Origin of the sequence: Metabacillus litoralis (genome assembly GCF_007994985.1) — a bacterium.
Lineage (GTDB): Bacteria > Bacillota > Bacilli > Bacillales > Bacillaceae > Metabacillus > Metabacillus litoralis.
The window spans coordinates 1-57,671 of sequence record NZ_VOQF01000012.1 but is presented as its reverse complement, the minus strand read 5'-3'; the positions used below and the strand labels follow the sequence as shown (position 1 = coordinate 57,671).

Below are 57,671 nucleotides of genomic sequence, written 5' to 3'. Positions count from 1 at the left end.
GTTCTACTAATACAGTTCTACACACATTAGCTTTAGCACATGAAGCTGAAATTGAGTACCCAATTCAACGTATCAATGAAGTAGCAGCTCGTGTTCCTCATTTATCTAAGCTTGCACCAGCATCAGATCATCATATTGAGGATTTACATGAAGCAGGTGGGGTATCAGCAGCTTTGTATGAACTATCTAAAAAAGAGGGAGCTCTTCATCTTGATACATTAACAGTTACAGGCAAAACATTGGGTGAAAATATTGCCGGCTGTGAAATACAAGATTATGAAGTAATCCGACCTATCGATAATCCTCATACAGAAAAAGGTGGACTAGCTGTTTTATTCGGTAATCTTGCTCCTGATGGTGCGATTATTAAAACAGGTGGAGTTCAAAACGGAATTACGAGCCATGAAGGTCCAGCGATTGTGTTTGAATCACAAGAAGAAGCTATGAGCGGTATTGCAAATGGAAAAGTAAAAGAAGGACATGTAGTTATCATCCGTTATGAAGGACCAAAAGGTGGTCCAGGTATGCCGGAAATGCTTTCACCAACCTCGATGATTGTTGGTATGGGATTAGGACCAAAAGTAGCACTTGTTACAGACGGTCGTTTTTCCGGTGCATCTCGTGGCTTATCAATTGGACATGCTTCACCCGAAGCTGCTGAAGGTGGACCACTTGCACTCGTTGAAAATGGAGATCACGTTGTTATCGACATCGAAAATCGCACAATGGATGTAATGGTAGCTGAGGAAGAATGGGAAAAACGTAAAGTAAACTGGAAAGGCTTTGAGCCGAAAGTGAAAAAAGGCTATTTAGCTCGTTATTCTAAGCTTGTTACATCAGCAAGTACAGGTGGAGTTATGAAAATCTAAGTTTTATTAATAGTAATATAACCATCCGAAACATATTTGATGGTTTCAAAGGCTAACTCGAAAAGGTCATGAAACAACGACTTTTTGAGTTAGCTTTTTTGTTTAGATAAGCGTTTTGACATCTCACTTCAGTGCATACCCTGTTGAGATCAAAAGCATATATCATAAGAATTTTACATGAAAACAAAACTGTTATAGAAAATAAAAATGGTACTTTATATGCTAGCTTTGATTAAATAAAATTCCTCATATAACCATTGGTAATGATGGTCACTGGCTAAGAATAGTTGATTATTGAGTTATTTAACTTAACCTGCTGCCGTTTAGTTGCATTAGCGAAATTCAAGGTTGAAAGCAATCTAATTTAGGTTGCTTTTTTTACTGCAAAAAAATTTTTGATTTTTATAAATATTCTTATTTACAAGTATAAGATCTTTACCTTATAATCCTCATAAGAATACTTGGGATTGAGGTATGTGGAAATGAATAAATTAATTATCTTTTCGATAATTGGATTTTTGGCACAGCTTGTTGATGGTTCATTAGGTATGGGATTTGGTGCAACGTCCGCTTCATTGTTATTAATGTTTGGTATTGCTCCTGCAGTTGCTTCAGCATCAATTCATATGGCGGAAATTGTTACTTCGGCAGCTTCAGGTGCATCTCATTTGCGGTATGGAAATGTTGATAAAAATATATTGTTTAAATTAACTATACCTGGGGCAATAAGTGCATTTATAGGAGCAGCATTTCTTAGCAACATTCCAGGTGACATAATTAAACCATTTATCTCCATTTTCTTAATTATTTTAGGGTTTTATATCATCATACGTTTCCTCTTCTTTAATCATGTGTCATCATCAATAAAGCAATCGCCAACCCTTTCGAAAAGATTTTTAACTCCACTTGGTATTATAGGTGGATTTTTCGATGCAGTAGGAGGTGGAGGGTGGGGACCTATTACGACTCCAATGTTGATTGCACGAAAAGGAATTTCACCTAAAAAGGTTATAGGGACAGTTAGCACAAGTGAATTCGCAATTGCTGTTTCTGCTACACTAGGTTTTATATTGTTTCTTGGTTTGGAACAATTAAATTGGCAATGGGTAATAGCTTTTATGATAGGTGGGGTAGTTGCTGCACCAATAGCAGCTTGGCTTGTACGTATCGTTCCTACTTACTTATTAGGAGTTTTAGTTGGTGGGTTAATTATACTTACCAATTCAATGACGATTATTAAATCACTCTCATTGTCAGTTTCATTGTCATTGTTGACCTATGCTTTAATTATTGTTCTATGGATGGTTTCAATCTGGTATCAAATAAAAAATAGAGGACGTTTTATCGCTGTTGAAGAATAAACTAGACAACTCTTAAAACGACATCTTACTATTATTTATTTAAGAACAGTTTTAAAAGATTCACTAGGAAGATAAAGTAGTTTTAAAGGAGATTTTCAAGATTCAATGAAGAGTTGAAAGAGGCGTAACATCTTCATTAACGTGAGTGATTGCTAATGAAATTATTTTAACGTCAGTCATTAAAATGTCAATCCTATTTACCTCTGGATAAAACAGAAAGAGGCACTTAAATAAATTCTAAGTGCCTTCAATAAATAAATTCGGAAATTGCTTTTTACAAAACGTATTATGACTTCCCAAGTACCCATTTGCTTTTCATAAACATCGCATAAGCAATGACGAACGTAATAATGATGAATACAACTGAGCTGCCTACAACGAGGAGAATACTCGTCACATCATAAATTCCATAAATCAATTGCTTAATAAGAGCATAAATGTTTAAGAATGGAATCATGAAATGTGTTGAATTTAATTCTGTTACCGATACGCCAATTAAAACAAAGTAAGGAACCATGGCTAAAGTTGTAATTGGTGAAATATAATTTTGAGCTTCTTTTAGATTATTTGCCAAAAGGCTTATAATCATTTGAATGCTTGAAATGAGTAGAGCAAAGAAAATAATTCCGACTAATAAACTTACTGTGAAAAAGCCAATATTTTTATCTAATTGTAGAGCGTCAGCAAGCCGTTCTGTAAATAAATTCACACCAATAATAAATGTGATACAAGAGAAGATTCCACTTAACATACTTAAAGCTGATATTGTCATCCATTTACCTACGATAATATGAAAACGATTCACAGGTGTCATTAGTAAAGCTTCCATTGTTTTTCGTTCCTTTTCACCTGCAAATAAATCATTTGCTGCAGGTAAGCCACCCATTAATACAGCCAAGACGATAATTAATTGAGCGAAAATAGAAATCATGTAAAGTGACATATCGTCTCCTTCACTAATACTTTCTATGTTGATTTGAAACGGTTCAATTGTTAATGGATCAATATTGTTATCAGCTAAACGCTGAGCTATATACTCTTGCTTTTTAATTGTTAATACATTTGAAATCAAATCTTGTGTTGTTCCACCTTTTGTACTTGTTGGATCTGCAAAAACAGAAATGCTCGGAATTTCATTCTTTTCTAGCTTTGTAATAAAGTCAGCATCTGCGATAAAGGCAACAAGAGCGTCTCCATCTTTAACCACTTTAACGGGATCTTCAACAAGCTCAACCTCAAGCTCCTTCAATTCCTGTAACCAGCTAATCACCACTGGATCTGTGTTGCTATCAACAGCAACTGTTACTTGCTCCACTTTTTCATTCATCATTACGTTTTCTAGGAAAAATAATAAACCAACATTGAATAGAATTGGTAATAAAACACTTAGAAAAATCGTTTTACGATCACGAATAGAATCTTTTAGCTCTTTTATGAATACATGCCATGTCATGATAAATTCCCCCTAACAATACGAGACATAAAGATATAATTTAAATCATCACTTTCTTCTTGAAGATATAATTCTTCAGTTGTGCCATTATAGATCATTTCTCCCTTGTGGATCATAATGATCGACTCGCAAAGCTGCTTCACTTCCTCCATAATGTGACTGGAGAAAATAATTGTTTTTCCTTCTTTACGAAGCTGGTGGATAAGTTCTCTAAACATATTTGCTGACGTAATATCTAACCCTGTTGTTGGTTCATCTAGTAGAATGATTTCTGGATTGTGGATAAGGGCTCTAGCAATGGTGACCTTCTGACGCATTCCTTTTGAAAAGCCTCCGACTCTACGATCCAAGTAATCTTTCATTCCAAATCGAACAGCTAAATAGTCAATTCTCGTTTTCATTTCATGTTTGCTTATTCCATGAAGCTTTGCAAAATAACTAAGGTTTTCACGAGCAGTCAATCTGTCATAAAGACCTGTTTCACTTCCAAATAGCACACCGATTCTCCCTTTTATTTTCATAGGCTCTTGATGAATATTGATTCCATCTATGAAAATACTACCTGAGGAAGGCTCTAATATAGTTGATATCATTCTTAATAATGTTGTTTTACCTGCGCCATTTTCCCCTAAAAGACCAACAACTTCACCCTTTTTTATTTGAAACGAAACATCTTTCACTGCTTCAATTGTCTTCTTTTTATCTTGAAAGGATCTTGAAACATGTTGAATATCAATCATCCTAATTCCTCCTTGTGTTTGTTTCTATGTACTTATCATAAATAACTATTGAAATGAAAACACCGATGCTGTCGTGAAATATCCTTTTTTTGTCGCGAAAATGCCAAAACACATCATGAACATGATAAAATATTGGTAAAATATTCATGGAATGAGTGCGAAGGTATGATAAAGGTCGGTATTGTTGATGATCAAAAATATGATTTGGAAAAGCTACAAATTTCACTTGAAAACGAACAAGACATTCATATTGTTTTTTCAACAAACAATTCAGAGGAAGCATATAAATTAATCAAGGAAAAAAACATTGATCTCTTAATCACAGATATTGAGATGCCGAATTTATCGGGGTACGAATTAGCAGATTTTATTCACAGCTATGCGATGGATATTAAGGTTATTTTTGTTACAGGTCATAGTGGTTATGCGGTCCATGCATTTGAGCTGGATGTTCTTGACTACATAATGAAGCCGTACTCTAAAGAACGTTTATTAAGAGGCATTAACCGTCTCCAAAAAAGTACAGAGGGGCTTGATAAAACAAAGCTTGTTTTAAAAAATAAATCTGAAATCTTTTTCATAGATAAAAAGAAAATCATTTATATAGAAAGAACAGGAAGATCAACAACGATATATACAGATGAAGGAGAATATTCTACCTATCAAACGTTAAATGAGTTAGAAGAAGAATTGTCAGGCTCTCATTTTGTTCGATCACATAGGGGATTTATCATCAATATTCATTTTGTAAAGAATTTTTCTTTATATACAAAGAATTCCTATGTTGTACATTTTCAAGGCTCGAAAAACACAGCGATTATTACAAAAACACATCTTGATAAGCTTCAAGATCAGTTTTATAACTAGGAGAAAATAAATGTGAAGAATAATCTTTCAGCTGTTTTTAGTATATTGATTCATATCCTTGCTATTAGCAAACTTATATATGATCAAACCTTTTTATTTTTCGTTTTAATTTTTTATATCGGTCTCATTTTATACTTTCGAAAAGAACTTAAATTACTAGCATCATTAGAAGGTTACGAGAAATTTACTTATTTGATCCTTACACAATCAATCTTTTTAGTCCTGATCTTGACTACAGAACAGACTTTTACACAATTACTATCTCTTTTCGGGATAATAGTATGTGAAGTAGTTCGATTAAAACAAATACCAATAGAAATAACCGAGGAAAACGAGAGAAAGCATCTATCTGACAAAATCGAGGAAATGAATCAACATTTTTTAACAGTCAGGGCACAAAGACATGACTTTTTAAAGCATGTTCAAGTGCTAGATTATTTAATGAAAAAAGATACAAATATAGAAGCACAGGAGTATTTTAAGGAATTATTGGAGAATTATGAGGAAGTAAATGGGACGATACAAGGTGAAGAGGTTCATATTTCTTCACTTTTAATGAAGGAAAAAATGAGGGCAGATCGATTAGGAATTGATTTGATTTATAAGTTGGATTCACCAATGTCCTTGCTTCCAATGAATAAAACTTCTCAAGTCCAATTGATATCAAATTTATTAGAAAATGCAATTGAAGCAGCAAGTAGCTACAAATCACGATTTGATCAATCAACAGTAGTTTTAGAAACAGACATACACGGTGGAATATATTTATTGAAGATATCCAATCATGCCTATTTTGATGATAAAAGTCAGCTAGATACTCTTTTTGAACAATTTGGTTCAACAACTAAAGAAGGAGATCATCACGGACTTGGTACGTATATTATTAAAAATCTAGTGGATTTCCATCGTGGAAGGCTAAATTATCAATATAGTAATAATGAGCTTGTTATCAAAATTAAGCTGCCAATAATAAAAGCCACTGCTGAACTGCATACAGAAACAACAGGTTAATGAAGGGATTGTCTCTTCTTAGTATCCTGTTGTTTTTTCTATTTTCAAAAGCTTATCTACAACATATTTAATAAAAATAGTTAACAGAATATATATGGGAAAGGAATAAAAGTGGGACCAGTGAAGCGACATATAAATATCTAAATAAGCTGCGATTGGTTCTAGGATAAAAGAAAAAATAGCTGATAAACAAACTGAAGCTATTATATATAATTTCCATGAATAAAAGAATTGATAAATAATCATAAAGAAAATTGAAATCATCAAATCTATTGTAACGATTCTTGGTCCCCAGGGGAAAACCATTTTAGGGTATTCCCACACTAGAAGCTCTCCACCTAGTGTGTCTAATATTGAGACAATGCTAAAAGAGATAAACCCAAACAAAATAATGCTAATCACTCTTTTTTTATCAAGAATGAGCAGCCAAAGGATAACCAAGATGAGAAAGGAAATTAGAAGAAACCACCATTGAGGTGTAAACAAAACCTCTGTTCTCCAATATTGCAAACGCATTGTTAATACTTCTTGTTGTTTTCTTATGATTTCATTTATGTTAAGGTTCATTTTTTACCTCAAGAGTGTTTAGGATTATTTCTGTTAGTATGTGATTTTTAGAAGGATATTATTAGTAAAGGCCATATTCTGAAGGATTGTTGCTAATAGATGTCATTATCTGTTGTAACCAGTGTTTATCGCATAAAAGGTGCAATTTGGATGTAAGTGTTAAGCTAACGATGTACAATTTTGATCGTTTATGAATGCCCAAAAATTAATTAACATCTTCTTTTTCTAAGTGATCTTTAATTCTGAAAGAAGGTCCAACAATATTCGTGTAGAAAACAATCTAATATTGCTTTTCCTAATTTAGTTTCCAGGAACACCGCATCTCTTTACTTATGTCCGTCATCGGAGAAGAAAAGATGCCACTACACTAGACTTTATACTTTGTTGTTTCCTTCGGTATTCTAAAAACAACAAAGTTTACGAATTCAGCCTTAGTAAAAGATGTGTGAATTTAAAATCTCTTGGAATAGTAAATAATATAAAGGGTTGAATAACTCGATTCACAGGAGAATTACAAAGCGAGATAAGAGAAAGGTGAGGAGATGAACTAGACTATAATGAAGGGTAAGAATGCTTTGTAATAGCTTTCCTACCCTATAATGGATCCTTCACTCAATAAAGTAGAATAATTTTCCTAGACAAAAATTAAAATTCCTCATAAACGGCAGGATCTTGTTGATTAATTCTACCATCAGGCTTTGTTAACTCTGAGATTGAGTTCATATCTGCTTGAGAAAGAGAAAAATCAAAAATTGAAATATTTTCAAGTTGTCTATCAGGAGATGCTGATTTTGGAATTGAAATAGCTCCTAATTGATAATGCCAACGTAAAATCACTTGTGATACCGTTTTGTTATGGTTTTTCGCAATCTGCTTAACCACGTCATCTTGTAGCACATCATTCGCTCGTGCTAGTGGGCTCCAGGATTGTGTTTGAACCTGATTTTGCTCGTGCCATTTCCTTTGTGCTGCTTGATTAAAATAGGGATGTAATTCTATTTGATTGATGCTAGGCTTAACTCCTGTTTCTTGCACAAGACGATCTATATGCTCAGGTAAGAAATTACAAACACCTATAGAACGGATAAGCCCTTTCTTTTTAGCCTCAATAAATGCATGCCAAGCCTCTACGTATTGATCTTGCTTAGGATTAGGCCAATGAATTAAATATAAATCATAATAATCCAGATTAGCTCGATACAAAGATTCTTCAATAGTAGTAATAGCAGAATTATACGCTTGATAACGGCCAGGTAGTTTAGAAGTAATTCTTAATTCGTCTCTTGGTATAGAGCTGCGTCTAACAGCTTCTCCTACAGCACCTTCATTTTCGTAGTTATATGCTGTATCTAATAAACGATAGCCTACTTGATCTACAGCGTATTGTATAGATTGTACACCTAGATTTCCTTTCAGTGCATATGTTCCCAAACCAATTACCGGTAATGTAACACCATCATTAAGTGTGATTTCTGGAATTGAACTCATCGTTAACTCCTCCTCATTAAAAGTTTAGTTAGCTTTAGTGTAGAAATGTTATAGGTAACATTAAAATCTATATAATTATGTATAGTTTCATCTCTGCAACAAAGAAGAGTATGATAGTGCAAAACAGAATTTAAATTCGTTAGGATTTAAATATAGTGAGGAAAACCTGTATCAATAACTACTTTTTAATAAAGATACAGGTTTATATTTATATAAACAACCAACCACCAATTGCACCAGTTAACACAATAATCCATGGTGGAAGCTTCCAGAACACTAGCATACTAAATAAAATAGCAGCAAAGGCAAAGTCGATAGCATCTAAAATAGAGCTGGTCCATATAGGGTGATAAAATGCAGCAATTAAGATTCCAACAACAGCAGCATTCACACCCATAAGAGCTCCTTTAACTTTTGAGTTGCTTCTAAGTTGATGCCAAAAAGGTAATGTGCCTAAAATAAGTAAAAATGCTGGTAGAAAAATTGCCACAGTTGCAAGTAAGCCACCTTGCCAGCCGTTAATGACAGCTCCTATATAAGCAGCAAATGTGAACAAAGGACCAGGAACTGCTTGAGCCGCACCATAGCCTGTTAGAAATTGCTCTTCTGTTAAAAATCCTGTTGGAACAAATTCACGTTCAAGTAAAGGTAATACAACATGACCTCCACCAAATACAAGTGAGCCAGATCGATAAAAGCTATCGAAAAGAGCAATCCAACTAGCTTGAGTAGCAGCATTTAAAACTGGTAATAAAATAAGTAAGCCAAAAAATAGAGTTAAACAAATAACTGCAAATCGTCGTGAGATTGGAAAGGATAATGAAGAAGGTTTATCGTCTGCTTGTTGTTTAAACATAAGAAAACCTAAGAATCCTGCAAGCAGAATGACTGCTATTTGAGTATAAGCTGTTTGCCAAAGTAAAGTACCAACTAGAGCTAACAGTGCAATTGCTTTTCGTTTTAAATCGGGTGTTAATTTTTGAGCCATTCCTAAAATAGCGTGAGCTACTACTGCAACAGCAACAATTTTCAGTCCATGAAGCCAACCAGCATCTGCAACATCAAGCCCTTGTAAAATAATAGCAAATACTATAAGCACTATTACAGATGGAAGGGTAAAGCCAATAAAAGATGTGATACCACCTAAAACACCAGCTCTCATCACACCTATTCCTATCCCCACCTGACTACTAGCTGGACCAGGAAGGAACTGACATAAGGCAACCAAATCAGCGTAGCTTTTTTCATCCATCCATTTTCTTCTTCTAACATATTCTTCATGGAAATAACCTAAATGAGCAACAGGTCCACCAAATGAAGTGAAGCCTAGTCTTGTTGATACAATGAGTATTTCTAGTAAAGTCTTGAACACTGAGTTGTTTTGGTTCATCTTCGGTCTCCTTTATTCATTGATTTCTTTAAATAGTTCATACGCCTTTTTTCTAGCTTCCCCTAAAATGGAGATTCCTTTTTCTGTTATGGAATAGTACTTTCTAATTTTCCCCTCAACATTTTTGTCTTCTCTCATTAAAAGACCATCTGCTTCCATAGTGTGGAGAATAGGGTATAGAGTACCAGCGCTTAAGTTATAGCCATGTTCCTTAAGTTCATCAAGCATCCATACTCCGAAAATTGGTTGTTCCTTTGCATGATGAAGAATATGAATGTGAATAAATCCAAGAAAAAGCTTTCGTAACACTTTATCTTCCAAAATATAATACCTCCTAAATACCATTATCGAAAAGCAATAACGAATATCGATATCACAGGTACAAAATTATCACAGAATGAATAGTAGAAGCAAGGTGTTTGAGTGTTTTTACAAAATTGTAATAAAGTTTTTTGTTTGAAAAAATCTTTTAGATGTGAAAATGCTAACTAGTATTAGATCATGCAATCGTGGGTAATGGTGTATAACTTTATAAAATAAGGTAAAAATAAAAATATGAAATCAAATCAAAAATTACTTTATAAAGCACGTACACAAGGAATAATAAAATTTATGTTAGGGATTTATCTTCTTACATTTTCGGTAGGAACTATTACCTTTTATTTAAGAGAAGAGTTAACACAACAAAATTTCCGTTTTTTCACAAAAACAAGTCTGCTCTATCTTATTTTTTGTTTTCTTTTGTATTGGGCAATTAAAAGTCAAAAATTAATACTTAAAGAAGATCATTTGATTCTTACCATATTTGGATGGAATCGTTATAAAATATCAATTTATGAAATCGAGAAGTGCGAGTTTGGAAAATTAAATGGAGAAATTGTTATACATATCACGTTAAACAAAAAAATAAAATGTGCTTTTCCTTATTATCCGTTTCAAAAAGCATGGGAAGAAATAAGTTATACAATAAAAGAAAAAAACAAAAGCATTCAAATTCACTTATAAACAAAGTCTTAAACAGGCTTTGTTTATTTGTTAGGGAGGATTTACTCACATATTTTGAAAAGTATGAACCTGAAGTGCGAACTAAAATCCAATAGCTTTAAAAATAGCCTTCATAAATCAGGATCCCAATCCTTTTTCAAAAATCTCTTTACTATATCAACTTCCAATAATTGAATATTAAATTCTAACTACGAAAATTCCTTATTTAATGGTCATGTACAAGTCACCACGCCCGATTGTTCAAACTACTTAATGCTTTCTTTACATATCTATAGTGTTTTGCAGGATTCTATTCTAGATAGAGTAACATTTGCTTTTTTAATATTTACGTTATTAATATTTGTATTTATTAAACTTTTATTTTCAATTACTAGTTAACCAGCATTGACCTCTTGGCGATTGAAACAGAAATATCGTGCTAATTAATCTTATTTTCCCACTCCCTCATTGATGAAGCCCAAAGGTGTGAGTATGCGTAAGTAAAAAGGTCATCATCGTGTGTTTGAAGCCCTTAAGCGAGAATTTAGCAGTATAAAGGTCATCATAAAAGTCATTATCAAAAGATACTTCATTTATTTGTCCACCTTTATAGAAATTCTTCTCACTAGATAAGTAATTAAAACATCTGTATAGTAAAATTTAGGAATTAATAAAATGGAGTTGATACATTATGTATACATATAAGGAATACAAAGAAGGTAAGTTAACGGTTGTTGAATTGAGTAACCATAATAGCTGGATAAAGGTAGTACCAGAGCGTGGAGGTATTATTACTAGTCTTGGTTTTGCAGGAGAAGAACTCTTATTTTTAAATGAAGAAACACTTCATGATAAGGAAATAAATATTCGGGGAGGAATTCCTATTTTGTTCCCAATCTCAGGTCAGCTTACTAATGGGGAATATGAATGGGCAGGGCAAACATATCAAATGAACAATCATGGTTTTGCCCGAAACCTACCGTGGGAGGTTGTAACAACAGATGTTGCTGAAGCTGAGGCTTCAATTACATTAAAATTAGATAATAATGAAGATACATTAAACAGTTTTCCGTTTGAATTTTCTGTCCTATTTACATATAAATTACGCCCTAACGAATTGATTATTGAACAATTCTATGAAAATCATTCAACATCAGATATGCCGGTATATCCTGGCTTTCATCCGTATTTTAAGACAAAATCCAAACAACTGAAAATCACTGCAGATAGTGATGAATATCTTGATTACAATGACTTATTGGTGAAGAAATATGAAAATGTTATTAATGTTGACCAAAAGGAAGCATATGTTTTGAAGAGTACAACTGGTCATGTAGACTTTTTAATTGAAGAGTTAAATAAAGAAGTGAAGCTTCAGTATGATGATGAGTTTTCATATATTGTTTTATGGTCTGAGGAGGGGCAAGGTTTTGTTTGTGTTGAGCCTTGGATGGCGAAAACAGATGAATTGAATCGTAAAGAGGAATTAACAATGATAAAGCCTGGGAAATCACTACATACAAAGGTTAGCATTTCTATTTAATAGTTTTGTTGTTTTTGCTAGGGGGACACATATATGCTTAAGTTTCGTTCTTATCTTACTCCATACAGAGTGTCTGTTTCAATTGCATTAATTTTAATGTTAACAGAATTAGCTGTTGAGCTTGCACTTCCATTATTGATGGCAAAGATAATTGATGAGGGGATACTACAAGAAGATCTTTCTCTTGTTATGAAATGGGGAGGGATCATGGTTGGGTTGTCTTTCCTTGCCTTTGCTTCTGGTATGATCAACTCATTTTATGCCGCACATGTTAGCCAAAGCTTTGGCTTTGATATTAGGAAAGAAATATTTGTGAAAATTCAAAGCTTTTCATTTGAAAGCTTAGCGAAGTTTCCAGCTGCCTCTCTTGTGACGAGAATGACGAATGATATTACGCAGCTGCAGAACACACTTTTTATGGGACTTAGAATTATGTTAAGAGCACCTCTTTTAGTTCTAGGGTCCGTAGTTATGTCGTTCTTTGTTAACCCTGTATTAGCAAGTATATTTGCTGTTGTTATTCCACTTGTTATTGTTTTTCTTATTTGGATAATGAAGCGAGGAAGTAAGCTATTTCAAATTGTTCAAGCTAAGCTGGACATAGTGAATGATGTGCTTAGAGAGAACTTGATTGGTATGAAATTAATTAAAGCTTATGTAAGAAGAGATCATGAGATAAACCGTTTTTCAGAATCTACGAATTCGTTAAAAAATGCGACAATTACTGGTTTACGGATGATCGAAGCATCAATGCCAATCTTGTTATTTGTGATGAATATTGCGATTTTATTTATTTTATGGCATGGTCAATCTCAAGTGATGAATGGAAATGCTCAAGTAGGGGAAGTTGTTGCAATCGTTAATTATGGATTAAGAACAACAGCTGCTTTATCAATGTTTTCCTTTATTGTTATGTTCCTGTCGCGCTCTCGTGCATCTTCTCTAAGAATATCAGAGGTTCTAGATACGAAGGAGAAAGTTAAAATAGAAGGATCACAGAATGGCTTTCAATTTGGAGAAATAAGATTTGAGGATGTTTCTTTTTCCTATCCTGATGTTGATGAGCTTGTGTTAAAGAATGTCTCCTTTACTATTGCTGCAGGAGAAACGGTTGCTGTAATGGGCGGAACAGGTTCAGGTAAATCTTCTTTATTTCAGTTGATTCCAAGGCTTTATGAAGTGGGTTTTGGAAAGATATATATTGATCAGCAAGAGATAACCTCTATTGATTTAGCTGTTTTACGAAATCAAATTGGATATGTACCACAAGAAGCTGTTTTATTTTCCGGTACGGTAAAGGAAAATATTGAATGGGGAAAATCTGATGCGTCAATGGATGAAATTGAAAGAGCTGCAAAAGCTGCACAAATTGAGGAAACAATTGAGCAACTTCCAGATAAATATGAAACGAGAATAGGACAAAAAGGTGTGAATCTATCTGGAGGGCAAAAGCAACGTCTTTCTATAGCTAGAGCTTTAGTTCGAAAGCCTAAACTTTTACTTTTGGATGATAGTACGAGTGCGTTAGATGTTAAAACGGAAAAAAATCTTTTAAAGGCATTAGAAGGCTATTCTTCGACAACCTTAGTTATTACACAGAAAATATCTACTGCTGAGCAGGTTGATCGAATTTTACTATTGGATGACGGAGAACTTATTGCAGAAGGAAGTCATGAAGAATTGCGGAAGGTATCTCCTCTATATGAAGAAATCTATCAATCTCAAATGGAGGAGGGAGCAAATGTTCAAAGAGCTAACTAATCCTTTTAAATATAAACGAATAAGAAATAAAGAAAAAAGTACTCCTGCAAAAAAGAAGCAGAAGATAAGCTTTAAAGAGGCCTTTATCACATTAAGAAAATTGTGGGATTATTTATCGAATAAGCGGCTTTTATTTACATTGGTTTTAATTATGGTTGTAGTAAGCTCTGTTTTAGGCTTATTAGGTCCATATTTAATTGGAACAACCATAGATGAATATTTTGTCACCAAAAATGACCAAGGCTTGCTTTTTGTATTGGGAATATTAGTTCTTGTTTTTGTTTTTTATTCGTTATCCCTTTTTTTACAAAACTATTGGATGATTGGTATTTCACAATATACAGTTAACAAAATGCGGGAGGATTTATTTCAGCATTTGCATCAGCTACCTATTTCATTTTTTGATAAAAGACAGCATGGTGAATTAATGAGCCGTGTAACGAACGATATAGAAAATGTTAGTTCTACTTTGAATAGTTCAGTGATTCAAGTTGTATCAAGTGTCCTGACATTAGTTGGTACCATCACTGTAATGCTCCTTCTTAGCCCTCTTTTGACAGCCATCACATTAGTGATTGTTCCATTAATGGTATTAGGGTTAAAGTGGATTACAAGCAGAACAGGAATACTATTTAAACAACAGCAGCAGCATATTGGTGAATTAAATGGATATATTGAAGAAATCATTTCTGGGCAAAAATTAATAAAAGCATACTCTCAGGAAGAACGAGTGATTAATACCTTTACTGAAAAAAGTAATAAGCTTAAATTATCGGGGTTCTGGGCACAAACAATTACTGGATTTATTCCTAAAGTAATGAATATGTTAAACAATCTTAGTTTTGCTGTTATTGCTGGTGTAGGCGGAATTCTTGCACTAAATGGATTGGTAACAATTGGGATGATTGTCATTTTTGCAGAATATGCAAGACAGTTCACACGCCCATTGAATGATTTGGCCAATCAATTTAATACTTTATTATCTGCCATAGCTGGTGCTGAAAGAGTGTTTGATATTCTTGATGAACAGGAAGAGGAAAAATCATACTCAAAAAATGATCTATCCTCTATAGATGGTAAAGTTGTTTTTTCAGATGTTTCTTTTTCATATGAAGAAGGAGAAGAAAAACAGACAATTGAACATGTGAGCTTTACGGCTCAAGCGGGTGAGACGATTGCTTTAGTCGGACCTACTGGCGCAGGAAAAACAACATTAATTAATCTTATATCAAGGTTTTATGAAACAAATGAAGGCTTCATTTCTATTGATGGAATAGACATTAAAGAAGTTAGCCGTGATAGCTTACGAAAACAAATGGCTTTTGTTTTACAAGATACCTTCTTATTTCATGGAACAATTTTGGAAAATATCAGGTATGGCAGACTAGATGCCTCTGATAAGGAAGTGGAGGAAGCAGCTAGTTTTGCAAATGCTGATTCGTTTATACGAAAGCTGCCAAATCAATATCAAACAGAAATAAATCATGATGGAAATGGCATAAGCCATGGACAAAAGCAGTTGCTTGCAATCGCAAGAGCTATGCTCGCTAATCCGAGAATCCTTATTCTGGATGAAGCGACTAGTAGTATTGATACGATAACAGAGCTAAAAATCCAAGAAGCATTAGCGCGATTAATGGAAGGGCGAACAACCTTCGTCATTGCCCATCGCCTAAACACGATCCGAAACGCAGATCAAATACTAGTACTAAAAGATGGCAAAATTCTTGAAAAAGGAACACACGAAGAACTCGTGGATATGAAAGGATACTACGCTGGAATGGTAGGTTAGGTGCCAGGTTAGGTGCCTGTCACGCCCCGGTTTTTGTAGAAATATGTCAGAGAATAGGGTCAGATCCTTAAAGGGGGTCTGACCCCTTTTTTAAAAAGATAAGAAAGTATAAAATTCTGCACGTAGTTTTGGTGTCTAGCTCCAGGCGCCATCGGCTCGAGGGAAAAAATAACCCCCTTTTTTCCTAGGTCATAAGCCAATCCGTCAAGAAGGTTAAAGAACAACCTTCTAGCCGGATCGTCTTATGCTTGTCGCCTAAGGCTATGCGCCTTGCGCTTTTCTTAAAAGATAAGAAAGTATAAGTTTTTTACGTAGTTTTAGTGTATAGCTCCAGGCGCCATCGGCTCGAGGGAAAAAATAACCCCCTTTTTTCCTAGGTCATAAGCCAATTAGGAATTGAAGGTAAAGAGCACCTTCTATTCCTAATTGGCTTATGCTTGTCGGGGCTGACCAAGGCGCTTACGCTTTTTTTATTTACAAAGAGTAAACAATAGATTTACAAATTAATACAATTTCTTCATATTAGCTTAAAGTTTTGATAGTAAGATGATAGTAATGAATGACAAGTGAATAAAAAGTAGGTTGTGAAAATGAGAAACCATAAAAAGAAATAGGCGTATTACGAAAACGTAGCTCCTGTGTTTTTTTATGGTTTTTTGTTTTGGTTATTATAACTAATCACAGCTTAAGCTTTTACTAGAATTAATAAGGAAGTGAATAGTATGGATATCCACGAGGCTCAAAATGAATTTATAAAACGATTAAGTGAAGATCGCTTAATTGCTTCTATAAAAGATCCGAAAAGCTTAGATCATTTTTTAGAATCTAGCATTCAATCTGCTTTTCTATTAACAGGAAATATTAGTGTGATCAAACGTTATGTTGATTTATTAAAAAAACACAATCGGTTCGTCTTTTTACATATTGAAAAAATCCCTGGCATTAGTTATGACCGTGAAGGACTAAAGTTTATTGCCAAATACGTAAAACCAACTGGCATTGTTACGACTAAAAGCTCACTGATCCAGCTTGCTAAGAAGGAAGGATTACTAACAATTCAACGCTTATTTTTAGTTGATACAGATGCAGTGAAGAATGGGCTGCTGGCTGTAAATGATATCCAGCCACATGCACTTGAAATTATGCCAGCGCTTATTCCTGAAATGATTTCTAAGATTAAGAGGGAAACAAATCTTCCAATTATTACAGGAGGTTTAATAAGAAATCAGCAGCACATAGATTGTGCGCTTGATAGTGGTGCAATTGCTGTTTCAACCGGAAAACCATGGCTTTGGAAAGTGCAAGCGGTGAAAGTAGCACAAAATCCTAAGTAAGTTTCTAAGCGTTATACCAAAAAAGGGAGTGCAATGATGAAAAAAGTTGAATTGAAAAATGTCTCAAAATCCTATGATGGACAAACAAATGTCATAAAAGGTATTGATGTTTCAATTGAGCCAGGTGAATTTTTTGTGTTAGTAGGTCCTTCTGGTTGTGGAAAAAGTACAATGCTTCGAATGATCGCAGGTCTAGAGGAAATTAGCAGTGGTGACCTTTATATTGGAGACTTACTTTCAACGAAAAGATCTCCTAGTCAGCGTGATTTATCAATGGTTTTTCAAAACTATGCCTTATATCCGCATCTTAATGTCGAACAAAATATTACATTTGGTCTTCATACGAAAAAAGTAACAAAAGCTGAACAAAAGAAACGATGTTTAGAGACTGCTAGTATGCTTGGTTTATCTGAACTATTAAATCGAAAACCAAGGCAGCTATCTGGTGGACAAAGACAAAGGGTAGCACTTGCTCGAGCCATTGTGACACAGTCTCCCATTTGCTTAATGGATGAGCCACTATCAAATTTAGACGCTAAGCTACGTGCAAAAATGCGATCTGAGATTAGGCAAATTCAACGAAAATTAGGAATTACCATGATTTATGTTACTCATGATCAAACAGAAGCAATGACCATGGCTGATCGAATGATGATTTTACATAACGGAGATGTTCAACAAATTGGTCATCCTCTAGATATTTATAACAATCCAGCTAATACATTTGTTGCATCCTTTATTGGTGCACCTCCTATGAATCTATTAAATGGGCAAATAGGAGATCATGCACTCATTTTAGGAGATAATCGCTCCATTTCAATTAGTAAGAAGATGATGGATGAATTACCTATGAAACCTATGAATACCGCTAATCTAACGATCGGCATTAGACCAGAAAGTGTTCAGTTAGCAAAGGAAGGAAAAATGAGCTTTTTTGCAGATGCAATCAATGTGGAGGTATTAGGAACTGAAACATTGGTAACCTTTGAAGTTGGTTCGAAGCAATGGATTGCGAAATGGAACGGACAATGGAATATCGATATTGGAGAAAGAATGCCGCTTTATATAAAAGAAGATGATTTGCTACTTTTTGATGCCGATAGTGGTGATTGTATTTGGCACAAAGAAAAAGTTGAGGATAAGCGGACACTTAAGGAGGCTATGTTATGAGTAGTACTCCATCTCTATCCACTGAACAGATTAACGTTAACCAAACGGAATTTAAAGTGAAAAGAGAGCTACCAAACTTTGTAGTAGGTTTACTGTATTTATTACCATCAATCCTTTTATTTAGCATATTTCTATTTTATCCAATGTTACGCACCTTGTATTTAAGCTTTTTCTTAACAGATGGACAGGGTGTACCAATTACATTTGTTGGATTTGAAAATTTTACTTATCTTTTACAATCAACAAGCTTTCAAAAAAGTATAAAAGCAACCATTTTATTTGTCATATATACAGTGCCTGTTGGTGTAATATTGGCCTTATTTTTAGCTGTCATATCAAATGAAAAGGTAAAAGGAATTGGATTTTTTCGAACAATGTTTTCTTCAACAATGGGGATGAGTGTTGCAGCATCATCAGTGATTTGGATGTTCATGTATAACCCAGCAATCGGTATTTTTAATAAAATCCTAGTTGCAATAGGTGGATCTGAAACTCAATGGCTGTTGGATCCAAAGTATGCTCTACTATCAGTTGCTGTCTCTACGGTATGGATGAACACTGGTTTTGCTTTTCTTATTCTTTTAGGTGGATTGCAAAATATTGATGAGCATTTATATGAAAACGCAGATATAGCAGGAGTTAGTTATTGGTATAAGTTACGAAAAATTACGATTCCGATGTTGTCACCGACATTGTTTTTCATTATAACGGTTTCACTAATCAATTCGTTTCAAACGTTTGGACAAATTGACATCTTAACAAAAGGTGGGCCTGTGGAATCTACAAATGTGATTGTTTATTCCATCTATAAAGAAGCGTTTATTAATTACAATGTTGGATCAGCTAGCGCTCAAGCAACGATTCTATTTTTCTGTATTTTAATTGTCACGATTCTTCAATTCAAAATTGGGGAACGGAAGGTGCATTATCAATGAGTATAACAAAGAAAATCGTTATTTATAGTTTATTAATACTATCGTTTTTAATCATGATGTTTCCGATTTTTTATGCATTAATGATTAGCTTTATGCAGGGTGGAGAGGTATTAAGAGGAAATATTATCCCTGAATCATTAACACTAGAAAACTATCAATCTGCTTTTGAAAAGGTTCCACTTATCCAATATTTATGGAACAGCTTCTATGTTTCGTCAGTTGTTATGCTTGGTCAAATTATCGTATCAAGTTTAGCAGCTTTTGCATTTGTGTTTGTTAGCTTTAAGGGAAGAGAATTCATATTCTTTCTTTTTATCTCAACCATGATGATCCCGTGGGAAGCAACAATGGTACCTAACTTCTTAACCATTCAAAAGCTAGGATGGCTAAACTCTTATTCAAGCTTAACCATTCCATTTTTTGCTTTAGCATTTGGTACCTTTCTACTAAGACAGCAATTTAAAACAATTCCAAAAGAATTATATGAAGCATCTCAAGTTGCTGGAATTAGTCGTTTTCGCTTTTTCTGGAATGTTGTTTTACCAGTTTCAAAAACTAGCTTGATTACTCTAGGGATTTATAGCTTTTTAACGACTTGGAATATGTATCTGTGGCCATTGCTTGTGACAAACAACGAAAGTGTTCGAACTGTTCAAATTGGTTTGAAACAGCTGCAATCTCAAGAAATTTCAACTGAATGGGGGGTGGTAATGGCAGCAGTAGTTGTAGTGATACTTCCGACGCTCATTCTCTTGTTCTTAGGTCAAAAACGCTTACAAAAAGGATTAACACAAGGCGCTCTGAAATAATCTTTCACAATACATAAGCTGAAGACAGATTAATGAAAAACAAGGAGGAATTACAAATGAAGAATAAATTTCTAATTATCTTATCTGCGCTTTTATTATTAGTATTAGGTGCTTGTTCTAGCTCCCAATCAAATTCAAAAGGATCTGAAGAAGGAGAAAAAACAGAAGGCACAAAAACAGAAGAAACTGCTGGAAAACAAGAGGTAGTATTTTGGCATGCAATGAGTGGAGATCTTGAAACAGTTTTAAAGGATATTGTTGCAGATTTTAACGCATCACAAGAAGATATCGAAGTTACCCCTGTTTTCCAAGGTACTTATGAAGAAGCACTAACAAAATTCAACACAGTTGCTGGAACAAAGGATGCACCGACGATTATGCAAACATTTGAAGTTGGTACAAAATATATGATCGACAGTGGACATGTGCAACCAGTTCAAAAATTCATTGATGAAGATAATTATGATACATCACAATGGGAATCGAACATTTCAAATTACTACACAGTTGATGGTGAACAATATTCAATGCCTTTCAACTCTTCAACACCAGTATTAATTTATAATAAAGACGCATTTAAAGAAGCTGGTTTAGATCCTGAAAAAGCACCAATGACTTATAGTGAATTAAAAGATGCTTCAAAAAAATTAACAAAAGCTGATGGTGGAGAAACAAGTCAATATGGATTTTCTATTTTGAACTATGGTTGGTTTTTTGAAGAGATGTTAGCTGGACAAGGTGGTCATTATGTTGATAATGAAAATGGACGTAATGGAAATGCGACAAAAGCTACGTTTAATGATGAGCTTGGTTTAAATGTATTTAATTTAATTAGTGACATGTATAATGAAGGAACTTTTTATAATGTAGGTCAAAACTGGGATGATATGCGTGCTGCATTCCAATCAGGGAAAATGGCTATGTATTTAGATTCATCAGCAGGTGTTAAAACAATTGTAGATAATGCAGAATTTGAAGTAGGTGTTTCATATTTACCAATTCCTGATGAAGCAGACAGACAAGGTGTTATCATCGGTGGTGCATCAGTATGGATGTCAAGTGGAATTGAAGAAGAAAAACAAAGAGCGGCATGGGAATTTATGAAGTATTTAACAACTCCTGAGGTTCAAGCAGATTGGCATGTGAAAACAGGATATTTTGCGATTAATCCTGCTGCATATGACCAAGATATTGTAAAAGAAGAATGGAAAAAGTATCCTCAATTAAAGGTAACAGTTGATCAACTTAGTGAAACAAAACCAGGAACTGCTACTCAAGGAGCATTGATTTCTGTTTTCCCTGAATCACGTCAGAAAGTTGTGACTGCTATGGAAAACTTATATCAAGGAATGGATCCACAAGAAGCACTTGATCAAGCTGCTGAGGAAACAAATCGTGCCCTAGAGGTTGCTAATAAAAAGCAAGGAAAGTAATTGAGCATATCCATAGTTACATGACTATCTAGAAGGTTGGATTCATAATAAGATAGTACAGGATATAATGTTAATTTTCATAGTGACCCTTGAAGGAGTTACCTTCTTGGGTCTTTTTCATTCAGAATTTCGTACATACATTGATAGATAATTAGAAAAGAGGGATAAATATGGGAGAAACTAGACAATTCTTCGCACATCGAGGTGTTAGTGGGGAGTATCCAGAAAATACAATGGCTGCTTTTCGAGCTGCTGCAAAAGTGAAGGCACATGGAGTCGAATTAGATGTGCAGTTGACTAAGGATGGTGAGGTGGTTGTTATACATGATGAAACAATCGATCGCACGACGAACGGAATTGGATATGTAAAAGATTTTGTTTGGAATCAGTTAAAAAGATTTGACGCAGGAAGCTGGTTTCATCCTAAGTTTTCCAGAGAATCGATACCATTACTAGAAGAGGTATTACAATGGGTAACAACATTAAATTATCCTTTATTAGTTAATGTTGAGCTGAAAAATGATATTATTGATTATCCGGAGCTTGAGGAAAAGGTGCTACATTTAATTGATATGTTTCATTTACAAAGTCAGTGTATATTGTCTTCTTTTAACAAAGCAAGTCTAAAGAAAATAAATGAGCTTAATGACTCTATAGAAACAGCTTATCTAATCGAGGGAATTCCAGTAGATATTTTAAAAGTGGTAGAAAATATCCCTGTTAAGGCTATCCACTGTGAAGCAAGCTTTGCACAATCTATTATTGGGAAAAAGGTGCAGGAACGTGGATACCCAATACGTGTATTTACCATTAACACGATGAGTGAATACAACAAGTTAATAAAATCTAATGTTTCTGCTATAATAACAGACTATCCTGAAATTTTTTTAGAAAATAAGATCATTGAATAGTTAGATAATAATCAAATTAAATATTTTACTAGAATAAAAATAAAATGTGAGATCATCTCACATTTTTGTTGTTTTATCAAAATAGATTGATTATAATTCTTCTAGAAAGAAAATTCAGTCTTTTCAATAAAGGGGGTAACGTTTTGGAGAATTTTGTGAATGCTTTAAATGGGGTGCTATGGAGCACACCGGTTATCTACATTTGTTTAGGGGTAGGTTTACTATTTTCGATCCTGACACGTTTTTTACAGGTAAGGCATATTAAGGAAATGGTTAAATTAATGTTTGAAGGTAAGAGTTCTAAAGCTGGAGTATCTTCTTTCCAGGCCCTTGCTATTGCATTATCAGGTCGTGTAGGAACAGGTAATATTGCTGGTACAGCAACTGCAATTGCATTTGGTGGACCAGGAGCTGTATTTTGGATGTGGGCAATTGCCTTTATTGGAGCTTCTAGTGCATTCATAGAATCAACACTTGCTCAAATTTATAAAGTAAAACAGGATGGCGAATATCGTGGTGGTCCTGCTTACTATATTGAAAAAGGAATTGGCTGGAAATGGTTTGCGGTAACATTTGCTGTTGCAGCAATTTTAGCGATGGCTCTATTAATGCCAGGTATCCAATCCAATTCGATTGCAGTTGGCTTAGAAAACGCATTTAATATGAATACTACGATTACTGGAATTATACTTATTGCCTTAATTGGTGTTATTATTTTTGGAGGAGTAAAACGTATCGCATCTGTTGCACAATATGTTGTACCCTTCATGGCTATTGGTTATATTGTTGTATCATTAATTATCGTGTTTGCAAACATTGGTGAATTACCAGGTGTACTTAAGCTTATCTTTAGTAGTGCATTTTCATTAGATTCTACATTTGGTGGAATTGTTGGTGCTGCAATTGCTTGGGGAGTTAAACGTGGAATCTACTCAAATGAAGCAGGACAAGGAACAGGTCCACATGCTGCAGCTGCTGCGGAAGTTTCGCATCCAGCTAAGCAAGGTTTAGTTCAATCATTTTCTGTATATATTGATACTTTATTTGTTTGTTCAGCAACAGCATTTATGATCTTATTTACAGGTATGTATAATACAGAAGCACCTGATGGAACAATGCTTGCAAATAACCTCCGAGGTGTAGAACCTGGTCCTGGATATACACAAGCTGCAATTGAGTCAGTTATTCCTGGATTTGGAGCTGGGTTTGTAGCAGTTTCATTATTCTTCTTCGCTTTCACAACAATTATGGCATATTACTATATTGCTGAAACAAATGTTGCATATTTAACTCGTGTTACAAAAAGTAAATGGGCAATGTTTGTTCTGAAGATTGTTCTTTTGGGCGCAACCTTCTATGGTGCGACAAACGAAGCAGCATTAGCTTGGGCACTAGGTGATGTTGGTTTAGGGCTAATGGTTTGGTTGAATTTAATTGCGATATTACTATTAGCAAAACCTGCTCTAATAGCATTAAAAGATTATGAGAAGCAAAGAAAACAAGGACTTGATCCAGTATTCGATCCTAAAGCATTAGGCATTAAAAATGCAGATTATTGGGAAACCGAATATAAAAAGGATAAAGATCAAGCATCTTAAGTCTTTTGAAAAAACACCGGTTAAACAGTATTTCTGTTTGATCGGTGTTTTTGTTTTGTCTCATAATCCTTAGCAATACTCGGAGCTTCACACATCAGTAGTCTGGCGTTTATGACTGAATGTGATTAGGCGGTCAAATAAGCCAAATACCATAGGTTTAAGCTAGAACCTCTATAAACTCCTAATCATTTAACGACCATAAAAATATTCATTTAATTCCCAGGATTCAACCGTTTTGTAAGCAGTTTGTGGATCATAGCCTCTACCCATCAAATAAGCAATTGCTGCAACTTCTCTTAAAGTATGCTGATATGATGTAGCTTGAGCTTCCTTTAATCCATATTGAACAAACGTTTCTACTTGTTGTAATGTATAGTTCTTTAATTGAGTATTCATAGGCTGATTATATTGTTGATGTGCAGCTTGCTCTGAGTATGGAAACTGTGGAGAATATTGATACTGTTGATACATATGTGCATCCAACCTCCTCGTATTTTTTCTTTTTCATCGTATTCATCGCTGGAAAATGAGGAATATGTCCGGACTTAAATTTACATATCAACCGAATGTTTCCTAAAAGTTTTGAGGATAAAATAGAATTATTACGTGCATAGTAAAAAAAGCACGAATGAAGGAGGAATGGGTTATGTCTAAGCAAGGTATGCAAAATAAAGAGCAAACAGCAAAGCAAATTGCAAAGCAGCAAGGAGAAAATGAAGTAGAATTAGGTAGCGATTTTCAAATCGGTAATAGTCAGCATCAAAGTCAAAAAAAGAGTGGTAAGCAAGCAAATAAAAAATAAGATGGGGTCAGACCCCATCTTATTTATCACTTTATTTCTTCTGGTATATGTTCTTCCTCAAGAAAGCCATACCATGTTTCTCCATTCTTTAATATAATTTTTGCGTAATATGATTTTCCTTCAGGGAAATCCATTAAATTTTGTACAACATCTAAAAAATGTTCTTTATTGGTCATGGTAATGATGTTGTTATCACTTCTGAAGAGATTTTCTGAATTGATCATATCTTTATCTATGTGCAGCTCAATATCTTTTTGATATGTTTCTGGAAGCTTAGCTTACTCGATTCTATTTATATCTTTTTCACTGACTGTTAAATCCTCTAAATAATTATGCTGTTCTAACCAATTTGAGATATTTGAATAGGATTTTTTCCATTCAACATTAATAGATTCAGTAAAATAATTAGAAGGTATTTGCTCAATGTTAAAAGTAGCGTCACTACTATCATAGGACAGTTCAATAGTTCCCCATCTACTTGTTGGGTAATACATTGAATCTAGAGTTTGTGAAAGAATATCTGCTTCTATTGCCTTCTTAAAGCTTTCTATGTCTTCCTTCTTAGAGATCGTAATAGCGTTAAAACCCGGAACATTTGGGGAAATTTGTATACTACTAATATCTTCTTCTCTTTTTAATTGAATATAATCAGGAAGTGTTTTTTTATAATCTTCAGCATCCATTACGGGCTTTAAGATCTTTTTCATTTGATCAATTGGAATTTGATATTCTCTTGAAATTGTACTACCATTTTTCAGTTTGTAGATAATCATTCCTTGCATATAGTGCATATTCTCAATATAAGAAGTATTCTCTATTAACTCTCGTTCATCAATAATATGTTCATGTAAATTTCGTATATCTTGAATGTAAAGCTTTGAGTCTGAAAATAGCTGCTGATCGTTACGGTCAGCCTCTTGCAACGTCCATTTATCTCCAAAATAAACCTCGCTTATTTGATCCATTTTCGGAAGTTTGTTTTCATAATGAAATAAATCAGCTCTTATACCAAGCAGAATGATAATGAAAATAACACTATATATAACAAAGCCGGTAAATGCTTTTAATTTGAATATTCGCCATGTTTTTTGCAAAATCATCTCAGCTGCAGTATAGCCGATTAATGCTCCAACAATGTATCCAAAAATTATCCAATTCCAATTAAGTGTCGCTGATATAGAGAAATATGAGCCTCCAAGAGCCATACCGCAAAACGTAACACCATATTTGAAGATTGGTTTTAAAAATGGAAAAGCAATAACCTCTGTTGCTTTCTCAAGCTGTCTGGCTTTGTAAAAACCAAGACCAATAAAGAAAAGAAGAATTGTTAATAATAGATATAGAATGATTTCTAAACTTGAGTATGTATTAATAACACCATATGTACCGATAAAGCGATGAAATGGAGATAAATTTAATAAAGCTTCTTCAGTAAAAGCTGGTGAAAAACCAAATAATAGAAAAGTTAGGTTATAGGTAATCATAGAAACTAGACCTATAGGTAAAAAGAGAAATATATAAGTGAATATGGCTTGTACTGTCGTCATACCTGTAATCATACCAACAGATGAAGTTAGGACAAATAAGAAGCAAGTAAACAAGATATATAGTAATGTCCATGATACTAATTCAGAGATTGAAAGGATACCACTAAATTCATCGATTGTCGTTGTGACGAAGAATGTAATACAAGATGTAAGTAATATTGGAATAAGGAGTAATAGTAAACCACTTATAATATGACTAACATATAAAGTTTCCCTACGAATAGGTAAACTGTGAGCTGTATCAACAGAAGCCTCAGTTTGTAAGTATCTAAAAATTAACAGACCACAAGCAATTGGGATGGAAAATAGTATGATTGCTTGTATTTCAGTATTTATCATAAAATAGTTTTTATAATCTGAAAATATTATATATTCCCTGTCTGCAAGCTGTAGCATTTCTAATGGAAGTGCAAACAAAAGTAAAATGAAATATACGATGCAAATCCACCCATGCTGTCTTAAATCTTGTTTAACAACTATGGGCTTAAAGAAGGATTTTTTCGATTTCATAGCCAATATCCTCCATTTCATAAATAAATATTTCTTCAAGTGTTAATGGTAATAAATCATATAAAATAACCTCAGTCGAGGAGATAACTTTATTAATTTCTTCTTCCTTTCCTCTTACTATGAGAAGAGAAACACTACCTCTTTTCTCATAATGAAGGATAGTTAGCTGATTTAATAAATGCTCTTCATGTGTTGGATCTGCTAGTGCAAGTTGGATTTTATGTGTATCACATTTTAAATCGTCAATTTCTTTTTCGATAATGATTTTTCCATTATGCATAATTCCCACATGATCACATAAATCTTCTATTTCTCGTAGATTGTGAGAAGAGATAATAACTGTCATTTCCCGTTCTGCTACATCTTGAAATAGTAGATTTTTAACCTTTTGCCTCATTACAGGATCAAGCCCATCAATTGGTTCATCTAAAATCAGTACATCAGGCATTGCTGATAAAGCAAGCCAAAATGCAACCTGTCGTTTCATTCCTTTTGAAAGACGATGTACTTTTTTATTTAAATCAATTTTAAAAGCACTTTTTAGTTGATCAAAACGTTGTTGATTCCAAGCAGGGTAAAACTCTTTATATTGTGCCGCCATATTAGCGATGGTTGCTTGAGGGAAAAAATATAGTACATCTGGAATAAATACAACACGTTCCTTAACAGAGACATTTTCAAATGAGGGTAACTCATTTATGGTAATTTCACCTTTATCAGGCTTATTGATTCCAGCAATTATTTTTAATAAAGATGTTTTTCCAGCACCATTTGATCCTAACAATCCATATATAGATCCCTTCTTAACTGAAAGGGATAGTTCGTTAATTGCTAACTGTTTATTATACTTTTTACTAATGGAATGAACTTTTATCATTAATGTTTATCCCCTTTTGTTTGTTGATGAGCTTGATCAAAAAGCACAAATAAATCCTCTTTTGTTAAACCAAGATAAATTGCCTCAGCAATAAGCTTTTGAATATCTGTTTTTAATTCACCTAATTTATTATCATTTGGCATTGATTCAATTGCAGAAACAAAATTCCCCTTTCCTTTAATTGAATATAGATATCCTTGGCTTTCCAATTCTCGATATGCCCGCTGAATAGTATTAGGGTTCACAGTTAATTGACTTGAAAGCATTCTTACAGAAGGTAATTGTTCATCAGGCTTAAGGATTCTGTTAATAATTAATTCTTTAATTTTATCTACTAACTGTTCGTATATGGGTTTTCTGCTTCTAACATCGAGCTGAAACATGAGTAACCCCCTTCTTGTGTTAACTGTACTAATATTGTTAATACAGTTATTGTATAATTTTGCTAATCGAAATGCAATAAAAATTCAATAAAAAGATATTGTAGAGAGAGTAAGTCTTTATATACAAAACTAGTACAAATGTTATACAATGTGAATAGATAGATATTAGGGAGATGGAAACCATGTTAGGATTTGGGAAAAAAGACCGTATTCAGATAGAGGAGTTTATACCTAAAATAGAATTTCCAGACAAAAACAATATTGCTGTAGTAGATGATCAGAATGTTTCAGGCAGATTAGAATATATGGGTGTGACAAAAGAGCATTTAGAACTATTACAAGAAGCACAGCCATTTTTAGTAGAAATGTTAGATGAAATATTGCAAAAGGTGTTAAATCAGTTGTATAAACAGCCAATTCTAAAAGGTATCGCAACTGAGCATTCAACAAGAGAGCGCTTATATAACGTATTTGTTCGATATTTTCAAAGCTTATTAAGTGGACAACTTGATGATCAGTTTTTTGAAATGAGAAAAAGAATAGGCAATACACATAATGGAGCAAACCTACCTGCGTCATGGTTTATCGCAACTTACTCAGCTATAAATACGTTGTTGGTACCACAACTTGTAAAGAAATTTGAAAAAGAGCCAGAAAAGTTAACAAAACTCATTTTGGCGATCACGCATATTACAAATCTTGACTCACAATTAGTTGTAGAAAATTACATTCAAGCTAGAATGAATGAGTTAGAGGAATTAAATGCTTCTAAGGAAGTCCTTCAAAGGGAATTAACTGCTATTAGTCAAGAGGTAGCAGCATCAGTTGAAGAAACAGAAGCAACAGTCTATGAAACAAGTACAAAAGCAGAACAAATTCGTCAAGAAACAGAAACAACACAAAAAAGCAGTAAAAATCTAGTCAATTTAACAAAGGAAAATGAAGTGCAAATGGCTTCGATGATTACAACATTTGGTGATGTAATAGAAAAGGTCAACACATCAATCAGTGGTATTTTTGAACTGAAAGAGAACTCAGAGAAAATATTCGAAATGACAAAAAGCATCGAAGAAATTGCTGATCAAACTAATTTACTTGCGCTAAATGCTTCTATAGAGGCAGCAAGAGCTGGTGATGAAGGACGTGGTTTTGCAGTTGTAGCCACTGAGGTGCGAAATCTTGCTGAAAATTCAAAAATGATGAGTAATAAAATTAAAACATTAGTAGAGAAAAATAATAACTCAACTAATGATCTTGTTGAAAGTATGAAAACGATGAATCAATCAACACAGCAATCACAGACAAAAATAGAACAAGTAAAAGGTGGACTTGTTACTGTTAAGATGGAAATGGAAAACTATTTAACCATGTTTGATCGAAACAAAGAAGATCTTGATTCCATTGTATTGTCAATCAAGGAAATTAATAATACAACTAGCAATCTATCCGTTTTAGCAAATTCTCTTTTGGAAAAAGCTGAGGATGCTCAATAATAGATGACAAAGCTACTTCTGGGGAGGTAGCTTTTTTGTATTTTTTTCACGTAATGAGAGTGTGCACGAAATTATATATGCGTGCTTAAAGGTGTCGAACAGTGTCGGATGGTGGAAGATTTGTATGGCAAAGTTGATTGAATAATACAAGAAGTTGACGGATTAACTGGTTTAGCACATGGACTTAAAGTAGAGTTGAATGAATAATGGCTAAAGTTGAATGATTATCCGGCAAAGTTGAATGATTATATGCCGTAGTTGAACGATTATCGTCAAAAGTTGAATGATTCCATATTTGGCTGCCTGATTTCAAAGAAAAAAGAGCCAATCTACAGCATAGATGGGCTCTTTTTTTAAAGCTACTTATATTTGTCTTCACTAGCAGACTCATCTTTTGTTTTATGTTTCTGTTTTTCCTCGCGTTTTTCTTTTTTTAGGTCTTCCATTGGGATCGGATCTACATGTTGTTCACTTTCAAAGCGGTCAAATAATGTTTCTTTATCTGTTTTGTATTGTTCTGGATGATCTCGTTCTTTTCTTTGATTGTTATTTGCTGAATTCACGATATTCACCACTTTCTACTGTTTGTACTATTCATTACCACAAAGTGACAGTGGGAAAACCTTTTCAAGTTTGCTTTTCTTCGCATTGAGAGCCTATTATGCTGTACAATAGAGGCATACTGTTTAGAAGGATTGGATAATTATGAGCATATTACAAGCTGAAAATTTATATAAAACATATGGAGAAAAGGTGTTATTTGACCATATTTCTTTTAGCATTGCAGCAAAACAAAGAATTGGTTTAATCGGTGTTAATGGAACAGGAAAGTCTACTTTATTAAAGGTGATTTCAGGTATTGAAACAGCCGATTCTGGTGAAATTACGCATTCTAATTCACTGAGAATTGAATATTTACCACAGCAGCCAGAGCTTGTGGAAGGTTTAACAATACTTGAGCAGATCTATTATGGTGATGCTCCGATTATGATGGTAATGAGAGAGTATGAGCTTGCGTTAAGCGAGCTAGAAAAAGATCCTGAAAATGAAACCAAGCTTAAGCATCTTATGAATATGCAGCAAAAAATGGATCAGCATGATGCCTGGGAAGCAAATACTGTTGCGAAAACAGTGTTAACAAAGCTAGGAATTACAGATTTTCAAAAACAAGTAACGTATTTATCAGGTGGTCAGAAAAAACGAGTGGCGATTGCAAAAGCACTTATTCAGCCTGCTGATATTTTAATATTAGATGAACCAACAAACCATTTAGACAATGAAACAATAGAGTGGCTTGAAGGGTTTTTAGCCGGTTATAGTGGATCGATTGTTTTGATTACACATGATCGTTATTTCTTAAATCGTGTTTCAAATCAAATCTTTGAGCTTGATCAAGGTCAGTTGTATACGTACTCTGGAAATTATGAAGTGTTTTTAGAAAAAAAGGCTGAAAGAGAAATCAATGCAGAGAGTGCTGAAGAAAAAAGGCAAAACCTATTAAGACGTGAGCTTGCATGGCTTAGACGAGGTGCTAAGGCAAGAACAACAAAGCAAAAAGCTCGCATAGGTCGCGTGGAGGATCTACAAGATCAACAAGGTCCTGCCGTTAAAAAGGATTTAGACTTTGCAATCGGCTCTACTCGATTAGGAAAAAAAGTGCTTGAGCTTGAAAATATCTCAAAGTCATATGATGGTAAACAGCTTATTAAGGATTTTAACTATTTAATTACTCCAGGTGAAAGACTTGGAATTATTGGGCCAAATGGTACAGGTAAATCAACACTTTTAAACATTATGGCTGGAAGAATATCACCTGATCAAGGGGTAATTGATGTTGGTACAACAGTTAAAATTGGTTTTTATACACAAGAGCAGGAAGAGATGGACGAGAATCTTCGTGTTGTCGAGTATATTAAAGAAACAGCTGAGGTTGTTTATACAATAGATAATCAAGTGATTACAGCTGAACAAATGCTTGAAAGGTTTTTATTCCCTCGATCTGCTCAGTGGACATATATCCGAAAGTTATCAGGTGGAGAAAGACGTCGCCTTTACTTATTAAAGGTTTTGATGGAAGAGCCTAACGTTCTATTTTTAGATGAGCCGACAAATGATCTTGATACACAAACATTAAGTGTATTAGAAGATTATTTAGATCAATTTCCAGGTGTTGTATTAACAGTTTCACATGATCGTTACTTTTTAGATCGTGTTGTTGATCACCTTGTCGTATTTGAAAGTAATGGAAATATTTCACGTTTTCAAGGAAGCTATTCTGATTATATGGAAGAAAAAAAGCTTCAGGAAATGCTACAAGAAAAAGAGCCAGCATCAGAGAAAGCTGGTTATAAAAAAGAAAAGAAAAAACGTCTTTCTTATAAAGAACAGCAGGAATGGGAAGGAATTGAAGATAAGATTGCAAGTCTTGAGGAACGAAAAGAGCAGCTTGAACAAGAAATTGCCGCAGCTGGCAGTGATTTAGGCAAGGTACAGGAACTATACAAAGAACAAGAGAAGAACGACGAAAAGCTTGATGAAACAATGGAAAGATGGGAAGAACTATCATTACTTGTTGAAGAAATTGAAAATACTTAATTAGATTTTTCAGAAAAAAGTCCTAAAAAGAACTTAAAGTAGTGCTATGCTTTAAGTTCTTTTTAATAGCACTTGTGCTAAGCTTTGGCATGATTCTGCAGGATTTTATCAAATAATCTAGCTATGAGTTGGAACAAAACAAATTACACCTGTTCATTACATACTAGAAAAACGGAGCAAAACAATGAAAACAAAAGACGAAATAAGGCAAAAAGTTTGGAAACAGCTAACAGATGAAAAAAATGGTCGATTTCCATTTCCTTTAATCAATCGAATACCTAATTTTAAAGGTGCTGAAAAAGCTGCAGCCCATATTACAACATTACCTGAATATAAGGCAGCAAAAGTGATAAAAGTAAATCCTGATTCACCACAGCTACATCTTCGAAAGCAGATCTTACTTGATGGTAAAACATTATTAGTTCCTACTCCACGCTTAAAGGCGGGCTTTATTATTGTGAAGCCTGAATGGGTTCCAGCGGGTGAAGAAAGACGTGCTGCAAGCCTAAGTCATATAAAATCATATGGAAAAGAAATCCCTTTAACAGAAATCCCGCAAATTGATTTAATGGTTGTTGGTTCTGTGGCAATTCATCAAGATGGAAGAAGAATTGGCAAAGGTGAAGGATACGCTGACCGAGAATATGCGATTTTAATGGAGCTCGGTAATCCGCCAGTTACGATTGTAACATCCATTCATAGTACACAATTAGTACATGATGAAATCCCACGAGATACATATGATTTAACAGTAGATTGGATCGCAACTGAAGAGGGGATCGTTAAGACGAACACTCCATATGAAAAGCCAACGGGGATAGAATGGAAACATGTTTCTAAAGAAGAAATGGAAGAGATGCCAGTGTTACAGCAGCTTTGGGATTTAAAATATAAACAAACCTAAGTTTAAGATCGTTATTATTGGACGATATGAAAATGTAAGAGTAAGATAGAAGCCGTAAACAAGTATGACTACAAGAGGTGACCAAATTGGTTGCAAACACACAACTGTTAAAAGAAGCAGAACAGTTTATTCACACTTCATATAACGAACTTGGCAAATCAGAGGTTGAAATAGAAAGTAGATTAACTGAGATCAAAGTAGAGATAGAGAGTAAAGGACTATACGAGCATACAAATGAAGAATTAACATATGGAGCAAAAGTGGCCTGGAGAAATAGTAATAAATGTATTGGACGCTTATTTTGGAATACGTTGACGGTATTTGATGAGCGACAAGCTAATACGGAGCAAGCTGTTTTTAAGGCATTGGAAAACCATACTGCATTTGCTACAAATGGTGGGAAAATTAGGCCAGCTATTACGATTTTTAAGCCAGATAATGGTGAGGAAGACCGGATACGGATATGGAATCATCAGCTTATTCGATATGCAGGATATGAGACAGAATACGGTTTTTTAGGTGATCCAGCATCAATTGAGTTTACTAAGCGATGCGAACAGCTGGGCTGGAAGGGAGCAGGAACGAACTTTGATATTCTACCTCTCGTTATCCAACAAAATAACAATACACCACAGTACTTTTCATTAGCAGATGAACTAGTGTTGGAAGTGGAGATCACTCACCCAACTATTGAAGAAATAGCAGATCTACATATGAAATGGTATGGAGTTCCGTTAATTTCCGATATGAAACTAGAAATTGGTGGGATTGTGTATTCTGCTGCTCCATTCAATGGCTGGTATATGGAAACAGAAATAGGAGCGAGAAATTTAGCGGATTCCTTTCGATATAATCTATTACCTAAAGTCGCTTCGATCATGAATTTAGATACGAAAACTCATGCGAATTTGTGGAAGGATAGAGCTTTGCTTGAACTAAATGTGGCTGTGCTACACTCTTTTAAAAAAGCTGGAGTAAGTATTGTCGACCATCATACTGCTGCACAGCAATTTAAACGATTTGAGCAAAATGAAACAGATAGCTCTAGACAAATAACAGGTGATTGGACTTGGTTAATACCGCCAGTATCACCAGCAACAACACATGTGTTTCATCATAGCTATGAAAATAAGATACTGAAACCTAACTACTTTTATCAAGAGCCACCTTATGAACATGGGTAGAGCACTTATTAAGGACAGACCCCAAAATTAAATAGTGGGGTCTGACCCCATATTGTTACCTACTATGTTTATCTAGTAAGTTAGCTAGAAAATGTTTTTTGTAGCTTTCGAGTTTTTTCTCTTCATGACGGCGAACACCCATCTTTTTTAATTCGTTTACGTACCAACCTTTGCTTCCGTTATGCATCAAAAACACCCTTTCAAATTTAATTCTAATAAACTCCGTCAAAAAGACGGGACAAAAATAGCCACTACTCCTTTAGGAATAGGGGCTACTTTTGATTTGTGGTGCCATTGTAACATCTATAAAAAGATGTGAAAAGGGGTGTTTTTTATCGAATTTTCATTGAAAACTGTCATGAAGGGATTTTACAGAAAAAAATTTTTTTGTGATTTTTTTGGTAAATGAAGGCTATGAATCATTAAAATATTCAACTATATCAAAATAACTAAAAATTTTTAATTTTATCGACAAAATATGATACGTATCGTCTATTTTCTATGATATATATGATAATAGTAGGAAGTCTATCTTACGATATAGAGGGGGTACATGTATGAGTGTGATGGAGAAAATGATCATTACGGATATAACAAAAAAGAATACATTAATGTTTGTCACGTTTTCGATATCAGCATTATTAGCTGTTGTAAAAATCTTGGTTGTTCAAGATATCATCAAAGTAATCTATTATGGAACAGAATTGGTTTCGTTTATATTAGTTTATTTGATTTTTCAAAAACTATTAAAAAAGCCAGTATGGTTTCCATATATAAGTATCATTCTTATTTATGCATTTGTGATTAGTTCTCTATTTGTCTTCGAACCAAATTCAGAGATTATTATGATCACAATATTTCTAACATTGATTTCTTCTATTCATATGAAAAGAGACATATTTGCGTTAGGTTATTGCTTAGGATTAGTGACGATGATTTTATCATTTATTTTGAAGCAACCGAATAATCTAGCGTTAGAAACAATTTATCCCGCATCATGCATTATATACGGACTGATGGGTGTAGTTCTCGGTGTTGTGATCCATTTAAATTCGCAACAATTTAAACAACTGCAAAACTTTATTGCTGTTGCAGAAAAAGAGACAAAAGAGAAAGAAGAACAAAAGCATCATTTAGAAGAAAATGTATCAGGTATTGTAGAAGCGATTGCACAAGCAAATAAGCAAGTGCAAGGTAGTATGCGGGCACAAAAGGACATGCAGGTCGCAATTCAAGAAGTAGCGGCAGGAAGCCAGAATCAATCTGAGCAGATCAATGAGATTTCGCAAAATGCACGACAAACTATGGAGTCTATGCTGCAATTGCATTCTGTTTCAAATGAATTGAAAACTGACTCTAGTCGAGCAAGTAACACAATTGTTGAAAGTCAACAGTATGCTACAGAACTGAATACTGATATGAATGAATTAAAAACAATGATATCTCAATTAGATCAAACATTCTTATTGCTTTCAAACACAATAACTGAAATGAATACTTTAACAAATTCTATTAAAGATATTACTGATCAAACAGGGTTATTAGCTCTGAATGCATCGATCGAGGCTGCAAGGGCAGGTGAATCTGGTAAAGGCTTTTCAGTTGTTGCTACTGAAATAAGAAAATTAGCTGATGTGACGAGAGCAACAACTGAAAAGATCAATGGAAACCTACAAACTCTTAATGATAGCAATGCAGCAGCAGTTACAAAGCTTGAAGAAAGTCATTTAGTTATTAATAAAGGAGCTATTTCAACAGAAAAAGTAACAAATTCTATTACTGGGGTAAAAGCAACATTGGATCATTTATCAGATGAGCTTGAACAGTTTACTATATTTGCAGAAAGTGTTAAAGGACAATCTGCAAATGTTGAATTATTAACAAATGATTTAGCTGCGATAATCGAACAATCTTCAGCTAGCATGCAGGAAATGAGTGCGACAATTGACAATTTGACTCACGATAATTTAGCAATAGCAGATCTAATGGAGCGCACATCATCTAGTGCGGAAAATATTAGGAAAGCAAGTTTATCTGGAGTATCTTAAGAAACTAGCATAAAAAGAGCCGTAACAGGGATGTGACCTTTGTTACGGCTCTTTATGTGTACTTAACTTGCTTCTACATTCTGAAGCGCATTTTTCTCAGCTTTTTGAAACATCATGTAATATAAAAATGCACTAAAGATCGCTAAACCACCTAGAATAGAAAATGTAATTGGATATCCAAACCAGAGTGACATCGGAATGGCAATTGGTGCTATTGTTCGGCCTACAGTAAATTTAAGACTTGCAGCTGCAAAGTATTGTCCACGCATATTTTCAGGTGCTATTTTTGAAACAAACGTTTGTTGAATACCTGCTGTCATAAGCTCTGCTAAAGTGAAAAGAGCCATTGAAAAAATGAAGATCCATATAGAACCCGTTTGACCAAATATGAAAATAGCAATTCCATAGATGATAGAGGAAATCATAAAGACATTACGTTCCTTGAATTTAGTCATCCATTTTGTAATAACTATTGTAAATAAAGCGACAAGCAGACCGTTTTCGGATAAGACAACACCAAATGCTTGTTCTCCATTAAGTGTGAGTGACCAATCACCAATTCTAAGCATTTCTTGCTGTTGAATCATATCTGTAATATAAACTGGGATGATCATGTCTAGCTGCATAAATGTCATGGCAACAAGAGTTCCTGCAACAATATATAACAAAAAGGTTTGATCTTTAAAAATGATATGATAATCTTTCACTTGTTTTATTATTGGGTGGTACCATTTTTGCTTATTAATATCAGTTTCCCTCTGGAACACTGGAGCAGTTTCTCTGGTTTGTTTTGCTAGTAAGAGTGAGAGGAACATACACATGATTCCTGCACCTAGTAAAACCTCAAAAGGATAGCGAACATAGAAAATGGCACCTAAAATAGGGCCAATAACAACAGCGATATTAATCGATGTATAAAAGACGGCAAATACACTGCTTCGGTCTTTCTCAGCTACTACATCTGCGACCATTGCCTGTGATGCTGGCCAGTAAAACGAGCCGAAAACACCAGCGAAAGCAAAACAGATAAATCCTAAAGTAGGTAATTGCAGCCAAGGTGAATTTGAAAGGGCAAATATCATAAAGGATAAGCCTTGACCGAAGGCGCCAACAACCATCATTGTTTTTCTTCCGAATCGATCTGCGAAATATCCACCCATTAAATTAGCTAAAACAGAAAAAACTTGCGAAAGTATTAGAAGAAATCCTGCTTTGCCTTTACCAAATGCATCTGCAAAGAAGATTGTTAAAAACGGAAAAAACATCCAAAATGTAATATTCATTAATCCTTCGCCAACAAGACGTATTTTAAGGTTATAATCCCAATCTTTTATTCTCATAGAAGTGTCCCCAATTCATGTAATCTACCGTACTCATCATACTCTTTCGGAAGTCGAAATACAATAGAGGTATTTCATTTTTTACCATAAATTAATAGTGTAATATAGTGTTAAAGAAACCGAATGCGTGCTACATCTATCTGTTGTTTTTCATGGCATAACGCTTTCTTTAGCAATATTGGGTATTATATGATTGTCGATGATAACAATCATAATCCACTTTCTAAGTAAGGTATTAAAGGGAACATTGCTAATCTTAATGAACATTATTTATCAAGATTAGAAGTGAAAATATTATTTATAAAAGCATGTTCATAGCTTTTTATAGCTATAGATAATAATAATATTACGACAGTGTTTTTCCAATATATACTAGAGGTGATGCAAATCAGTTAGGAAATGGGGAAACAAAATGGAGATAAGCAGCCCTTTAAAGTTTATAAGAGAAATCCGAACAGGATCTTCTTTACCAATTGTCATTCAAGACAGGAATAATCAGCAATTTTTTGTGAAGCTATCTGGTTCAGGTGAAGGAACAGATTCTCTTGTTATGGAATGGATAGCAAATAAACTTGGTCTTAAACTGAATCTTCCTGTATTAGAGCCGATATTGTTGAATATTCAATTTTTGGAGAAGTATGAATCTGCAGATATTGAAACAAGGGAGCTAATAGAGAAGAGTATAGGATATAATCTTGCTTTTCCATATATCGAGAGTGAGGAATTAGTTCATACGGAATTTATCGTTAAAGACAATCAACTTTTGTTTCTCTTTTTTTTGGATTGTTTTTTAATCAATATTGATCGTACACCACAAAATCTAAATTTGTTGAAAGTTAATAACAAAATTATAGCAATAGATTATGGCTTTTCCTTTTTGCTAAAACAAATACTATCTCATTCAACGTTAAAAATTAGTACCCAATTATTAAAACAATTAAAACGACACCCGTTTAATACTAAAGATAAATATGAAGAAACATTAAAGGAGTTTGTTACACGTCTAAAACAAATATCTTTAGAAGATGTCTCTAGTATCATTCATGAAATACCAGAGGGATGGGTAAATATTGATGAAAAACTGTTCTTTACTAAACAGCTTTGGGAAAGAATCCAGCATCCTAATCACATTTTCGACATACTGTCACAACTTCCTAACGTAAAAGTAGAAACAAATCAAGAGTCAAAGTTACAGCGATTAGCTAACCGAGATCAGTTTGTGGAAAAGATAAAAAATAAATATGCCAAGTAATTTTTGACAATGTTCTTCCATTTTTTTGTTTCGTCAACCTCTAAATAGGGAAATCGCTATACAACTAACCTAAAAGGAGAAAAGCGATGAACCAAATTTTAGAAGTAGTAAATAGTGTATCAAGCTGGTTATGGGGATTACCCCTGATATCATTACTTGCAGTTACAGGAATCTATTTAACGGTAAGATTAGGGTTTTTCCAATTTCGTTATCCTATTTATATGTTTAAACAAACGTTTGGAAGTGTATTTAAGAAGCCAAAGGGTGAAGGAACGGTTACACCTCTTCAAGCTTTAACCTCCGCGTTATCTGCTACAGTAGGGGCTGCAAATATCGTTGGTGTGCCCGCAGCTATTATGTTCGGTGGACCTGGTGCAATATTTTGGATGTGGATCATTGCACTGATTGGTATGTCGATTAAGTTCTCTGAAAGTGTGCTTGCTGTCAGATTTCGAGAAAAGAAGGAAAATGGAGAATATGTTGGTGGACCAATGTATTACATGACAAAGGGCTTGAAAATGAAGTGGCTTGGAGTTTGGTTTGCCTTTGCACTGATGATTGAGCTAATTCCAAGTATTATGGTACAAGGAAATGCTGTTTCAGCAGCTGTAAACGAAACATTTCAACTTTCTCCATTATTGACAGGGATTGTTATCGCTTTAATCGTTTCTCTTATTGTATTTGGTGGGATTAAAAGAATAGGTAAAGTAACTGAGGTTATTGTGCCGATCATGGCTTTCTTCTATGTCGGAGCAGCTGTCATTATTTTACTAATGAATCTTGACCAAGTTCCATATGTTCTTAACCTGATTTTTTCTAACGCCTTTTCATCTATGGCTCCCGTAGGTGGTTTTGCAGGAGCAGCAATAGGTGAAATTATCCGTTGGGGCTTTGCACGTGGACTTTATTCAAATGAAGCAGGTTTAGGGACGGCACCAATCGCACATGCAGCAGCACAAACCGATCACCCGGTTAGACAAGGGTTTTGGGCAGTGATGGGCATTGTGATTGATACGTTAATTATCTGTACAGCAACTGCATTTGTTGTTCTATCTTCTGGAGTTTGGACAAGAGAGGGAGCTATTGATAACTCTGCTTCTCTAACAACTGAAGCGTTCAATTATTATTTTGGATCAATAGGAAGCTATCTTGTTAGTATATCGCTTATTTTCTTTGTAATTTCAACCGTTGTTGTTATTATATTTTATGGTGTAAAGCAAGCAGAATTTTTATTTGGACATAAAACAGGTGAAATGATGAAGTTTGTTTATTTAGGTTCAATCATTATCGGAAGTATAGGTGGTGCCAAGATCATTTGGCAATTCCTTGATTTAGCTCTAGCTGCTATTTTAATACCAAATATTATCGCTGTTTTATTGTTAAGTAATGAAGTCAAGCGCTTGAAGGATGAATTTTTTACGTCAGATCAATATTATTTAAAGGATATAAAAAAATAAGGATTTAAACAGGTTAGCTCACTATAAACTACAAAATGAGCATATTTCTTCAAAACGTTACAAATAGTAATAAGAATACTTAAATATTGGACTTGGTTTATTAAGTTTAGAAGGAGGAGCATTTAATGAAAATGAATCTATGTTTATCTCTATTATTAGCAGCTTTTCTAGTGACAGGGTGTCAAAGTGGTGCTGAAGATCAAACTGAAAATACTTCAGAGCAAGAAAATATAACTGAAAATGATAGTACTAATGAAGAAAGTCCAGAAGATGTTGAAAACACTGCTGAAATAGATGAAAACAATGATGAACCTCAAAAATCACATGAAGAAATTATCAAAGAGAAAGCTGATGAAATCATTACTTTGTTAAAAGAAGATGATGTTGAAAAACTGTCTGAATATGTTCACCCAGAAAAAGGTTTGTTATTTTCACCGTATGTATATGTTGAAGAAAATGCAGTTACCTTTAAGAAAGATCAAGTTGAGAAATTCTTGAATGATGAGAAAGAATATATGTGGGGTAACGAAGATGGAAGTGGACACCCGATTGAATTAACACCAGCTGATTATTATGATAAATATGTTTTTGATGCTTCTTTTGATGAAGAAGATGAAGTTGTGTTTGATCCAAAAGAAGCGAGAGGTAATATGATACGTAATGTAAAAGATATTTTTCCGGATGCACATGTTGTTGAGTATTATGTAAGAGGGACAGAAGAATATGACAATATGGACTGGAAAGCGTTGAATTTAGCTTTTGAACAAGATGAAAGTGGTGAGTGGAAGTTAGTTGCGATTGTTCATGATCAGTGGACTATATAAAAGGGCTGACTTTTAGTTAACAATCTAACATTATCTTTGTGAAAATACAAAGAAATTAGTATAGCAATACGAGAAAGCTGTTGATTTTGAAGTCAACAGCTTTTTAAATTGTACGGGAAAATAGTTCGTTCCATTTCGCTGCAGACACAAGATTCGCCGGGGAGGAAGCTAAGCAAGCCTCCTCGGCTTCTCGCCTGCGGGGTCTCAGCCTTTCCTCTGCACCCGCAGGAGTCAAGTGTCTTCCGCTACATTACACTGTGTTTGTTTAACTTTAAGGCTAATTATTGGGGTTTTAGAGTTCAAATTCGAACGTTGAAAACCTTTAATTAGTTTTTATTTTATTCTAATATGATATAGAAAGTATGTTTGTTATTAATATATTGATCATAGTCAACTAAGCAATTTATTAGGTTATTCTATTTCATTAGGAGCACCCTTTGCTTTTCCTAATTTATAGCCACCATCTCATGTCCTAATAACAACGCAACATACAAATTCTTCAACGACTTTCCTTGTTAATATCAATGAGAAAAAAGTGTTTTCACGCTTAAGTTCTATTGTGATTTACTTAATTACACTCTGATTTAGAACCTTTACATGAATCTGTCTTTTTAAGGTCTTTTAATCTGTGTTTTAATCGAACGATAAACATGGTATCCACTAATCGAAACACTGATGGTTCCAGCGCCTGGAAATACACTGTCACCACAAGTCCAAAGATTTGGGATGCCAGTTCTGTGGGATAAGCTGTTGAATAGGGCGTTTTCCTTTGTTTGAGCGAAGCCTCCGACCATTCCTTGTTGCCGGCCAGTAAATCGTTCCCAGGCACGTGGTGCTCCTTCTATAAAGTGAATCATTCCTTCTTCAATTGAAGGTAAAGCCTTTTTTACTCCTTCCATCATTTTTCTACTCAATGCTTCTTTGTATTGATCATAATTTTCTTTTGAACGCCAATGGTCAAGGTTAGTATGTGTGCTTACTGTTAACGTTCTTGTTCCAGCAGGTGAGCGCTTTGTGTCACCATATTTAGAAAGAGAAAGAAAAAGGTGATTTCCCTCTGACATTTCATGAAGTTCACCTTGGAGAACTTGCTGGAATAATGGAGTATCGTGAGGGATCACTTCTTCTTTAATAGCTAGATAAAGAGTCATCGTTCCCCAATGAGAAGCATCCGTTTTTCTTTGATAACTGTTTGAAAGTTTTTTCAAAAGACTTTGTTCAAGTAGTTGTGCTAGATTCGGAATTGGTAAGTTGCAAATAACATGATCAGCAGACCAAGATCTATTACGTTGATCAACAACTTCGTATTTTAGATTTTGTTTAGTGATGCTTGTCACTTTGGCTCGTTTAATTAGCTTCCCACCATGATCTTCAATTGCCTTTGTTAAAGAGTGGGCAATTTCGAACAAGCCACCTTCAAGATAAAATGCTCCTTCATGGTATATGGTAAGGGCAAAGGCACCAATAATTGCTGAGCAATTGTAGGATGTTGTTTGCATAGAATCAATCAATTGAGAATCAAGAAGGGCAACAAATTCCTTCTCATCATTAAGTTCATACTTTCTAAGTAGTGAAGAAAATGTTTGATTTAGATAAGGAAGCAGTTTAACAGATTGGAGTCGAATGGACTTAATGAGTAGCAGCCACTCTGACATTGTTTTTGCTGGAAGAACAGGTAGATTAACCATCAATTTTTTTACTTCTGCCCCAATTTCCCATATTTCCTCATAAAAAGGTTTCAGCTTCCGATCTAGATGTGGAAAATGCTTTGTTAATTCTTCTAAAAATAATGAGCGGTCCTTATAATAGTGAACTGTTTTGTTTGGAAAGTGAATATCCATAACAGTGGGCAGTAAGAAATGAGAAGGAGCTGCTATTCCTAATTCTTTAAATAATAAGGAATGAACACCATCTTCTTCAAAGCCCATTCCTAATGTAGCACCAACAGGAAACAAGTATTGTCCACGAGCAAATTTCCCGGCACAGCCTCCCCATTCATTTGATGCTTCTAATACTGTCACGTTAAAACCATCTTTAGCTAAAAAGGCAGCGGCTGTTAATCCACCGATTCCTCCTCCTATAACAATCATTTCATTTGATATCGTCGCTCACCACCGATCATAAAGGACTTTATAGTTATTTTATCCATTTTGATCACCATTTACGAAGATGGATGTGTTTTGCTTTCACACCTTATCTAGTTTGTTAATAAGATATAAAAAAGCCTAGAAGGGATGAGATGCTGTATGTGGCAGTGGCTTGTTTTGTCAATTGTGACAGTCTGTCTAGTTAGCGCTTTGTTACTATATGTTGTTAGTCGTCTCCTTCTATCTCCTAAAAAAGTTGCTTATGATAAAACCTATAAGCTAGGGATACAAAAGGGTGAAATTGATGATCACGTTTTTCAAACCATAAAAAAGGAAGAAATTTATATTCGTTCTTATCATGGATACAAGCTACATGGCTTGCTTTTTCCTGTAGCGAATAGTAAAAAAGTGATTATTATTGCACACGGGATAAAGTGGTCTTTATTTGGAAGCTTTAAGTATGTAGAAATGTTTCAAAAAAGAGGGTTTCATGTTTTATTATGTGACCATCGTTTTCATGGATTGAGTGGGGGAGCTTACACTTCATTTGGTTATTATGAAAAAGATGATTTAATGGCATGGATTGATTACGCAACAACACGTTTTGGTTCAAAAGCATTTATAGGTCTTTTAGGTGAATCACTTGGTGCTGCTTCAGCACTTGAAGTAAGTAAGCGAGATAGCAGAGTACGATTTTGTATAGCAGATTGTGCATTTAGTGATTTTAAAGCATTATTAAAGTTAAGATTAGAGCTTGATTTGAAAATACGGTTTTATTCTTTAATAGATGTTATTAGTTATTTGGTCAAGCTTCGCCATGGATGGGGCTTTCCCGAGATTTCGCCGATTAAAGGACTAGAAAAGATAAAAACGCCTATACTCTTTATTCATGGAAAAAGAGATTCCTTTATCCCCTTACAAATGACAATCGAAATGTTTAAACGTAAAAAAGGGAAAAAAACACTATTTATTGTACCTGAGGCTGGCCATGCTGAAGCATATAATACAGATCCTAAAGGGTATGAAAAGAAGGTTATTGAATTTATTAAAGATATTGAACAAGCTTGTCCAGGAAGCTTGTTCAAAGAGAAACAACAGGTATAGTAAAGGCTCTTTTCAAAAAGAGTGCTGCTATTTGACTTATTTACATGTTAAACACAATGTTTTTTAGAATATAGTAATTATCTAAGAAGAATTGAAGCCACTAGACTGTAAACAAGTTACTTAAAGCCACAATGTTTACAAAAATACCCTTAGTCATTAGAAGCTTAATTTCATATCCCAAGAAGTTCCGTCGATTCCGACTTTCTGGAATCCAACTCGTTCATATAATGTTAACGCTTTGTTTGCTGGAGCAACGCTAAGTGAAATTGCTTTATAGCCATTTATAGAGGCCTGTGTACAGATCTCATTTAATAGCTTTGATCCTATGCCTTTTCCTCGGAATTCAGGTGAAATAGCCATACTTAAGATAGGTGTATTGCTGTCAATGTAGCCATAGGTTTTGTTTGAATCATCAAATAGCCGTATCCATACAGCACCTAAGCTTTGATCTAATTCATCCTTTGCAATTAAAGCAAAATCTCCAGCTCTACCCCAATTTTCAACATATTTTGCTAATTCAGGATTGTTAACAATACTCCTTGGTGGCTTTTCTTCATTTTCATTTACGTAAATGGCTTCGTAAAGCATATCCCAAAGAAAGGGGATATCCTCTTGTGAAGCCTTTTTTATTTGGAAAATCAAATATATACAGCTCCTTATTTTAAATATATAGAGTATATTCTTCGTTAGATTTAGGATTTCCTTTATTTTATCTAGCTTAGAGATTTGTTAAAATGCAGCATTTAATTAGATGTTTAACATAAACAAGCCCGGGTAACTAAATAATATAGAAAGAAATTGGAGGTTATGATCAGTATGTCAAAGAAAATTGCGGTATTGTTAACAGATTCATTTGAAGATGTGGAATATACAGCACCAGCAAAAGAGTTTAAAGAAGCTGGGCATAGCTTAACGGTTATTGAGGAAGTAAAAGGTAAAACAGTTTCAGGTAAGCAAGGAGAAGCTAGAGTAGAAATTGATGAAGGTATTGATGATGTAAAGCCTGAGGAATTTGATGCGTTATTTATTCCAGGTGGATTTTCTCCAGATATTCTAAGAGCTGATCAAAGATATGTTAAGTTTGCGAAATCATTTATGACTGACAAAAAGCCTGTTTTTGCTATTTGTCATGGTCCACAGCTTTTGATTACTGCAGAAGCATTAAAGGGACGTGATGCAACAGGTTATAAATCAATTCACGTGGATTTGAAAAATGCTGGAGCAGCACTACAGAATAAGGAAGTTGTTGTATGTAGTAATCAGCTTGTAACAAGCAGGAATCCTGATGATATTCCTGTTTTCACAAGAGAAGCATTAAAGCTTATTAGTTAAGTTAATACTGGATAAAGGATGACGCTGGGACATAAGTATTTAAGCTAATGATAATCCCGAATTATTAGGTGGAATTTCAAATAATCATTCAGCCTAATAGTTCGGGTTTTAATTTGCTCTCTTCAATAGATTTTTTGATTTTACATACTATTTTTAATAACTAGTGGAATGGAGCGGAAGACATTTAACTCCTGCGGGTGCAGAGGAAAGGCTGAGACCCCACAGGCGCTTGCGCCGAGGAGGCTTAGCTTCCTCCCCGCGGAAAGTAAATGTCTGCAGCGCAATGAAACGAACTTGTTTTCAACTTAACTAATTTTAGATTTATTTGTGTTTTGTATGACAACTTTAATTATGTCCCAGCCTCTTTCTATCTTCATTTCTTATCTTCCACGTCATCATCAGTTGGGATCGGGTCTACACGGTAAGAATCTTCAGAGTTTACAGCTCCTTGTAGTGCAAATAGGACAAGTCCAATCGAAACGACGAGGAATCCGCCTAAAGAGATTGTGACTAACCATAAATTCAACATAAAAAACCTCCCCTTTAGTACATCATATGATGACGTTTGGGAGGTAAGAATCGTTTATTGACCTTTACGAAGATTTCCTAATTCTTCAGCAATAGCTTGCATTTCATTTGGACTGAATGAATTTTTCTTCATAACAAGCTCATAAATATCTTTTAATTCTTCGTACATGTTTTCATCAAAATGAGATGGTTTAATTGCTCCAAAATTTAGTACTCTTAGCTTTTCTTTTATTTGCTCGATCATGTATTCAACGTTTTCAGTAGATTTTTCTGTAAGGTTCACTTACTTCATTCCTTTCATAATAACGCCTAGTTTTATTGTTATTGTACCATGAAATCATGGTAAACATTCAAAAACTTCCCACATAATCTAGTTACTTCCTTCTAATGTATTTAACAAATAGTATGAATGAAAGTTCCTTAAGAAGAGGAAAACTTATTTGAAAGATAGTATCATGATCATATGGGGTTGTGTTTTCAAAAAGTGAAAATGGGTAAAAGGAATAGGAGGACATCATGGTAAAAATATTATTTGTATGCTTAGGTAATATATGCCGATCACCTATGGCTGAAGCAATTATGAAACATCTTATTATAAAAGAAGGCCTTGAGAAGAAAATAGATGTAGATTCTGCAGGGACGGGTGATTGGCACGTGGGTAAACAACCACATGAAGGAACAAGGAATATTTTAGATCAGTATAACATATCGTACAAAGGTCAGAAGGCAAGGCAATTAAGAAAAGAAGATCTTGCTTCTTACGATTATATTATTGGAATGGATACTGAAAATGTAGGTAATATACGACGTTTAGCGGGATTTCAACCATCAGGAAAAATTCAACGCCTACTAGATTACATAGAAGACTATCCGATTGCAGATGTTCCTGATCCATATTATACAGGTAACTTTGAAGAGGTTTATGAAATGGTAAGTAAAAGCTGTGAAAATTTTTTAAAGGAAATCAAAATAGAACATAATTTATAAAATGTAAAGAAAGGGTGAATTCTATGGGGAAAGATAACAAGCTAGTAGCAGGTATGTTAATTGGAGCATTAGTAGGGGCAGCAGCTTCACTAATGGACAAACAAACTCGTGATGATGTCTTGGAATGCGGGAAAAATATAAATATTAAGCTTAATAAATATGTAAAAGATCCAACAGCTTTTACAAATGAAGTTAAGGTCAAGATAGATGATATGAAGCATACAGTTAAAGAGGTATCAGAGGATATTACCTTTATCACTGAAAAGGTGAATGAACTAAAAACGACTACTCCACAAGTAGTTAACATGCTACATGAAACTAAAGATAGATTTCTTCCAAAACGACAATAATCGTGAGGTGAATATATGCTTAAGGAAGGCTCTTTTTTCAAAGAATTACTTCAAAGATTTACAAATGATGAGGTGCCGGGCTTATCTGCACAATTATCTTATTTTTTTCTTTTATCATTGTTTCCTTTCTTGATTTTCCTTATAACGCTCTTAGGGTATTTACCAATTTCCCAAGTTGATGTTCTTAATACGATACAGGAGTTTGCTCCAGGAGAATCTATGCAGCTTATTAATGAGACACTTGATCAGATCTTAAATAATAGAAATGGCGGTCTTTTATCTTTTGGTATTATTGCAACTCTTTGGTCTGCATCAAACGGAATTAATGCGATTGTAAGAGCGTTTAATCGTGCGTATGATGTTAAGGAAAGCAGATCATTTATAGTCGCAAGAGGAATGGCTATTCTTTTAACAATTGGTATGGTATTTGTTATCGTCGTGGCTTTATTGTTGCCTGTGTTCGGTAAGGAAATCGGCTTATTTATTGCCTCCAATTTTGGTTTATCAGATCAATTTTTAACAATTTGGAATACATTACGTTGGCTTGTTAGTGGAATTATTCTCTTTATTGTTTTTACGGCACTTTACTTTGTAGCACCGAATAAACGATTGCATATTAAGGACGGCTTACCTGGTGCTATTGCCGCAACCATAGGTTGGATTGTCGCATCATTGGCATTTTCTTATTATGTTGGTAATTTTGCAAATTACAGTGCTACATATGGAAGCATTGGAGGTATTATCGTACTGATGATTTGGCTTTATTTATCCGGTATGATTATTATCTTAGGTGGAGAGCTAAATGCCATGTTATATAAAAGAAAACGTGCTGCATAAGGATTTACCAATTGTTCTTGCTAATAGCTTTCAATATCTCGTGGAATAGTAATGAGTGAAGACATTCGTCTTACTATTTTATAAAGCGGGGGATTAGTGATGGCAAAACAGAAAAAAGATGGTCAGCATACTAAACAAAATTCAAAGCATAAACCAAAGCATAAAACGAGTGGTAGTGCGAACGGACAAAACGGCTATCATTAAAGAAAAAGGCTAATTAGGATTTATTTCCTAGTTAGCCTTTTTTTCTGGCATCTATTCTGCCAGTTCAATATAACTGTTATACACTGTACTATAAATATGCTCAATATCCTCATCTGTCATATAAAGTAAAGAATTCTTATCAATATCCTTCATTCTCTCAATAAATTCAATCATATTCTTACGTTCTTGTCTGTTCATCATTTTCAACCATCTCCTTTTATTGTTATGATACAGTTTACTTTTGTTAGTTCTATTATATAACAGGAGTAATGGAATGTTCAAACATTTTTTTTATTTCTTTTATTTAGCAAGGTAGTGTAAATTAAAAAAGCAATCATAAATCGAAGGGAGCTCTGTGATGAGAGTTGAACAGAAGATATTTAAGGTCAAACATTTAGAATATATAATTAGATCGGCAAATGGTGACGATGCGAAGCAACTGTCTCAGCTTAGACTACAAATAGATGGGGAAACAGAGAATTTAGACCGAGAACAAGGTGAAGCATACATAGATGAATTAGAGTTTGTAAATATAATTAAAAATGATACAGAAAGCATAAGTAGCCTATTTTTAATAGCTGAAGTTAATGGTGTGATTGTTGGCTTTTCAAGGTGTGCTGGAAATAAGTTGAAAAGAACAGCACATAAAGTGGAGTTTGGTGTTTGTGTATTAAAAGCATATTGGGGTTTTTCAATCGGTAAAAACCTTCTAATCGAATCAATTCATTGGGCAGATTCAAGTGATATTAAAAAAATAAACTTAAGTGTACTTGAAACGAATGCTAAAGCATTAAAGCTTTATGAGAAGTATGGCTTTGAGGTTGAAGGAGTATTGAAAAAAGACAAGCTTTTATCTGATGGTCAATATTATGATACGATTTTAATGGGAAAATTTTGTGGTTAGTAATTGTTTAAACTTGAATAGGGAGAACCATTTTTGATTCTCCTAGTATTATTTTTATTTTAATTAACACTCGGTAATGTGTTTAAAGCAAATATTTGTCTTTATTTTTTATCTACCTTGGCATTTAAAGTTAATGAGAACATAGGAATAGTCCTTTTAAAAATACTAGCTTGTTAAGATAATCTAGTGATTCTGAGGTAAAGAAAAAAGCTAACAAATTGTCAGCTTATTAACTCATTGATGAATTGTTGCTTAAGTTGTATGTTGACATGTTTTTTTGTTTAGAAACAGCGATCGAGATGAAAATTAGAAGTAGCATACTACTAATAATCAGGAAATAACTGATGTTACTTGTATATTTGATAAACATTCCACCTAAATACGGTCCGGTCAAACTACCTATACTAAAGGCAACCCCGCATAATAGATTTCCTGTTGGTAACAGATTTTTAGGCATAAGATCTGTCATATAGCTGATGCCTAGAGAAAATGTTGATCCGACAACCATTCCTGCAATAAATAAGCATATCGTTAATCCAATTACAGTGCCTTCTAGGAAGCTAGCAGAAGTGAAGCTAATAAAGCCTAAAAATAGAATTGAAAGTAAAACAGGTCTTCTTCCTAGTTTGTCACTTAATATGCCTAGAGGAAGTTGGAAGATTATTGCTCCTATAGCAAAAGAAAAGAGCAGTATTGAGATATTTGTTACATCTAAACCAATTCTTAAAGCATAGACAGGGAAGCTACCATTCAATGACGCCTCTAAAAAACCATACCCAAAGGGTGGTAAAAAAGCGACCCAGCCATAACGCCACGCGTTACCAAAACGTTTCATCGTTTCTTTAAATGAGTTAACTCCGATTGTTTGCTCTGGGAAATCATTTCTTAACATAAACAAGAAAACCCAACCGATAAAGCATAGAGCAGATGAGATGATAAATGGTAATGCTTCATTTATTTTAACTAAAGGAGTGAGTAGTGGACCTACTGCAAATCCAATACCAAAAAACAATCCATAAAGGGAAATGTTTCTACCGCGATTCTTCTCAGAGGAGAAAGTTGTAATCCAGGTTTGGGTTCCAAAGTGTAAGGCGTGATCTCCAATTCCGATTAATAGTCGAAGTGCAAACCAAAACCAAAATGATTTCCATAATGGAAATAACCCTAAAGAAAGTGCAACAAGCAATCCACCTAAGATGATAATCGGTTTGTATCCGTACTTCCTTAAAGGTGCCTCCATAAAAGGGGAGACTAATAGTATTCCTATATACATAGCAGTTGCGTTAAGACCATTCAAGTCAGACGATACACCACTGTTTTCAAATATTACCGCGATAAGAGGCAGAAGCATTCCTTGGCTAAAACCCGAAATACCGACGATTGAAACTAATATCCAAAAACGCAATTGTTGGTTTTCCATATTCTATACCTCAATTTTTACGAATTTTCATTGAATCATATAAACAGTCTGTACTTCTAAGAAAGACAGTTAGCACATTAATACTTTATAATGAAATGTAGGAATTAACAAGGTTAATGGGAGACCTTTAGCTTTTCTATGATGGTTTTTTCGTATACAATATCGATAAAAAACAAGAGGTGGAAAAATATGCAGTTTAATATGAAGAAGGATGTAGGTTTTATAACGAATACAGAATTTGGTGAATTACATATAGCTGGTGATGAGGCATATGGTTATAGACCGTTTCAGTTGATGGTTGCATCAATCGCAGTTTGTAGTGGTGGTGTATTGCGTAAAATTCTGGCAAAAAAAAGAATTGAAGTAGAAGATATCACGATCGATACTAAAGTTGATCGAAATGAAGCAGAAGCAAATAAAATTGAGAAGATATACATACATTACCGCATTAAAGGTGACAACCTAAAAGAAAACAAAATCCAACAATCCATCGAATTAGCAAGCAAAAACTGTCCGATGGCTCAATCAGTAAAAGGCAGCATTGAAATAGAGGAAACGTTTGAACTTGTTTAAATATGAAGGGTCAGTCCCTCAATGCTTTACAGCGATGAGGGACTGACCCAGTTTCTTTATAAATCATATACTTCTGCTTTGCTTGATGATTTTTCAAAGTAGCGGTAAGAGCTAGGTGTGATTTTTAGAAGTAGATAGTTTGGATCATCTGCAGTTGGAATCCAGTTTTTGAGATGGTCATTCCAGAACTTTTCTTTAAGCTCTTTTGATTCTTCTACAGATACTGTGCCTTCCACTTCAACATAAGGATCGTCCCAACCCTTGCACTCATTACCTAACAAAGCATGTACATTAGGATTTGCTTTTATGTCCTCAACTTTATGTGTTTCCTTATTTGTTGCTGTGTATAAAACTAAATCGTCATTGAAAAACATCATAAAACGAGAAAATGGTTTATTTTGTCTAATTGTTGATAGTGTACCTACTTTGTGATTTTTAACAACCTCTAGTAATTTTTTCTTTAAATCATCACTCATGATCAAAAAACCCCTTTCAAATATAATGTACGCCTTAGCGTAAGTATATAAATTACGTACCCTTATTAATGTGCAATAAAAACCTAATTTCATTCATTTGTTAATTAATTTAGTGAAGTAGGCACTTATGTTGTGCTATGAAATTTCCTTGATCATGATTAGAATTAACTGCGTAACTGTGTTAAACAAAACCAAATTTTATGACTATGACTCGAATGCCTGATGTGATATTATCTATATTTAGTGAATAAACTAATTGGGGCTAAAAAAAGAGACTCTGTGCAAGGGCACAGAGTCTTACGTTTGTGTAGGACGAAACAGTAAACTAGAGATATTGGTAACGCTTGCAAAAGAGTTAAACCAAAATCAAAACTTACTCTTTTGTATAAATAAATTATATGATATTTTCAGCATTTTGTAAATATTCAGCTTGAATTTAAATACTAAATTTTGAAAGGGAAATTTATTTTATGAAAATTAGAATAGCATTTTATTTGATTGGTTTATTTCTAATGGGTTTCGGTGTTTCATTAACAATTAAAGCTGATCTTGGTGCAGGTGCATGGGATGCATTAAATGTAGGACTTTCTAATGCAATGGGATTAACAGTAGGTAGTTGGGTTATTATTGTTGGAATTTTATTGATTTTTATTAATGCACTAATAGTAAAAGGAAGACCCAAGCTTTTTGCTTTAATAACAATACTCTTGATCGGGTTTAGTGTTGACTTTTGGTTAATGTTTGTAATGACAAGTGTTGAGCTAGGTTCTTTGTTTTCACGAATCCTTGCTCTTATTAGTGGAATTGTATTAATAGCTGTTGGTGTAGCAATGTATTTGCAAACAAAATTTGCAGCAAATCCTATCGATCAATTAATGCTGTCACTTCATGAGAGATTTAAAATGAATTTTATGGTAGCAAAAACAATCGGTGAAGTAAGTGCATTGATTTTAGCTTTTATTTTACAAGGTCCTATTGGGGTCGGAACCATTATCATTACCTTCTTAATCGGTCCTTTTATTCAATATTTAAATGGACCAGTATCAAGAAGGTATGAAATCTTAACAAAGCGATAAAAAATTGGATAAACAGCTTCACTCTTGAAAACACTAGGAATAAGCATTATGAAAGGAGTCATCATGATGAAAAAAGCTATGCTTGTATCTTTAGTTTTGCTTTTATCTCTTAGTTTTTCAAGTGCTGTTTTAGCAGAAGGTAAAACAGAAAAGCCTAAAATGCCTAACTCTGTAATGGATATATCAAAAGAAAACACATATCCAAATCCAACTCAGGATTTGCCGTTCCTACAGCCTAGTGAGCTTACTCAACAATTAATTGACACATCTAATGTGACAATTGAAAACCCTGACTTGATTCGTATTCTAAATGAATCAACAATTTCAGATGCACCGTTGGCATTTGGCTACAGAGCAACAATTTACCTTGGGCAATGGGCTTTAAATTATGAGTCTACAGAAACAGCAACTAATTGGGAGTACCAAAAAATTAATACAAATTATCAAGACAACCGTGGTGGAAAATCACAAGTACAAATTCACTATAAACAAGAAGCACAAAAGGCAATCAAAGGTGGCTTAACAGCAAAAGTTCCAGAAGCAGACGATGTAAAAAAACTAATGCTATTAAAGGCCATGAAAAAAACCAATCTGCCACTTTCGTTTGAAACAATCATAGGTGCTGGAACGAAAAAGGATCAAGTGTATAATATTCCATCAAAAAAGCTTGGCTACTTATATGCCTATGCACCAGCAGTAAATGAAAAAGGGAAAGTCACTTATGGTGAAGTTTATTTAGTGTTAAAAGGTAACAAAAAAAGTATCGTTGTCAAAAATATTACCTCACAAGGAATTGGTGCTTGGATTCCATTACAAGACCACGCATCATTTGGTTTTGTCACATCAGATCAACCGAAATAATGCTGGTGCCTGTCACTTCCCGGATTTTGTCGAAGCTCATTTGAGTCAATACTCAGATGGGCTTTTTGTGTAGGCACTTATCAGATAGGTTATTTCTAAGGTATCAATTTACTTACATGTTAAAGTAGTATCGCTAACGAATATAAAGCAGAGTATTGGATTAAAAAACTGTCACCTAAGGTGTATTAGTAATGGTTTCTTTCTCCTCTATCTAACTTGTACCTTCTAGCGATCGCATATTATCCTTGGTGTTAAAGTAAGTAATAGCTGTATATTTATAGAAATTAAATAATAGAGATAAGCTGGAATATACTAATTAATACTGGAGGTCTCATGGATAATAAAAAGGATGCTTTACTGAGTTTAGAAGCAAAGTGGCAGGAAGGAATTAGAGATTGGGAAGGAAATCTCGAGAAAAATATGAGCAAAATTTTAACCAGGGACATTGATGTTACATTGGTTGAGGATGTTCTGAGTAAATATATTGTATTTGAAAACGGGAAATACATTTATCAAAACGAATATAATGCTGCGATTATTAGTTGGAGACCTGATCAATTTTCAATATAAAATAAGAGTATAGAGGTCATTTTTACTTTAAATAGAATGTATCTAATTGGTGTGAATCTGTACCATGCACTTAATGATTATGTAATTGAAGCTATGATGATGCTTCAATTACATATATTGAAATCAATGAAATTACTTCTGTATCATGTATGAGTCAATTATTAGTGAGGTAAACGATCTTCCGTTTCTATTAATAATCTTTCTTCAGCAAGAGTAATACTTTCATCATAAAGAACCTTTGCTAAGATTCTTCTCGTTTCTTTTGATGCGGTCCAATAATATTGATCATCAACAAGGCCGATGACAGTATATTCATATCCACGGAAATTTGCATTTATTGATGTTAAACCAAAGAGTTGAAAAGGCTCAATCAATTCATTAGTAGAGTCTTTTTTCAGAAAATGATGGAGCTCCTCATTCATTTTTTCACACGCTTTCTCTAAAACAGACCAAACGTGATCAGGATCTTCTCTATAGCTAACAACAACTCGTTCAATCACTCTCATTCGATCAATATTATAATTCTGTATTTGTTTAATTTCTCCGTTACTTATCGTTAGGAGCTTGCCACTCCATTCACGGATCTTTAATGAACGTAGACCGATTTCTTCAACGGTACCATTAAACGTATTATTTATCGTAATAAAATCTCCTTGGTGAAGTTGTTTTTCATAAATAAGAAACAATCCAGCTAAAATATCTCGTATAAGACTTTGGGCTCCAAAACCAATAATAATACCAGCAACACCAGCACCAGCTAATATTGATCCAAAATTATCAACAAATTGAGAGATGATAAATAAAATGAACCCGATTGTAGCCATATATCTTGTTAATGAACGAATCATACTCTCAATTGTCTTTTCTTTTCGTTCTTCTATAAAGCTGGAATGCTGAAAGAATTTCTTTACAATCTTATTAATAATAAACACACTAGTCACTAAAATAATTGCAACGATTACAATATCAAAGAAAACTGATTGTTCCATAAACGTTTTAATTTGGTCCATTTTCTCACCTTATATCGTTGATTTTCTTTTTGTGAAATCTACATCCTGATAATAGCTATTCTTTACTAGAATATTGGGTCCTAGACATTTTACTGAAGGGCAATGACAGCTAAGTGATTTTGCTAATGAAGAATTTGTCCATTGATCATAAGCTGATTGTAGTGTGTTGTGTTGAATATTGCCTAATGCCGGTGCATCACCAAAGTCTGTAACAATAATTTCTCCATTGAAAATATTCACATTTAAACGTGAACGTCCATCAGGATCATTTCGTACAGTCACATTTTTCGTCTCTTGAAGACGTTTAATGAGATCTTGATCTTCTTTATTTGAACTACATGCATAAAAAGGCAGAGTGCCAAACAACATCCAAACATCTTCATCACGAACATCCAATAACTGATGAATAGCTTGACGCATTTCTTGAAGTGATAGTGTTTCAAGTGCACTTGCGAAATCACTAGGATACATAGGGTGAATTTCGTGACGCTGACAATGCATTTCCTCAACAATTTGCTTATGGATCTTCTCAATATAAGGAAGTGTGCGTTTATTTAGCATTGTTTCAGCAGAAACGATGACACCAGCTTTAACAAGAGCTTGACTGTTTTCAATCATTCTTTGAAATAGTGCAGCTCTTTGCTGATAAGTTGGTTTTCGGTCCATAACGGCAAAACCTATTTCAACAAACTCATCTATTGTGCCCCAATTATGAGAAATATGTAAAACATCCAGGTACGGTATTATTTTTTCATAGCGTTTTAAATCCAGTGTTAAATTTGAATTTATTTGTGTACGAACACCACGTTCATGGGCATACTTTAATAGAGGTACAACATATTGATCAACTGATTTTAAAGACAACATTGGCTCTCCACCTGTAATACTTAACGAACGAAGAGTGGGAACTTCATCAAGTCTTTTCAAAAGCAAATCGATTGGTAGTGCATTTGGATCTTTTGGCTTTAGAGTATACCCAACAGCACAGTGCTCACAACGCATATTGCAAAGCGTAGTCGTTGTGAATTCAATATTCGTCAATGTCATTTTTCCATATTGCTCAACATCTAAATAAGCTTCCCATGGATCAAATGAAGTTGTAATTGGTGATAATGATTTTGTTGCATTCATTGTGTTACTCCTTTAAATTAAAAATATCATATATAAGGCTAATATAACTTGAGAATTTATCGTTACAAAGTGAGCGATGCTTACTAACTTACCACTTACAGGCAGGAATTTGGTGCTTTCACTTTACATTTTATCATGAACCTTGTTTAATGAGCGCTTTTCTATAGAGTTGTTTTTTTAAAAGAAAGGTATTTGTATATAAGTTGAGAAAACCTATGGTACCTTAAAAATGATTAAAGAAGTAAGGTGGATATTTGTAAAACTATAGATCTTCGTCTACGATTATATTATCTGAAGGGAGAGAGGAATATGGGAAACGCAGTACATGATAAAGATTCACAACTATCATATTTGAAAAATCGTTTAAATATGTTTTTAGAGGTAATTGATTCAATGGATCCTGAATCTACAGATGTAGATGATATAGACCGATTAATTCAAATGCTCGATGACTTGGAAATAAAGCAAAATCAGTTTAAAAAAGATTGGAAAGACGAGGAATAAGCCTGACAAAATTAAGTTAGGCTTTTTCTTTGATGTGAAAATTTGTTTGTTTCGTATAAGTCTTCAAGGATATCAATAGACGTTAACACAGCTGTCAAATTGAGTATGCCTCAATAGAAGAATGAAGTGATTTATCTTTTAAGTTAATATGAAAAAAACTAAAAAAATATTGACTTATTTTCAATACAATAGTAATATTAAAAATCTCGTTGAGAAATGATTTGAAATCTCAACTGTAAGGTTTTCTAAGAACAATATTCATATTGATGGTGATGATATGTGAAGTTCGATTGAAAGCAAAGATCATCTGTCTGGTAATGATGGCGAAGAGGTCACACCCGTTCCCATGCCGAACACGGAAGTTAAGCTCTTCAGCGCCGATGGTAGTTGGGGGTTTCCCCCTGTGAGAGTAGGACGTTGCCAGGCAACCCTTTTTTGGGGTTATGTGTATGATATACAACAGGGTGCTTTGGACAAGCATTTGT

General features: G+C 34.2%; 58 protein-coding genes and 1 rRNA gene (1 of these 59 running past the window's edge). 36 read left to right on the top strand and 23 right to left on the bottom strand.

Annotation, left to right across the window (positions count from 1 at the left end):
* Positions 1-869, top strand: partial view of a dihydroxy-acid dehydratase gene (ilvD, locus tag FS935_RS17620; protein ID WP_146949956.1) — the 3' portion only. 808 nt of this gene lie to the left of the window's left edge; the window shows 869 of its 1,677 coding nt (coding positions 809-1,677); its start codon lies off the left edge, out of view; it ends in the stop codon at positions 867-869.
* Positions 870-1,351: 482 nt separating this feature from the next.
* Positions 1,352-2,230: a sulfite exporter TauE/SafE family protein gene (locus tag FS935_RS17615; protein WP_146949955.1), complete on the top strand. Its 879-nt coding sequence runs from the start codon at positions 1,352-1,354 to the stop codon at positions 2,228-2,230.
* Positions 2,231-2,516: 286 nt separating this feature from the next.
* Here the strand turns inward: FS935_RS17615 and FS935_RS17610 are convergent, their stop codons facing one another.
* A complete protein-coding gene (locus FS935_RS17610; protein WP_146949954.1) occupies positions 2,517-3,683 on the bottom strand; it encodes an ABC transporter permease in 1,167 nt (388 codons plus the stop codon).
* Positions 3,680-4,423 carry an ATP-binding cassette domain-containing protein gene (locus FS935_RS17605; protein ID WP_146949953.1) on the bottom strand — a complete coding sequence of 248 codons (744 nt, stop codon included), beginning with the start codon at positions 4,421-4,423 and terminating at the stop codon, positions 3,680-3,682. Before FS935_RS17605 ends, FS935_RS17610 begins: the two co-directional genes overlap by 4 nt.
* Before the next feature lie 165 nt (positions 4,424-4,588).
* On the opposite strand from FS935_RS17605, the gene FS935_RS17600 reads away from it, so the two are divergent.
* Together FS935_RS17600 and FS935_RS17595 are read left to right on the top strand one after the other, a co-directional pair.
* A complete protein-coding gene (locus FS935_RS17600; protein WP_146949952.1) occupies positions 4,589-5,290 on the top strand; it encodes a LytR/AlgR family response regulator transcription factor in 702 nt (233 codons plus the stop codon).
* A 12-nt stretch (positions 5,291-5,302) separates the two neighbouring features.
* On the top strand, positions 5,303-6,301 hold the full coding sequence (locus FS935_RS17595) for a sensor histidine kinase (RefSeq protein WP_146949951.1): 999 nt from the start codon (positions 5,303-5,305) through the stop codon (positions 6,299-6,301).
* Between the two features lie 18 nt (positions 6,302-6,319).
* Here the strand turns inward: FS935_RS17595 and FS935_RS17590 are convergent, their stop codons facing one another.
* The 4 genes from FS935_RS17590 to FS935_RS17575 all read right to left on the bottom strand — a co-directional run bounded on the left by FS935_RS17590 (position 6,320) and on the right by FS935_RS17575 (position 10,067).
* On the bottom strand, positions 6,320-6,868 hold the full coding sequence (locus FS935_RS17590; RefSeq protein WP_146949950.1) for a CBO0543 family protein: 549 nt from the start codon (positions 6,866-6,868) through the stop codon (positions 6,320-6,322).
* Between the two features lie 645 nt (positions 6,869-7,513).
* Positions 7,514-8,356, bottom strand: a complete 843-nt coding sequence (locus FS935_RS17585; RefSeq protein WP_146949949.1) for an aldo/keto reductase — start codon at positions 8,354-8,356, stop codon at positions 7,514-7,516.
* A gap of 208 nt (positions 8,357-8,564) precedes the next feature.
* Positions 8,565-9,746, bottom strand: coding sequence for a chromate transporter (locus FS935_RS17580; protein ID WP_146949948.1), 1,182 nt, complete (start codon positions 9,744-9,746; stop codon positions 8,565-8,567).
* A 12-nt stretch (positions 9,747-9,758) separates the two neighbouring features.
* Positions 9,759-10,067 carry a PadR family transcriptional regulator gene (locus FS935_RS17575; RefSeq protein WP_146949947.1) on the bottom strand — a complete coding sequence of 103 codons (309 nt, stop codon included), beginning with the start codon at positions 10,065-10,067 and terminating at the stop codon, positions 9,759-9,761.
* A gap of 234 nt (positions 10,068-10,301) precedes the next feature.
* Here FS935_RS17575 and FS935_RS17570 point away from each other — a divergent pair, with 234 nt between their 5' ends.
* From FS935_RS17570 to FS935_RS17520, 11 genes are all read left to right on the top strand, one after another.
* A complete protein-coding gene (locus FS935_RS17570) occupies positions 10,302-10,751 on the top strand; it encodes a hypothetical protein (RefSeq protein ID WP_146949946.1) in 450 nt (149 codons plus the stop codon).
* A 670-nt stretch (positions 10,752-11,421) separates the two neighbouring features.
* The gene (locus FS935_RS17565) at positions 11,422-12,273 is read left to right on the top strand and encodes an aldose epimerase family protein (RefSeq protein ID WP_146949945.1); all 852 of its coding nucleotides are present in this window, start codon (positions 11,422-11,424) and stop codon (positions 12,271-12,273) included.
* Positions 12,274-12,306: 33 nt separating this feature from the next.
* Positions 12,307-14,034: an ABC transporter ATP-binding protein gene (locus FS935_RS17560; protein ID WP_146949944.1), complete on the top strand. Its 1,728-nt coding sequence runs from the start codon at positions 12,307-12,309 to the stop codon at positions 14,032-14,034.
* The gene (locus FS935_RS17555; RefSeq protein ID WP_146949943.1) at positions 14,015-15,826 is read left to right on the top strand and encodes an ABC transporter ATP-binding protein; all 1,812 of its coding nucleotides are present in this window, start codon (positions 14,015-14,017) and stop codon (positions 15,824-15,826) included. The genes FS935_RS17560 and FS935_RS17555 overlap by 20 nt, the downstream gene beginning before the upstream one ends.
* 722 nt (positions 15,827-16,548) lie before the next feature.
* A complete protein-coding gene (locus FS935_RS17550) occupies positions 16,549-17,160 on the top strand; it encodes a glycerol-3-phosphate responsive antiterminator (RefSeq protein WP_146949942.1) in 612 nt (203 codons plus the stop codon).
* A gap of 36 nt (positions 17,161-17,196) precedes the next feature.
* Positions 17,197-18,330 carry an ABC transporter ATP-binding protein gene (locus FS935_RS17545; protein ID WP_146949941.1) on the top strand — a complete coding sequence of 378 codons (1,134 nt, stop codon included), beginning with the start codon at positions 17,197-17,199 and terminating at the stop codon, positions 18,328-18,330.
* Positions 18,327-19,265 carry a carbohydrate ABC transporter permease gene (locus tag FS935_RS17540; RefSeq protein ID WP_146949940.1) on the top strand — a complete coding sequence of 313 codons (939 nt, stop codon included), beginning with the start codon at positions 18,327-18,329 and terminating at the stop codon, positions 19,263-19,265. Before FS935_RS17545 ends, FS935_RS17540 begins: the two co-directional genes overlap by 4 nt.
* Positions 19,262-20,074 (top strand): carbohydrate ABC transporter permease, encoded by an 813-nt coding sequence (locus FS935_RS17535; protein WP_146949939.1) that lies wholly within the window; start codon positions 19,262-19,264, stop codon positions 20,072-20,074. Before FS935_RS17540 ends, FS935_RS17535 begins: the two co-directional genes overlap by 4 nt.
* Before the next feature lie 56 nt (positions 20,075-20,130).
* A complete protein-coding gene (locus FS935_RS17530; RefSeq protein WP_146949938.1) occupies positions 20,131-21,507 on the top strand; it encodes an ABC transporter substrate-binding protein in 1,377 nt (458 codons plus the stop codon).
* Between the two features lie 170 nt (positions 21,508-21,677).
* Complete coding sequence (locus FS935_RS17525; protein ID WP_146949937.1) at positions 21,678-22,418, top strand: glycerophosphodiester phosphodiesterase; 741 nt, start codon at positions 21,678-21,680, stop codon at positions 22,416-22,418.
* Between the two features lie 143 nt (positions 22,419-22,561).
* A complete protein-coding gene (locus FS935_RS17520) occupies positions 22,562-24,016 on the top strand; it encodes an alanine/glycine:cation symporter family protein (RefSeq protein WP_146949936.1) in 1,455 nt (484 codons plus the stop codon).
* Positions 24,017-24,205: 189 nt separating this feature from the next.
* Here FS935_RS17520 and FS935_RS17515 read toward each other — a convergent pair whose 3' ends face one another.
* Positions 24,206-24,487, bottom strand: a complete 282-nt coding sequence (locus FS935_RS17515) for a hypothetical protein (protein ID WP_146949935.1) — start codon at positions 24,485-24,487, stop codon at positions 24,206-24,208.
* Between the two features lie 175 nt (positions 24,488-24,662).
* Here FS935_RS17515 and FS935_RS23680 point away from each other — a divergent pair, with 175 nt between their 5' ends.
* Positions 24,663-24,818, top strand: a complete 156-nt coding sequence (locus tag FS935_RS23680) for a hypothetical protein (protein ID WP_168714490.1) — start codon at positions 24,663-24,665, stop codon at positions 24,816-24,818.
* 26 nt (positions 24,819-24,844) lie between these two features.
* On the opposite strand, the gene FS935_RS17510 is transcribed toward FS935_RS23680, so the two are convergent.
* Genes FS935_RS17510 through FS935_RS17495 form a run of 4 tightly spaced genes read right to left on the bottom strand, consistent with a single transcriptional unit; the run spans position 24,845 to position 28,135 of the window.
* Positions 24,845-25,042: a hypothetical protein gene (locus FS935_RS17510; RefSeq protein WP_146949934.1), complete on the bottom strand. Its 198-nt coding sequence runs from the start codon at positions 25,040-25,042 to the stop codon at positions 24,845-24,847.
* 54 nt (positions 25,043-25,096) lie between these two features.
* Positions 25,097-26,875 (bottom strand): hypothetical protein, encoded by a 1,779-nt coding sequence (locus FS935_RS17505; RefSeq protein WP_146949933.1) that lies wholly within the window; start codon positions 26,873-26,875, stop codon positions 25,097-25,099.
* Positions 26,850-27,752 (bottom strand): ABC transporter ATP-binding protein, encoded by a 903-nt coding sequence (locus FS935_RS17500; protein WP_146949932.1) that lies wholly within the window; start codon positions 27,750-27,752, stop codon positions 26,850-26,852. The genes FS935_RS17505 and FS935_RS17500 overlap by 26 nt, the downstream gene beginning before the upstream one ends.
* The gene (locus FS935_RS17495; RefSeq protein ID WP_146949931.1) at positions 27,752-28,135 is read right to left on the bottom strand and encodes a GntR family transcriptional regulator; all 384 of its coding nucleotides are present in this window, start codon (positions 28,133-28,135) and stop codon (positions 27,752-27,754) included. Before FS935_RS17495 ends, FS935_RS17500 begins: the two co-directional genes overlap by 1 nt.
* A 182-nt stretch (positions 28,136-28,317) precedes the next feature.
* Between FS935_RS17495 and FS935_RS17490 the strand changes: the two genes are divergently transcribed.
* Positions 28,318-29,628: a globin-coupled sensor protein gene (locus FS935_RS17490; protein WP_158638638.1), complete on the top strand. Its 1,311-nt coding sequence runs from the start codon at positions 28,318-28,320 to the stop codon at positions 29,626-29,628.
* A 359-nt stretch (positions 29,629-29,987) separates the two neighbouring features.
* Here the strand turns inward: FS935_RS17490 and FS935_RS17485 are convergent, their stop codons facing one another.
* Positions 29,988-30,203, bottom strand: coding sequence for a YczO family protein (locus tag FS935_RS17485; protein ID WP_146949929.1), 216 nt, complete (start codon positions 30,201-30,203; stop codon positions 29,988-29,990).
* Positions 30,204-30,333: 130 nt separating this feature from the next.
* Between FS935_RS17485 and FS935_RS17480 the strand changes: the two genes are divergently transcribed.
* The 3 genes from FS935_RS17480 to FS935_RS17470 all read left to right on the top strand — a co-directional run bounded on the left by FS935_RS17480 (position 30,334) and on the right by FS935_RS17470 (position 34,311).
* Positions 30,334-32,223 (top strand): ABC-F family ATP-binding cassette domain-containing protein, encoded by a 1,890-nt coding sequence (locus FS935_RS17480; RefSeq protein WP_146949928.1) that lies wholly within the window; start codon positions 30,334-30,336, stop codon positions 32,221-32,223.
* A 184-nt stretch (positions 32,224-32,407) separates the two neighbouring features.
* Positions 32,408-33,127 (top strand): 5-formyltetrahydrofolate cyclo-ligase, encoded by a 720-nt coding sequence (locus tag FS935_RS17475; protein ID WP_146949927.1) that lies wholly within the window; start codon positions 32,408-32,410, stop codon positions 33,125-33,127.
* A gap of 86 nt (positions 33,128-33,213) precedes the next feature.
* A complete protein-coding gene (locus FS935_RS17470) occupies positions 33,214-34,311 on the top strand; it encodes a nitric oxide synthase oxygenase (protein ID WP_193559379.1) in 1,098 nt (365 codons plus the stop codon).
* Between the two features lie 55 nt (positions 34,312-34,366).
* Here the strand turns inward: FS935_RS17470 and FS935_RS17465 are convergent, their stop codons facing one another.
* Entirely contained in the window at positions 34,367-34,498 is a 132-nt protein-coding gene (locus tag FS935_RS17465; RefSeq protein ID WP_146949925.1) for a YflJ family protein, read from the bottom strand.
* Between the two features lie 370 nt (positions 34,499-34,868).
* On the opposite strand from FS935_RS17465, the gene FS935_RS17460 reads away from it, so the two are divergent.
* A complete protein-coding gene (locus FS935_RS17460; protein WP_146949924.1) occupies positions 34,869-36,359 on the top strand; it encodes a methyl-accepting chemotaxis protein in 1,491 nt (496 codons plus the stop codon).
* A gap of 62 nt (positions 36,360-36,421) precedes the next feature.
* Here FS935_RS17460 and FS935_RS17455 read toward each other — a convergent pair whose 3' ends face one another.
* A complete protein-coding gene (locus FS935_RS17455) occupies positions 36,422-37,699 on the bottom strand; it encodes an MDR family MFS transporter (RefSeq protein WP_146949923.1) in 1,278 nt (425 codons plus the stop codon).
* A 412-nt stretch (positions 37,700-38,111) separates the two neighbouring features.
* On the opposite strand from FS935_RS17455, the gene FS935_RS17450 reads away from it, so the two are divergent.
* From FS935_RS17450 to FS935_RS17440, 3 genes are all read left to right on the top strand, one after another.
* A complete protein-coding gene (locus FS935_RS17450; protein WP_146949922.1) occupies positions 38,112-38,951 on the top strand; it encodes a HipA family kinase in 840 nt (279 codons plus the stop codon).
* 86 nt (positions 38,952-39,037) lie between these two features.
* Entirely contained in the window at positions 39,038-40,408 is a 1,371-nt protein-coding gene (locus FS935_RS17445; protein WP_146949921.1) for an alanine/glycine:cation symporter family protein, read from the top strand.
* A 125-nt stretch (positions 40,409-40,533) separates the two neighbouring features.
* The gene (locus FS935_RS17440) at positions 40,534-41,232 is read left to right on the top strand and encodes a hypothetical protein (protein ID WP_146949920.1); all 699 of its coding nucleotides are present in this window, start codon (positions 40,534-40,536) and stop codon (positions 41,230-41,232) included.
* 611 nt (positions 41,233-41,843) lie between these two features.
* Here the strand turns inward: FS935_RS17440 and FS935_RS17435 are convergent.
* Entirely contained in the window at positions 41,844-43,322 is a 1,479-nt protein-coding gene (locus tag FS935_RS17435) for an FAD-dependent oxidoreductase (RefSeq protein ID WP_240050944.1), read from the bottom strand.
* A 156-nt stretch (positions 43,323-43,478) separates the two neighbouring features.
* On the opposite strand from FS935_RS17435, the gene FS935_RS17430 reads away from it, so the two are divergent.
* Positions 43,479-44,423: an alpha/beta hydrolase gene (locus FS935_RS17430; RefSeq protein ID WP_158638637.1), complete on the top strand. Its 945-nt coding sequence runs from the start codon at positions 43,479-43,481 to the stop codon at positions 44,421-44,423.
* Positions 44,424-44,579: 156 nt separating this feature from the next.
* On the opposite strand, the gene FS935_RS17425 is transcribed toward FS935_RS17430, so the two are convergent.
* Positions 44,580-45,065, bottom strand: a complete 486-nt coding sequence (locus tag FS935_RS17425; protein ID WP_240050943.1) for a GNAT family N-acetyltransferase — start codon at positions 45,063-45,065, stop codon at positions 44,580-44,582.
* A gap of 174 nt (positions 45,066-45,239) precedes the next feature.
* Between FS935_RS17425 and FS935_RS17420 the strand changes: the two genes are divergently transcribed.
* Positions 45,240-45,755: a type 1 glutamine amidotransferase domain-containing protein gene (locus FS935_RS17420; protein ID WP_146949917.1), complete on the top strand. Its 516-nt coding sequence runs from the start codon at positions 45,240-45,242 to the stop codon at positions 45,753-45,755.
* Between the two features lie 373 nt (positions 45,756-46,128).
* Here FS935_RS17420 and FS935_RS23470 read toward each other — a convergent pair whose 3' ends face one another.
* Both FS935_RS23470 and FS935_RS17415 read right to left on the bottom strand, forming a co-directional pair.
* A complete protein-coding gene (locus tag FS935_RS23470) occupies positions 46,129-46,284 on the bottom strand; it encodes a hypothetical protein (RefSeq protein WP_158638636.1) in 156 nt (51 codons plus the stop codon).
* Between the two features lie 54 nt (positions 46,285-46,338).
* Positions 46,339-46,566 (bottom strand): DUF1128 domain-containing protein, encoded by a 228-nt coding sequence (locus tag FS935_RS17415; protein WP_146949916.1) that lies wholly within the window; start codon positions 46,564-46,566, stop codon positions 46,339-46,341.
* A 233-nt stretch (positions 46,567-46,799) separates the two neighbouring features.
* Here FS935_RS17415 and FS935_RS17410 point away from each other — a divergent pair, with 233 nt between their 5' ends.
* From FS935_RS17410 to FS935_RS17400, 3 genes are read left to right on the top strand one after another with little or no spacing between them, the layout of a single operon-like run.
* Entirely contained in the window at positions 46,800-47,270 is a 471-nt protein-coding gene (locus FS935_RS17410; protein WP_146949915.1) for a low molecular weight protein-tyrosine-phosphatase, read from the top strand.
* 23 nt (positions 47,271-47,293) lie between these two features.
* Positions 47,294-47,620 carry a YtxH domain-containing protein gene (locus FS935_RS17405; protein ID WP_146949914.1) on the top strand — a complete coding sequence of 109 codons (327 nt, stop codon included), beginning with the start codon at positions 47,294-47,296 and terminating at the stop codon, positions 47,618-47,620.
* Positions 47,621-47,635: 15 nt separating this feature from the next.
* Positions 47,636-48,457: a YihY/virulence factor BrkB family protein gene (locus FS935_RS17400; protein ID WP_146949913.1), complete on the top strand. Its 822-nt coding sequence runs from the start codon at positions 47,636-47,638 to the stop codon at positions 48,455-48,457.
* A 255-nt stretch (positions 48,458-48,712) separates the two neighbouring features.
* Here the strand turns inward: FS935_RS17400 and FS935_RS17395 are convergent, their stop codons facing one another.
* The gene (locus FS935_RS17395; RefSeq protein WP_146950044.1) at positions 48,713-48,859 is read right to left on the bottom strand and encodes a BH0509 family protein; all 147 of its coding nucleotides are present in this window, start codon (positions 48,857-48,859) and stop codon (positions 48,713-48,715) included.
* A gap of 160 nt (positions 48,860-49,019) precedes the next feature.
* Here FS935_RS17395 and FS935_RS17390 point away from each other — a divergent pair, with 160 nt between their 5' ends.
* The gene (locus FS935_RS17390) at positions 49,020-49,565 is read left to right on the top strand and encodes a GNAT family N-acetyltransferase (RefSeq protein ID WP_146949912.1); all 546 of its coding nucleotides are present in this window, start codon (positions 49,020-49,022) and stop codon (positions 49,563-49,565) included.
* A gap of 229 nt (positions 49,566-49,794) precedes the next feature.
* On the opposite strand, the gene FS935_RS17385 is transcribed toward FS935_RS17390, so the two are convergent.
* A complete protein-coding gene (locus FS935_RS17385) occupies positions 49,795-50,985 on the bottom strand; it encodes an MFS transporter (protein WP_146949911.1) in 1,191 nt (396 codons plus the stop codon).
* A 189-nt stretch (positions 50,986-51,174) separates the two neighbouring features.
* On the opposite strand from FS935_RS17385, the gene FS935_RS17380 reads away from it, so the two are divergent.
* A complete protein-coding gene (locus FS935_RS17380; RefSeq protein WP_146949910.1) occupies positions 51,175-51,558 on the top strand; it encodes an OsmC family protein in 384 nt (127 codons plus the stop codon).
* 56 nt (positions 51,559-51,614) lie between these two features.
* Here the strand turns inward: FS935_RS17380 and FS935_RS17375 are convergent, their stop codons facing one another.
* A complete protein-coding gene (locus FS935_RS17375; protein ID WP_193559378.1) occupies positions 51,615-52,034 on the bottom strand; it encodes a pyridoxamine 5'-phosphate oxidase family protein in 420 nt (139 codons plus the stop codon).
* Between the two features lie 470 nt (positions 52,035-52,504).
* Here FS935_RS17375 and FS935_RS17370 point away from each other — a divergent pair, with 470 nt between their 5' ends.
* The 3 genes from FS935_RS17370 (at position 52,505) to FS935_RS17360 (ending at position 54,541) form a co-directional block, all read left to right on the top strand.
* On the top strand, positions 52,505-53,110 hold the full coding sequence (locus tag FS935_RS17370; RefSeq protein ID WP_146949909.1) for a YczE/YyaS/YitT family protein: 606 nt from the start codon (positions 52,505-52,507) through the stop codon (positions 53,108-53,110).
* A gap of 63 nt (positions 53,111-53,173) precedes the next feature.
* Positions 53,174-53,971: a YfkD famly protein gene (locus FS935_RS17365; RefSeq protein WP_146949908.1), complete on the top strand. Its 798-nt coding sequence runs from the start codon at positions 53,174-53,176 to the stop codon at positions 53,969-53,971.
* 333 nt (positions 53,972-54,304) lie between these two features.
* Entirely contained in the window at positions 54,305-54,541 is a 237-nt protein-coding gene (locus FS935_RS17360) for a hypothetical protein (RefSeq protein WP_146949907.1), read from the top strand.
* Between the two features lie 161 nt (positions 54,542-54,702).
* Here FS935_RS17360 and FS935_RS17355 read toward each other — a convergent pair whose 3' ends face one another.
* Both FS935_RS17355 and yfkAB read right to left on the bottom strand, forming a co-directional pair.
* The gene (locus FS935_RS17355; protein ID WP_146949906.1) at positions 54,703-55,551 is read right to left on the bottom strand and encodes a mechanosensitive ion channel family protein; all 849 of its coding nucleotides are present in this window, start codon (positions 55,549-55,551) and stop codon (positions 54,703-54,705) included.
* A gap of 9 nt (positions 55,552-55,560) precedes the next feature.
* Positions 55,561-56,682 carry a radical SAM/CxCxxxxC motif protein YfkAB gene (gene yfkAB / locus FS935_RS17350; protein WP_146949905.1) on the bottom strand — a complete coding sequence of 374 codons (1,122 nt, stop codon included), beginning with the start codon at positions 56,680-56,682 and terminating at the stop codon, positions 55,561-55,563.
* A gap of 309 nt (positions 56,683-56,991) precedes the next feature.
* Here yfkAB and FS935_RS17345 point away from each other — a divergent pair, with 309 nt between their 5' ends.
* Together FS935_RS17345 and rrf are read left to right on the top strand one after the other, a co-directional pair.
* Entirely contained in the window at positions 56,992-57,186 is a 195-nt protein-coding gene (locus FS935_RS17345) for an SE1561 family protein (RefSeq protein ID WP_146949904.1), read from the top strand.
* A gap of 310 nt (positions 57,187-57,496) precedes the next feature.
* Positions 57,497-57,612: ribosomal RNA gene (gene rrf / locus FS935_RS17340) — 5S ribosomal RNA — on the top strand.
* Positions 57,613-57,671 lie beyond the last annotated feature (59 nt).

Coding starts and splice junctions, on each gene's coding strand:
- FS935_RS17615 (WP_146949955.1), top strand. CDS start 1,352: ATGAATAAATTAATTATCTTTTCGATAATTGGATTTTTGGCACAGCTT.
- FS935_RS17610 (WP_146949954.1), bottom strand. CDS start 3,683: ATGACATGGCATGTATTCATAAAAGAGCTAAAAGATTCTATTCGTGAT.
- FS935_RS17605 (WP_146949953.1), bottom strand. CDS start 4,423: ATGATTGATATTCAACATGTTTCAAGATCCTTTCAAGATAAAAAGAAG.
- FS935_RS17600 (WP_146949952.1), top strand. CDS start 4,589: ATGATAAAGGTCGGTATTGTTGATGATCAAAAATATGATTTGGAAAAG.
- FS935_RS17590 (WP_146949950.1), bottom strand. CDS start 6,868: ATGAACCTTAACATAAATGAAATCATAAGAAAACAACAAGAAGTATTA.
- FS935_RS17585 (WP_146949949.1), bottom strand. CDS start 8,356: ATGAGTTCAATTCCAGAAATCACACTTAATGATGGTGTTACATTACCG.
- FS935_RS17580 (WP_146949948.1), bottom strand. CDS start 9,746: ATGAACCAAAACAACTCAGTGTTCAAGACTTTACTAGAAATACTCATT.
- FS935_RS17570 (WP_146949946.1), top strand. CDS start 10,302: ATGAAATCAAATCAAAAATTACTTTATAAAGCACGTACACAAGGAATA.
- FS935_RS17565 (WP_146949945.1), top strand. CDS start 11,422: ATGTATACATATAAGGAATACAAAGAAGGTAAGTTAACGGTTGTTGAA.
- FS935_RS17560 (WP_146949944.1), top strand. CDS start 12,307: ATGCTTAAGTTTCGTTCTTATCTTACTCCATACAGAGTGTCTGTTTCA.
- FS935_RS17555 (WP_146949943.1), top strand. CDS start 14,015: ATGTTCAAAGAGCTAACTAATCCTTTTAAATATAAACGAATAAGAAAT.
- FS935_RS17550 (WP_146949942.1), top strand. CDS start 16,549: ATGGATATCCACGAGGCTCAAAATGAATTTATAAAACGATTAAGTGAA.
- FS935_RS17545 (WP_146949941.1), top strand. CDS start 17,197: ATGAAAAAAGTTGAATTGAAAAATGTCTCAAAATCCTATGATGGACAA.
- FS935_RS17540 (WP_146949940.1), top strand. CDS start 18,327: ATGAGTAGTACTCCATCTCTATCCACTGAACAGATTAACGTTAACCAA.
- FS935_RS17535 (WP_146949939.1), top strand. CDS start 19,262: ATGAGTATAACAAAGAAAATCGTTATTTATAGTTTATTAATACTATCG.
- FS935_RS17530 (WP_146949938.1), top strand. CDS start 20,131: ATGAAGAATAAATTTCTAATTATCTTATCTGCGCTTTTATTATTAGTA.
- FS935_RS17525 (WP_146949937.1), top strand. CDS start 21,678: ATGGGAGAAACTAGACAATTCTTCGCACATCGAGGTGTTAGTGGGGAG.
- FS935_RS17515 (WP_146949935.1), bottom strand. CDS start 24,487: ATGTATCAACAGTATCAATATTCTCCACAGTTTCCATACTCAGAGCAA.
- FS935_RS23680 (WP_168714490.1), top strand. CDS start 24,663: ATGTCTAAGCAAGGTATGCAAAATAAAGAGCAAACAGCAAAGCAAATT.
- FS935_RS17510 (WP_146949934.1), bottom strand. CDS start 25,042: ATGATCAATTCAGAAAATCTCTTCAGAAGTGATAACAACATCATTACC.
- FS935_RS17505 (WP_146949933.1), bottom strand. CDS start 26,875: ATGAAATCGAAAAAATCCTTCTTTAAGCCCATAGTTGTTAAACAAGAT.
- FS935_RS17500 (WP_146949932.1), bottom strand. CDS start 27,752: ATGATAAAAGTTCATTCCATTAGTAAAAAGTATAATAAACAGTTAGCA.
- FS935_RS17495 (WP_146949931.1), bottom strand. CDS start 28,135: ATGTTTCAGCTCGATGTTAGAAGCAGAAAACCCATATACGAACAGTTA.
- FS935_RS17490 (WP_158638638.1), top strand. CDS start 28,318: ATGTTAGGATTTGGGAAAAAAGACCGTATTCAGATAGAGGAGTTTATA.
- FS935_RS17480 (WP_146949928.1), top strand. CDS start 30,334: ATGAGCATATTACAAGCTGAAAATTTATATAAAACATATGGAGAAAAG.
- FS935_RS17475 (WP_146949927.1), top strand. CDS start 32,408: ATGAAAACAAAAGACGAAATAAGGCAAAAAGTTTGGAAACAGCTAACA.
- FS935_RS17465 (WP_146949925.1), bottom strand. CDS start 34,498: ATGCATAACGGAAGCAAAGGTTGGTACGTAAACGAATTAAAAAAGATG.
- FS935_RS17460 (WP_146949924.1), top strand. CDS start 34,869: ATGAGTGTGATGGAGAAAATGATCATTACGGATATAACAAAAAAGAAT.
- FS935_RS17455 (WP_146949923.1), bottom strand. CDS start 37,699: ATGAGAATAAAAGATTGGGATTATAACCTTAAAATACGTCTTGTTGGC.
- FS935_RS17450 (WP_146949922.1), top strand. CDS start 38,112: ATGGAGATAAGCAGCCCTTTAAAGTTTATAAGAGAAATCCGAACAGGA.
- FS935_RS17445 (WP_146949921.1), top strand. CDS start 39,038: ATGAACCAAATTTTAGAAGTAGTAAATAGTGTATCAAGCTGGTTATGG.
- FS935_RS17440 (WP_146949920.1), top strand. CDS start 40,534: ATGAAAATGAATCTATGTTTATCTCTATTATTAGCAGCTTTTCTAGTG.
- FS935_RS17435 (WP_240050944.1), bottom strand. CDS start 43,322: ATGATTGTTATAGGAGGAGGAATCGGTGGATTAACAGCCGCTGCCTTT.
- FS935_RS17430 (WP_158638637.1), top strand. CDS start 43,479: ATGTGGCAGTGGCTTGTTTTGTCAATTGTGACAGTCTGTCTAGTTAGC.
- FS935_RS17420 (WP_146949917.1), top strand. CDS start 45,240: ATGTCAAAGAAAATTGCGGTATTGTTAACAGATTCATTTGAAGATGTG.
- FS935_RS23470 (WP_158638636.1), bottom strand. CDS start 46,284: ATGTTGAATTTATGGTTAGTCACAATCTCTTTAGGCGGATTCCTCGTC.
- FS935_RS17410 (WP_146949915.1), top strand. CDS start 46,800: ATGGTAAAAATATTATTTGTATGCTTAGGTAATATATGCCGATCACCT.
- FS935_RS17405 (WP_146949914.1), top strand. CDS start 47,294: ATGGGGAAAGATAACAAGCTAGTAGCAGGTATGTTAATTGGAGCATTA.
- FS935_RS17400 (WP_146949913.1), top strand. CDS start 47,636: ATGCTTAAGGAAGGCTCTTTTTTCAAAGAATTACTTCAAAGATTTACA.
- FS935_RS17395 (WP_146950044.1), bottom strand. CDS start 48,859: ATGAACAGACAAGAACGTAAGAATATGATTGAATTTATTGAGAGAATG.
- FS935_RS17390 (WP_146949912.1), top strand. CDS start 49,020: ATGAGAGTTGAACAGAAGATATTTAAGGTCAAACATTTAGAATATATA.
- FS935_RS17385 (WP_146949911.1), bottom strand. CDS start 50,985: ATGGAAAACCAACAATTGCGTTTTTGGATATTAGTTTCAATCGTCGGT.
- FS935_RS17380 (WP_146949910.1), top strand. CDS start 51,175: ATGCAGTTTAATATGAAGAAGGATGTAGGTTTTATAACGAATACAGAA.
- FS935_RS17375 (WP_193559378.1), bottom strand. CDS start 52,034: ATGAGTGATGATTTAAAGAAAAAATTACTAGAGGTTGTTAAAAATCAC.
- FS935_RS17370 (WP_146949909.1), top strand. CDS start 52,505: ATGAAAATTAGAATAGCATTTTATTTGATTGGTTTATTTCTAATGGGT.
- FS935_RS17365 (WP_146949908.1), top strand. CDS start 53,174: ATGATGAAAAAAGCTATGCTTGTATCTTTAGTTTTGCTTTTATCTCTT.
- FS935_RS17360 (WP_146949907.1), top strand. CDS start 54,305: ATGGATAATAAAAAGGATGCTTTACTGAGTTTAGAAGCAAAGTGGCAG.
- FS935_RS17355 (WP_146949906.1), bottom strand. CDS start 55,551: ATGGACCAAATTAAAACGTTTATGGAACAATCAGTTTTCTTTGATATT.
- yfkAB (WP_146949905.1), bottom strand. CDS start 56,682: ATGAATGCAACAAAATCATTATCACCAATTACAACTTCATTTGATCCA.
- FS935_RS17345 (WP_146949904.1), top strand. CDS start 56,992: ATGGGAAACGCAGTACATGATAAAGATTCACAACTATCATATTTGAAA.